At 33.0% G+C, this 57671-nt stretch carries 55 protein-coding genes, 1 pseudogene and 1 other annotated feature (1 of these 57 running past the window's edge); of the genes and pseudogenes, 6 read left to right on the top strand and 50 right to left on the bottom strand.

Annotated features, from left to right (window positions below):
- The 4 genes from BUA73_RS01800 to BUA73_RS01785 form a co-directional block, all read right to left on the bottom strand.
- Nucleotides 1-97, bottom strand: the start of a protein-coding gene (locus BUA73_RS01800) for a cell wall-binding repeat-containing protein (RefSeq protein ID WP_072901673.1). The gene continues 3896 nt to the left of window position 1, outside the view; only the first 97 of its 3993 coding nucleotides appear in the window; its start codon is at nt 95-97; its stop codon lies beyond the left edge, outside the window.
- A gap of 249 nt (nt 98-346) precedes the next feature.
- Nucleotides 347-814, bottom strand: a complete 468-nt coding sequence (locus tag BUA73_RS01795; RefSeq protein WP_072901671.1) for a GNAT family N-acetyltransferase — start codon at nt 812-814, stop codon at nt 347-349.
- Nucleotides 815-971: 157 nt separating this feature from the next.
- Nucleotides 972-1895, bottom strand: coding sequence for a radical SAM protein (locus tag BUA73_RS01790; RefSeq protein ID WP_072901669.1), 924 nt, complete (start codon nt 1893-1895; stop codon nt 972-974).
- Nucleotides 1896-2007: 112 nt separating this feature from the next.
- Nucleotides 2008-2982, bottom strand: coding sequence for a DUF5667 domain-containing protein (locus tag BUA73_RS01785; RefSeq protein ID WP_072901667.1), 975 nt, complete (start codon nt 2980-2982; stop codon nt 2008-2010).
- Between the two features lie 166 nt (nt 2983-3148).
- Between BUA73_RS01785 and BUA73_RS01780 the strand changes: the two genes are divergently transcribed.
- Together BUA73_RS01780 and BUA73_RS01775 are read left to right on the top strand one after the other, a co-directional pair.
- Nucleotides 3149-3811 carry a sigma-70 family RNA polymerase sigma factor gene (locus BUA73_RS01780; RefSeq protein ID WP_084671963.1) on the top strand — a complete coding sequence of 221 codons (663 nt, stop codon included), beginning with the start codon at nt 3149-3151 and terminating at the stop codon, nt 3809-3811.
- Nucleotides 3804-4556 carry an anti-sigma factor domain-containing protein gene (locus BUA73_RS01775; protein WP_072901665.1) on the top strand — a complete coding sequence of 251 codons (753 nt, stop codon included), beginning with the start codon at nt 3804-3806 and terminating at the stop codon, nt 4554-4556. The genes BUA73_RS01780 and BUA73_RS01775 overlap by 8 nt, the downstream gene beginning before the upstream one ends.
- A 61-nt stretch (nt 4557-4617) precedes the next feature.
- Here the strand turns inward: BUA73_RS01775 and trpA are convergent, their stop codons facing one another.
- From trpA to BUA73_RS01720, 10 genes are all read right to left on the bottom strand, one after another.
- A complete protein-coding gene (gene trpA / locus BUA73_RS01770) occupies nt 4618-5430 on the bottom strand; it encodes a tryptophan synthase subunit alpha (protein ID WP_072901663.1) in 813 nt (270 codons plus the stop codon).
- Complete coding sequence (gene trpB, locus BUA73_RS01765) at nt 5423-6628, bottom strand: tryptophan synthase subunit beta (RefSeq protein ID WP_072902039.1); 1206 nt, start codon at nt 6626-6628, stop codon at nt 5423-5425. Before trpB ends, trpA begins: the two co-directional genes overlap by 8 nt.
- The gene (locus tag BUA73_RS01760; RefSeq protein ID WP_072901661.1) at nt 6618-7229 is read right to left on the bottom strand and encodes a phosphoribosylanthranilate isomerase; all 612 of its coding nucleotides are present in this window, start codon (nt 7227-7229) and stop codon (nt 6618-6620) included. Before BUA73_RS01760 ends, trpB begins: the two co-directional genes overlap by 11 nt.
- 1 nt (nt 7230) lies before the next feature.
- Nucleotides 7231-8019 (bottom strand): indole-3-glycerol phosphate synthase TrpC, encoded by a 789-nt coding sequence (gene trpC, locus BUA73_RS01755; RefSeq protein ID WP_072901659.1) that lies wholly within the window; start codon nt 8017-8019, stop codon nt 7231-7233.
- Nucleotides 8020-8100: 81 nt separating this feature from the next.
- The gene (locus tag BUA73_RS01750; protein ID WP_072901657.1) at nt 8101-9702 is read right to left on the bottom strand and encodes a bifunctional anthranilate synthase component II/anthranilate phosphoribosyltransferase; all 1602 of its coding nucleotides are present in this window, start codon (nt 9700-9702) and stop codon (nt 8101-8103) included.
- A gap of 1 nt (nt 9703) precedes the next feature.
- Nucleotides 9704-11164: an anthranilate synthase component I gene (gene trpE, locus BUA73_RS01745; protein WP_072901655.1), complete on the bottom strand. Its 1461-nt coding sequence runs from the start codon at nt 11162-11164 to the stop codon at nt 9704-9706.
- 186 nt (nt 11165-11350) lie between these two features.
- Nucleotides 11351-11597 (bottom strand) — a binding site (T-box leader).
- A gap of 96 nt (nt 11598-11693) precedes the next feature.
- Nucleotides 11694-16112 carry a coiled-coil domain-containing protein gene (locus BUA73_RS01735; RefSeq protein ID WP_072901650.1) on the bottom strand — a complete coding sequence of 1473 codons (4419 nt, stop codon included), beginning with the start codon at nt 16110-16112 and terminating at the stop codon, nt 11694-11696.
- Nucleotides 16105-16851: a DUF6063 family protein gene (locus BUA73_RS01730; RefSeq protein ID WP_072901648.1), complete on the bottom strand. Its 747-nt coding sequence runs from the start codon at nt 16849-16851 to the stop codon at nt 16105-16107. Before BUA73_RS01730 ends, BUA73_RS01735 begins: the two co-directional genes overlap by 8 nt.
- Before the next feature lie 44 nt (nt 16852-16895).
- The gene (locus tag BUA73_RS01725) at nt 16896-18503 is read right to left on the bottom strand and encodes a hypothetical protein (RefSeq protein ID WP_072901645.1); all 1608 of its coding nucleotides are present in this window, start codon (nt 18501-18503) and stop codon (nt 16896-16898) included.
- 15 nt (nt 18504-18518) lie between these two features.
- Nucleotides 18519-19526 carry a Wadjet anti-phage system protein JetD domain-containing protein gene (locus BUA73_RS01720; RefSeq protein ID WP_072901642.1) on the bottom strand — a complete coding sequence of 336 codons (1008 nt, stop codon included), beginning with the start codon at nt 19524-19526 and terminating at the stop codon, nt 18519-18521.
- A gap of 242 nt (nt 19527-19768) precedes the next feature.
- On the opposite strand from BUA73_RS01720, the gene BUA73_RS01715 reads away from it, so the two are divergent.
- Nucleotides 19769-21178: a Na+/H+ antiporter NhaC family protein gene (locus BUA73_RS01715; RefSeq protein ID WP_072901640.1), complete on the top strand. Its 1410-nt coding sequence runs from the start codon at nt 19769-19771 to the stop codon at nt 21176-21178.
- A gap of 66 nt (nt 21179-21244) precedes the next feature.
- Here the strand turns inward: BUA73_RS01715 and BUA73_RS14260 are convergent, their stop codons facing one another.
- The 36 genes from BUA73_RS14260 to BUA73_RS01535 all read right to left on the bottom strand — a co-directional run bounded on the left by BUA73_RS14260 (nt 21245) and on the right by BUA73_RS01535 (nt 56108).
- Nucleotides 21245-21991, bottom strand: a complete 747-nt coding sequence (locus BUA73_RS14260) for an HI0074 family nucleotidyltransferase substrate-binding subunit (protein ID WP_072901638.1) — start codon at nt 21989-21991, stop codon at nt 21245-21247.
- Nucleotides 21992-22084: 93 nt separating this feature from the next.
- Nucleotides 22085-24016, bottom strand: coding sequence for a sensor histidine kinase (locus BUA73_RS01705; RefSeq protein ID WP_072901636.1), 1932 nt, complete (start codon nt 24014-24016; stop codon nt 22085-22087).
- Entirely contained in the window at nt 23994-24683 is a 690-nt protein-coding gene (locus BUA73_RS01700; RefSeq protein ID WP_072901635.1) for a response regulator transcription factor, read from the bottom strand. The genes BUA73_RS01705 and BUA73_RS01700 overlap by 23 nt, the downstream gene beginning before the upstream one ends.
- Before the next feature lie 57 nt (nt 24684-24740).
- The gene (locus BUA73_RS01695) at nt 24741-25343 is read right to left on the bottom strand and encodes a hypothetical protein (protein WP_072901633.1); all 603 of its coding nucleotides are present in this window, start codon (nt 25341-25343) and stop codon (nt 24741-24743) included.
- Nucleotides 25344-25658: 315 nt separating this feature from the next.
- Nucleotides 25659-27632, bottom strand: a complete 1974-nt coding sequence (locus BUA73_RS01690; RefSeq protein ID WP_072901631.1) for a PEP/pyruvate-binding domain-containing protein — start codon at nt 27630-27632, stop codon at nt 25659-25661.
- Nucleotides 27633-27739: 107 nt separating this feature from the next.
- On the bottom strand, nt 27740-28321 hold the full coding sequence (locus BUA73_RS01685; RefSeq protein ID WP_072901628.1) for a hypothetical protein: 582 nt from the start codon (nt 28319-28321) through the stop codon (nt 27740-27742).
- Nucleotides 28314-29399 carry a radical SAM protein gene (locus BUA73_RS01680; RefSeq protein ID WP_072901626.1) on the bottom strand — a complete coding sequence of 362 codons (1086 nt, stop codon included), beginning with the start codon at nt 29397-29399 and terminating at the stop codon, nt 28314-28316. The genes BUA73_RS01685 and BUA73_RS01680 overlap by 8 nt, the downstream gene beginning before the upstream one ends.
- 78 nt (nt 29400-29477) lie before the next feature.
- Nucleotides 29478-30305 carry an ABC transporter permease gene (locus BUA73_RS01675; protein WP_072901625.1) on the bottom strand — a complete coding sequence of 276 codons (828 nt, stop codon included), beginning with the start codon at nt 30303-30305 and terminating at the stop codon, nt 29478-29480.
- Nucleotides 30306-30307: 2 nt separating this feature from the next.
- A complete protein-coding gene (locus tag BUA73_RS01670) occupies nt 30308-31315 on the bottom strand; it encodes an ABC transporter ATP-binding protein (RefSeq protein ID WP_072901623.1) in 1008 nt (335 codons plus the stop codon).
- A gap of 15 nt (nt 31316-31330) precedes the next feature.
- Nucleotides 31331-32137: an ABC transporter permease gene (locus tag BUA73_RS01665; RefSeq protein WP_072901621.1), complete on the bottom strand. Its 807-nt coding sequence runs from the start codon at nt 32135-32137 to the stop codon at nt 31331-31333.
- 17 nt (nt 32138-32154) lie between these two features.
- Complete coding sequence (locus tag BUA73_RS01660) at nt 32155-33039, bottom strand: hypothetical protein (RefSeq protein ID WP_072901619.1); 885 nt, start codon at nt 33037-33039, stop codon at nt 32155-32157.
- A gap of 26 nt (nt 33040-33065) precedes the next feature.
- The gene (locus BUA73_RS01655; protein WP_072901616.1) at nt 33066-33638 is read right to left on the bottom strand and encodes a CYTH domain-containing protein; all 573 of its coding nucleotides are present in this window, start codon (nt 33636-33638) and stop codon (nt 33066-33068) included.
- 316 nt (nt 33639-33954) lie between these two features.
- Nucleotides 33955-34248, bottom strand: coding sequence for an ArsR/SmtB family transcription factor (locus tag BUA73_RS01650; protein ID WP_072901614.1), 294 nt, complete (start codon nt 34246-34248; stop codon nt 33955-33957).
- Nucleotides 34238-34831, bottom strand: a complete 594-nt coding sequence (locus tag BUA73_RS01645) for a 4Fe-4S binding protein (RefSeq protein ID WP_072901611.1) — start codon at nt 34829-34831, stop codon at nt 34238-34240. The genes BUA73_RS01650 and BUA73_RS01645 overlap by 11 nt, the downstream gene beginning before the upstream one ends.
- A 5-nt stretch (nt 34832-34836) precedes the next feature.
- Complete coding sequence (locus BUA73_RS01640; protein WP_072901608.1) at nt 34837-35040, bottom strand: 4Fe-4S binding protein; 204 nt, start codon at nt 35038-35040, stop codon at nt 34837-34839.
- A 78-nt stretch (nt 35041-35118) separates the two neighbouring features.
- Nucleotides 35119-36159: a delta-lactam-biosynthetic de-N-acetylase gene (gene pdaA / locus BUA73_RS01635; protein WP_242942308.1), complete on the bottom strand. Its 1041-nt coding sequence runs from the start codon at nt 36157-36159 to the stop codon at nt 35119-35121.
- A 140-nt stretch (nt 36160-36299) separates the two neighbouring features.
- Nucleotides 36300-37502 carry an FprA family A-type flavoprotein gene (locus BUA73_RS01630; protein WP_072901606.1) on the bottom strand — a complete coding sequence of 401 codons (1203 nt, stop codon included), beginning with the start codon at nt 37500-37502 and terminating at the stop codon, nt 36300-36302.
- A 124-nt stretch (nt 37503-37626) separates the two neighbouring features.
- Nucleotides 37627-38202, bottom strand: a complete 576-nt coding sequence (locus BUA73_RS01625) for a chromate transporter (RefSeq protein ID WP_072901604.1) — start codon at nt 38200-38202, stop codon at nt 37627-37629.
- Nucleotides 38199-38762, bottom strand: coding sequence for a chromate transporter (locus BUA73_RS01620; RefSeq protein ID WP_072901602.1), 564 nt, complete (start codon nt 38760-38762; stop codon nt 38199-38201). The genes BUA73_RS01625 and BUA73_RS01620 overlap by 4 nt, the downstream gene beginning before the upstream one ends.
- 86 nt (nt 38763-38848) lie before the next feature.
- Nucleotides 38849-39628: a thiazole synthase gene (locus BUA73_RS01615; protein ID WP_341465299.1), complete on the bottom strand. Its 780-nt coding sequence runs from the start codon at nt 39626-39628 to the stop codon at nt 38849-38851.
- 13 nt (nt 39629-39641) lie between these two features.
- A complete protein-coding gene (gene thiF / locus BUA73_RS01610; RefSeq protein WP_072901598.1) occupies nt 39642-40298 on the bottom strand; it encodes a sulfur carrier protein ThiS adenylyltransferase ThiF in 657 nt (218 codons plus the stop codon).
- Between the two features lie 2 nt (nt 40299-40300).
- On the bottom strand, nt 40301-40495 hold the full coding sequence (gene thiS, locus BUA73_RS01605; RefSeq protein WP_072901596.1) for a sulfur carrier protein ThiS: 195 nt from the start codon (nt 40493-40495) through the stop codon (nt 40301-40303).
- A 189-nt stretch (nt 40496-40684) separates the two neighbouring features.
- Nucleotides 40685-41881, bottom strand: a complete 1197-nt coding sequence (gene hydF / locus BUA73_RS01600) for a [FeFe] hydrogenase H-cluster maturation GTPase HydF (protein ID WP_072901594.1) — start codon at nt 41879-41881, stop codon at nt 40685-40687.
- A gap of 22 nt (nt 41882-41903) precedes the next feature.
- Entirely contained in the window at nt 41904-43322 is a 1419-nt protein-coding gene (hydG, locus tag BUA73_RS01595; protein ID WP_072901591.1) for a [FeFe] hydrogenase H-cluster radical SAM maturase HydG, read from the bottom strand.
- Nucleotides 43323-43362: 40 nt separating this feature from the next.
- Nucleotides 43363-44403: a [FeFe] hydrogenase H-cluster radical SAM maturase HydE gene (hydE, locus tag BUA73_RS01590; protein ID WP_072902034.1), complete on the bottom strand. Its 1041-nt coding sequence runs from the start codon at nt 44401-44403 to the stop codon at nt 43363-43365.
- Nucleotides 44404-44415: 12 nt separating this feature from the next.
- A complete protein-coding gene (locus tag BUA73_RS01585; RefSeq protein WP_072901589.1) occupies nt 44416-44673 on the bottom strand; it encodes a TM1266 family iron-only hydrogenase system putative regulator in 258 nt (85 codons plus the stop codon).
- Nucleotides 44674-45035: 362 nt separating this feature from the next.
- The gene (locus BUA73_RS01580) at nt 45036-46373 is read right to left on the bottom strand and encodes an MATE family efflux transporter (RefSeq protein WP_072901587.1); all 1338 of its coding nucleotides are present in this window, start codon (nt 46371-46373) and stop codon (nt 45036-45038) included.
- Nucleotides 46374-46497: 124 nt separating this feature from the next.
- Nucleotides 46498-47070 (bottom strand): TetR-like C-terminal domain-containing protein, encoded by a 573-nt coding sequence (locus BUA73_RS01575; protein ID WP_072901585.1) that lies wholly within the window; start codon nt 47068-47070, stop codon nt 46498-46500.
- 53 nt (nt 47071-47123) lie between these two features.
- Nucleotides 47124-47990 (bottom strand): DegV family protein, encoded by an 867-nt coding sequence (locus BUA73_RS01570; RefSeq protein WP_072901583.1) that lies wholly within the window; start codon nt 47988-47990, stop codon nt 47124-47126.
- Between the two features lie 249 nt (nt 47991-48239).
- The gene (locus BUA73_RS01565; RefSeq protein WP_084671923.1) at nt 48240-48695 is read right to left on the bottom strand and encodes a hypothetical protein; all 456 of its coding nucleotides are present in this window, start codon (nt 48693-48695) and stop codon (nt 48240-48242) included.
- 142 nt (nt 48696-48837) lie between these two features.
- Nucleotides 48838-49617, bottom strand: a complete 780-nt coding sequence (locus BUA73_RS13980; protein ID WP_072901580.1) for a TPM domain-containing protein — start codon at nt 49615-49617, stop codon at nt 48838-48840.
- 15 nt (nt 49618-49632) lie between these two features.
- A complete protein-coding gene (locus tag BUA73_RS01555) occupies nt 49633-50181 on the bottom strand; it encodes a LemA family protein (RefSeq protein ID WP_072901578.1) in 549 nt (182 codons plus the stop codon).
- Between the two features lie 144 nt (nt 50182-50325).
- The gene (locus BUA73_RS01550; RefSeq protein ID WP_072901575.1) at nt 50326-51363 is read right to left on the bottom strand and encodes a CAP domain-containing protein; all 1038 of its coding nucleotides are present in this window, start codon (nt 51361-51363) and stop codon (nt 50326-50328) included.
- 126 nt (nt 51364-51489) lie between these two features.
- Nucleotides 51490-52350: a metallophosphoesterase gene (locus tag BUA73_RS01545; protein ID WP_072901573.1), complete on the bottom strand. Its 861-nt coding sequence runs from the start codon at nt 52348-52350 to the stop codon at nt 51490-51492.
- 49 nt (nt 52351-52399) lie between these two features.
- The gene (locus tag BUA73_RS01540) at nt 52400-54001 is read right to left on the bottom strand and encodes a spermidine synthase (RefSeq protein WP_072901571.1); all 1602 of its coding nucleotides are present in this window, start codon (nt 53999-54001) and stop codon (nt 52400-52402) included.
- A gap of 100 nt (nt 54002-54101) precedes the next feature.
- Complete coding sequence (locus BUA73_RS01535; protein ID WP_072901568.1) at nt 54102-56108, bottom strand: methyl-accepting chemotaxis protein; 2007 nt, start codon at nt 56106-56108, stop codon at nt 54102-54104.
- Between the two features lie 147 nt (nt 56109-56255).
- On the opposite strand from BUA73_RS01535, the gene BUA73_RS01530 reads away from it, so the two are divergent.
- The 3 genes and pseudogenes from BUA73_RS01530 to BUA73_RS13835 form a co-directional block, all read left to right on the top strand.
- Complete coding sequence (locus tag BUA73_RS01530; RefSeq protein WP_072901566.1) at nt 56256-56606, top strand: CidA/LrgA family protein; 351 nt, start codon at nt 56256-56258, stop codon at nt 56604-56606.
- A gap of 10 nt (nt 56607-56616) precedes the next feature.
- Nucleotides 56617-57312 (top strand): LrgB family protein, encoded by a 696-nt coding sequence (locus tag BUA73_RS01525; RefSeq protein ID WP_072901564.1) that lies wholly within the window; start codon nt 56617-56619, stop codon nt 57310-57312.
- 206 nt (nt 57313-57518) lie between these two features.
- Nucleotides 57519-57671 (top strand): annotated as a pseudogene (locus BUA73_RS13835) (IS1380 family transposase); the annotation flags it as partial.

Genomic DNA, 57671 nt, shown 5'->3' with positions numbered 1-57671 from the left:
CAGCTAAAGCAGTAATTGGCACAATTGAAAACATAAACAAAAAACATACTATAGCTGATAAAAGCTTATTTATTTTTCTTCTCTCTCTTTGTAACATTCCTTTTTCCCCCTAACTGTATTGTAACTTTATTCTTTTAAGAAAACTATTTGTATCTCCTTTCTTTTTATAAAAAGCTAAAAAATAGATTAATCTATTCAGTGCATCTTACACATATTATTTTAAATCTTTTATATATCCTTGTAAATCATATTGTTTCGACATATTTTTACCATCTTCGCTTTTATACATTGTGTTTGTAATCTATTGCTATTTTTCTTGAAAAAACAAGCCTTCAAATTAAAGTTTTTACAATTTTCTTCTAAGCATAGTAAATTCCTTGTTGCTCCACATTTCTTCAAAGTCACTTTCTAAGAATAACTTTATTGATGTATTATCTATAGCAATATTATCGTAGAGGTACTTCAGTCCATTCTCTTTTGCTGCTTTACATAGGAGACTAAGCCCCTGTCGCCCAAATCCCTCTCCCCTATATTTATTGTGCACTATAATGCTTACTATGTTTACACCATAATCTTCATCAAAATGATATGCCACTTCCCCTACATATTTTTCAAGCTCATTGCAGTACAAATACCTATAGAAATAATTATTGTCATCACACATGAGCCATTTTTCATACCAGATGTTCCACCTATCCTCCGGAAAATCAATAGTACCTCCCCAAGCAGCGTTAAATTCCATAGTATGGTTGTCAGCTAACAACTCCTTTCTAAATGACAGTTCATCAAACCTCGGTTTTACTAATTTAAGCATATATACCTCCACTTTATAATTGTTTTTTCAATGATTTCACCTATTAGAATATATCCAAGATATAAGGCAATAATTACAAAAAACTTGCTACATAACCTATTTTAAGATTATACAGCAAGTTTCCATATTCTCAACACTTTTTATTAATTAATTCATATTATTCAATGGACCACCTATGCCACTTTCTCGTTTCACGGCCCGTGTCCTCAACATTATTATGTTCTGAAATAGCTTTATCTATTTTTTCTATGATTAATTCCTTATGTTCCGGCAATTTTCCTTTAAGTATTATGGCATTGGTTTTGTGCGTGGCATTAAATATACTGTTTTTCACATTGATGTTCTCTAGCATTAATTTTTCTTCCAGTAAAGACTCGTAAGGACGTATTCTCTCAAATTCTTTACTTCTAACTTTTGAAACCAATTTAGCATGTTTAAAAAGCACTAAAGTCACCACCACAATGACATTAGGATTAAATTGAGAGATGAATTTTCCTGTATCCACCGCATTTTCACGGCTAAGCCTTCGACCTCCCAGTCCTAACATTACATAAAATGAATACCCTATATGAGCTTGCTCCAATTTTTTCAGTGCATCATAATTGTTTTCTACAGTGACTCCTTTATTATGAAATTCAAGTATTTTATCGTTACCAGATTCTAAGCCTAGAGTAAGTTCCGTCATTCCTACATTTCTTAATCGCACCAGCTCTTCATGACTTTTCCTTAATATATCGTCAGCTCTTGAAAAACTTCCTATGCTTTCCGTATGGGGGAAGTATTCTTTTATCAATTCAATTACTTTTAAAAGCAAGTTTGTGGGTAGACAGAAAGGATTTCCACCAGCCAACACAATTTTTTTCACCACACCTCTTTTTCGAGAGTAATACTTATTTAGCATCTTTAATTTTTCTTCAATTTTCTCTAGGCCCAAAAATTCAAATTCCATATTATGATTAAGATCACAGTAAAGACATTTATTCCACGTGCAACCTACAGTTACTGGCACCGCTACACTATAAGCCTGATTCATAGGTAAATAAAAGTATGGGCCGTATTCCTTATATATCTCATCAAACATGTCATTATCTCCATACGAATTTTTTTCATTTATCTTATGCCTTAATTTTATCAGTGTATATGAAAAAATTCCATATTTCTAGTATTGATAATTTATATAGGATAACCATTTTTTATTTATTTTTCTTATCTTTTATATGCACTTTTTCTTTATGATTTGTTTCTTCAATACTTGATTTATTATTTCTAGGTTTTTCATTTGCTTTTTCATTAACTTTTAGTTCATTACTTATTTTCACATTAGAGTTATGCTCTTGTGAAACATGCGTATTTTTCTCTTCCTCGGCATCATCGTTATCTTTGTTGTCTTCCTCACCTTTGTTGTCTTCATGAGCTTCGTCATAACTATCTTCCTTATCTTCTTTACTTTGCTCACGCTCTTTATTTTCTTTAGTCTTATCTTTTTCATCTTTTGGTGATTTTTTATGTTCTTCCTTTAGAGATTTGTACTGAACCTCTAAAGTTAACATACTTTCTTTGTACTGCTGTAGTTTATTTTTTACATCTACAGTATCCTGGCCTTGTTTCTCCATAGTTCTAATTTCTTTTTCAATGCTTTTTATTTCTTTTTTGGCAACATGTATTTTCTCTTTAATTTCCCTTTTACTCAATATTAAGGCTTGTTTTTCTTTTTGTTTCTCAATAACTTTTGCTATGTTTTCTTGTGCCTTTATTGGCAATAATTCTTTTATATTTTCAAGGTTTTGCATAAATTGTTTTTGTTTTTCAGTATAGTCTAGGCTTTCTATTTCTTCTTCACTAGATATGATTTCTATAAGTTTTTCGTCATTTACCCTTATTTCCTCGATTAACTCATTAGCCTCATCAATTTTATAATCTGCAATCAATACCTCACCCTCTGCTAATCTCTCTTCATTGAAAGCTTCTATTAATGCAGCTTTTTTTTCTGCATTTTTTGTAAGGTTCAAGCTTATGTCTTCTATAAACCTATCTAATTTATAGAAGATACTTCCTGGCACTACACCAGCTTTATCCTCGGCATTTTTCTGTTCCGTAGCATATGCAACTTTACTAAATCCAATGGTTAATAGCATAACTGTTGTTACTAAAATACTTGTTTTTTTCATATTTATCACTCCTTTCATATATTATTACGAAACATGCCATAATATTTTAGAGGGTAAAAAGTAATTTGTATTAAAATATTTTTTTTATTTTTAACCCTTCAAATTTTTAATTTATTTACGTATAATTATTTAGGATGATTATACGAAAACAACAAGAGGTGATTCCGTGGTTTTTAAAAGCAGAGATTATCTTATTCAAGAGAACATGGATTTTATAATACATACCACAGAACAAATATGCAAACGCAGGATATCCATAGAAAATGACGATGAATTTTCTATTGCAATTATAGCCTTTAATAAAGCTTGCGATACATATGATAGTGATAAGGGAAATTTTAAAGCTTATTGCCAAAAAGTCATTAGAAATGCGTTAATAGATTTTTTTAGAAAAAATAGCCTTCTTCCTTCAATGTATGATGAGGATTCATTTAATGTAATAGACTATAAATTGTCCATAGATGACTATAAAAGACAAGAAGAAAAACAAAACAATGAAGAGGTTATTAGCGATTTTACCAAAGAACTGTACAAATATAAAATTCAGCTAAGTGACTTAGTAAAGGCTTCTCCCAAACATCAGGATACACGGAGTATGCTTTTGCATCTATGTTCTAAATTATATTTAGAACATGAATTTATGGAATGTCTATACACAAAAAAATACCTTAATGTAAACCTCATATGCAATAAATATGAGGTAAAGAGAAAACTTGTGGATAAATGGAGAAAGTACATAATTGCCATACTTATTGTACTTTCAATGCCAAAGTTTTCATGTTTGAAAAATTACTTAAACCTTGAAACGGTAGGTGATAACATTGATTAAAAAAGGAATTATTTTAGAAATTAAAAAGAAAAGTGTAGTAGTATTAACACCAGATGGAGAATTTATACAACTTAAAAAACAGAAATTCATGCCTAAACTGGGTGAGGAATATGAGAATTCATTATATTATGCAAGAAGTTTCATAAAACCCATACCAATAGCAGCTTGCTTTCTTCTATTTATTAATATAGGCATAATATATAGAACTTATTTTCAAGTTTACAATACAGTATATGTCTCTATAAATCCCTCTATAAAACTACATGTTAATCGGAAAAATCATATTTTAAAAGCTGAAGCTATGAACAAAGATGGGGAAACATTGTTATCCAATATACATTCTATAAAAGGTGAAAACTGTGAAAAAGGAATTATTGATATCATTGAATACGCCATAAGCATGAAATATCTAAATCCAAATAACCCCAAAGTAGTAGTACGCTCTGAAAAAGAAAATGCTATAAACTACAATAATATTAACAGGATTTTAAAACAAACAGATCCGTCTCCTTCTCAAAATATCAATAAAAACTCACAAAAGAATTTTCAAAAAGACAATGTCATTGTTGAGAATACCAGGAAGAATCCAACAGTACAGAAGGACAAAATACCCGGAGTAAATAAACCCTCTGTAAATATAGCTCCTAAAACAAACAACGAACCTCCAAAATTAAAACCATCTAAACCATTAAAAAACAATGATAAGAACATTAAACCAAGCAAAGCTACAAAAAATAAAGATTAAAAAAGACTTTTATAAATCATGTTAAAAAGCATAGGAATCAATAGATTCCCATGCTTTTTTATTACCTCTTTAACTCGTTCTTTATTTCTTCAATAAATATTTTTATATGATTTTCTACTTCCTTATAATTACTCATATCTTCTTTGATATTAGCTATTCTGTTTACAATGGCACTGCCAATGATTACACCTTCACTGTGTTCCTTCATCTTCCTTGCAGTCTCCACAGAAGATATTCCAAAGCCAATCATTCTAGGTATAGATGTGTATTTTCCTACGGTACTCATGTACTCTTCCATGTCTGTATTTATGCTATCTCTAGTACCTGTAACACCGTTTACTGAAACACAGTACACAAATCCATGTCCATCCTTTGTGATCTTTTCAATCCTTTCCTCAGAGGTAGGTGCCACGAGAGGAATAAGATATACATTGTTTTTTAAACACATCTCTCCTAACTCACCGCGCTCTTCCACTGGTACATCTGGAATAATAAGACCTTGTACCCCCACCTCAGAGCATTGTTTGAGAAACCTTTCCATACCATATTTAAAAATACTATTGTAGTACATAAGGTATACTATAGGCGCTTTTACTTCTGAATTTCTTATAGTTTTTACAAGGTTCATGATCTTAGGGATATTAATGCCATGCTTCAATGCTCTTTTAGAGGAATTCTGAATAGTAGGACCGTCTGCCAATGGATCAGCGTAAGGTATTCCTATTTCTATTATATCCGCACCAGCCTGTTCCATTACCTTAACTAATTGTAAGGTACATTGCTCTGTAGGATCGCCTGCTGTAAGAAAACAAGCCAAAGCTTTCTCGCCCTTTTCCTTAAGTTCCTTAAATGCTGTATCAAGACTATTATTCATGTGTAACACCTCCAAAATAACTTCTTATAGTGTCCATATCCTTATCCCCTCTTCCAGATATGTTTATCACCACTGTTTTCTCTTTTGCCTTTTCTTTGCCCAAGTTCTCTATTAATTGTTTTGCTAGCTTGCATCCATAAGCTATAGCATGGGAACTTTCAATAGCTGGGATTATGCCCTCTACGCGGCTGGCAAGTTTCAAAGCTTCCATGGCTTCATTGTCATTTATCACTTTGTACTCTGCCCGGCAAGTATCATGAAGATAAGCATGTTCTGGGCCTATTCCCGGATAATCAAGACCTGCCGAAATTGAGTAAGCATCCTGAATTTGTCCTTCATCATTTTGCATAACATAAGTCATGGTACCATGAATCACTCCTTGAGAACCACCTTGTATACTTGCTGCGTGTTTACCAGTATCAATACCTTTTCCCCCAGCTTCTACGCCTATGAGTTTTACCGATTCATCACTTATAAAAGGGTAAAATATGCCCATAGCATTGCTACCACCACCAACACAAGCCAGTATATAGTCTGGGAGTCTTCCTTCTTTTTTCATTATCTGTTTCTTTGTTTCTTCTCCAATTACCTTTTGAAAATCCCTCACCATGGTTGGATAGGGATGAGGTCCAACTACAGAACCGATGACATAAAATGTATCCGTAACATTAGTAACCCAATACCTAATAGCCTCACTTACAGCATCCTTAAGAGTGCCATTTCCGCTAGTAACCGGTACTACCTTAGCACCCAAAAGTTCCATCTTAAACACATTTAGAGCTTGTCTTCGTATATCCTCTTCTCCCATAAAGACTTCGCATTCCATATTGAACATAGCAGCCACAGTGGCCGTAGCAACACCATGCTGTCCTGCACCAGTTTCTGCAATAATCTTGTTTTTCCCCATGCGCTTTGCTAGTAAAACTTGACCTAATGCATTGTTAATTTTATGGGCTCCTGTATGATTTAAATCTTCTCTTTTAAAATAAAATTTAGGTCCACCAAAATGTTTTGTGAAATTCTCTGCAAAATAAAGAGGCGACTCTCTTCCCACATATTCACTAAGATAATATCTATATTCATCCATAAGCTTTTCATCATTTATAGCATAGTTGAACTCTTTTTCTAACTCTATAAGAGCGTTCATAAGAGTTTCAGCTACATATTGTCCTCCAAATTTACCAAATCTACCTTTTATCATATTGTCTCACCTTTCCTATAAACTCTTTCATCTTTATATAATCTTTTATTCCCTCAGTTTCCACTGCCGAAGATACATCAACTGCAAATGGTTTAAACATATAAATTCCATGCTGTACATTATTACAATTAATCCCACCTGCCAGTATAATATTTCCACACACTTTATTCTCCACAAGACTCCAGTCAAAACACTTCCCCTGTCCAGCGCTGGCACCATCAAGCAAAAGCTTGTACCCTTCATATTCCCGTATTTTTTCGAGGTCCTTTTGGCATTTTATGCAAACAGCTTTCCAGATTTCAGCTTCACTTTTCATCTTCAAGTATTCCATATACTCCAAGTCCTCTTCACCGTGAAGTTGTATTACATCTAGCCTCAATTTTTTTGCTGTGTCCAACACTTTTTCTCTATCTTCGTCTAAAAACACACCCACAACCTTTATATTATTTTTAATTGATATTCTCATGGTGATGGCTTGTTCCAAGGAAACCTTTCTTTTGCTGTCTGCAAAAACTAACCCCACATAATCAGGCATAAGTTCATTTATATAATCTATATCCCTCATGGTTTTTAAACCACATATTTTTATTTTTGTCATTTTAGAAGAACCCCTCTAACTTTTTTCCCTCTTTCATAGCCAGCATAAAAGTTTCACCTATTAGAGCCCCATTAACATTTAAAGACTTCAGATATGATATATCTTGTTCATTCCTTATACCACTTTCAGAAATAATTATAGTTTCTCCTTGCACCAGCTTCACGAGCCTTTCCGTGGTTCCAAGATCTACTTCGAAGGTTTGAAGATTTCTGTTGTTAATGCCGATAATTCGAGATCCACATTTCAATGCATTATACATTTCCTTCTCATCATGAACTTCTACCAAAGGCTCTATGCCAAGCTCCAAGGATGTTTTGTAATACTCCCCTAACTTATCTCCAAGCACAGCTGCAATTAAGAGAATACCTTGACATCCCATAAGGAAGGTCTCATAAATTTGATATCTATCCACAATGAAATCTTTTCTTAATATAGGTTTTGATGTCATACTTCTAACACAGGCCACATAGTCAGGGTGGCCTTGAAAATACTTCTCTTCTGTTAGTACTGATATGGCTTTTACAGGAAGCTTGTCATAAAATCTAGCTATTTCTCCCACATTAAAGTCTTCCACAATAATTCCTTTAGAAGGAGAAGCTTTTTTTACCTCTCCTATGATATTAAATCCCTTTTCACCAAGAGCCTCTCTGAATCCTGTATTCCCCTTCATATCTTTTAATTTATAGACACTTTTTTCTTCAACTTTTTTATACAATCCTTCTTCACTTATTATTTTTTTTCTTTCCTCTACATCTTTTTTTCTATGAGCTATAATATTGTCAAGAATCATTTAATCACCACCTATTATTTCTTATCTATATTGTGTTATCTGCATTTATTACCTATATTGCTATGCCTTTACCATGATAGTTTAAATTACAACCTTTACAGACTGATGGTAACGCACCATTTTATTTAAACATTCATAAGCCTTTCCAGAATCTATAAGCTCTTCAGCCATTTGTACGCCTTCCTTAAGATCCCCTACTTTTTTTCCCACATAAAGAGCTGCTGCTGCATTTAGCACCACAATATCGCGTTTTGCCCCCTTTTCTCCCTTTAGTATATCTAAAATTATTTTACTATTGTCCTCTGCACTTCCACCAGCCACTTCTTCTATGGCAACTTTTTGAAATCCAAAATCCTCAGGCTCTATATGGTAGGTTCTTATTTTTCCGTCCCTTAGCTCTGTAATTTTTGTTCCTGCACTTAAGGATATTTCATCTAAGCCATCATCTCCATGTACCACCATGGTTCTTTCCCTTCCAAGTCCAGATAAAACCTTTGCAATTATTTCTGTGGCTCTTCCGTCGTATATTCCCATTATCTGCCCCTTTATAGGTGCAGGATTTATTATTGGCCCTAACATATTGAAAATAGTTCTAAAACCTAGGTTTTTTCTAACTTGTGCCACATTTTTCATAGCTTTATGATACTGTGGTGCAAATAAAAATGTCATATTAGTTTCATGGAAGCATCCCATTGATTGTTCCTCTGGCATTTGGATGTCAATGCCCAAAGCAGCTAATACATCAGCACTGCCGCTCTTACCTGATACAGCCCTATTTCCATGCTTTGCAACCTTTATGCCGGCACTGGCTGCTATAATAGCTACAACTGTGGATATATTAAAAGTCTTTCCCCCATCACCGCCAGTGCCACAAGTATCAATGGCATATTCACCCTGAATATCAAATTCCTCATCATATCCCTTAATGGCCTCTACAAAACCAAGAATCTCTTCCTCTGTCTCACCTTTCATTCTCATGCAAGCAAGAAAGCTTCCCATTTCACTTTCTGTGAGTTTTCCACTCATTATCTGTTTCATAGCTCCCCTAGATTCCTCTCTACTTAAGTCCTCTCTATTCAAAAGCTTTTCCGTATACTCTTTAAAATTCTTACACATTTGCAACCCCTCCAGAAAATTTTTTATTATTTTTTTCCCATCCTCCGTTAGAATGGATTCAGGATGAAATTGTACACCGTAAATGTTGTACTCTCTGTGTTTTAACCCCATAACCGTACCATCTTCAGCTTCTGCTATTATTTGCAGTTCCTGAGGGATGGAACTTCTATCTACAATAAGTGAGTGATATCTCATGGCTTTCATAGGACTTTTAACGTCACTGAAAATGCCATTGCCATTGTGATTTACCATGGATATTTTCCCATGAACAATTTTATCTGACTGAATAACTTTGGCTCCAAAATACTGGCCAATAAGCTGATGACCTATACATATGCCAAGCATAGGTATTTTACCTTTAAACGCAGCAATGACTTCTCTGCAAATTCCAGTATCCTCTGGTCTCCCAGGTCCTGGTGAAAATACAATAGCACTGGGACACATTTTTTCTATTTCATCTATGGTGATCTTGTCATTTTTTACTACCTGAACTTCCTTATAAATCTCCCCAAAATACTGGTATAAGTTATAAGTGAAAGAATCGTAATTATCTATAATCAATATCATACTAAACAACCTCCATTATCCCTTTTGCTTTATTTATAGTTTCCTTGTACTCAGATTCAGGATCTGAATCGTACACAATGCCAGCCCCTGCGCCAATATAAACTTTCTTATCTTTGTACAACATGGTTCTTATGGCAATGGCCACATCCATATTTCCATTGAAAGAGAAATATCCCACAGCCCCTGCGTAAAAGCCTCTTTTGCTTTCTTCCAGTTCATCTATAATCTCCATGGCTCTAACCTTAGGAGCCCCTGATACCGTGCCAGCTGGGAAACAAGCTTTAAAGGCATCTATGGCATCCATGCCATCTTTTAGCTCACCCTTTACTTCTGAAACTATATGCATTACTTTAGAAAAGTTCTCTATTTTCATAAAACTGCTCAAATTTACAGTGCCAAACTCACTTATCTTTCCCACATCATTCCTGCCCAAATCCACTAACATAACATGTTCAGCTACTTCCTTTGGATCCTGTAAAAGTTCCCTGGCTATCTCCTCATCTTCCCTAGAATCTCTACCTCTTTTTCTTGTACCTGCTATGGGATTTGTCTCAACTTCCCTTCCCCTGACCTTCACAAGGCTCTCTGGTGAAGCCCCAATTAGTTTAAAATCTTTAAAATCTATATAAAACATATAGGGTGAAGGATTTTTCAACCTTAATCTTCTGTATATATCATAAGGATTGGACCCTGTATCTTTCAAAAACCGCTGAGATATAACCACTTGGAACACGTCACCCTTTACCACATGTTCTTTGGCTTTTTTCACAAGACCACAAAATTGCTCCTTAGTAAAATTGCTTGTAAATTCATTTCCACCTTCTGATTTCATAGAAACTTCCCTAAATTTTTCCATATTCCTATTGCACTTAATAACTTCATATATGCTGTTCAAGTACTTTTCTATATCTTTCAACGCCATCTTTTCATCGGGTTTTACATTGTATATCAAATTCAAAACTTTATTTTCATGATCGAACACTAGAATATTTTTGTAAATCATAAGCATAGCTTCTGGAATATCCATTTCTTTCTTGCTCTTTGAATTCACAAGTATATTTTCTAAGCTACTTATGCAATCATAGCCAATATAGCCAAGTCCTCCTCCTATAAATGGAAACTCTGTATTTGCTCCATGGAAAGGTACGTATACATGCTTCTTTACTGCTTCCAAGAGGCCCTCAGCGTAATTTTCAATGCTCACATTGTCTTTTTGCAATTCTCTTACAATGTACGTATTCCCATCCTCATATTTAATAGCCATTTCCGGATTAAAACCTATATAAGAATATCGCAGGTTTTGCTTCCTATCCCTGTCTTCTAAAATAAACTTGTAATCACTCTTTATACCGTGAAATATCTCTACTGCTTCCATTTCATCTTCTTTTACACTCACTAACACCGGAAAAGTAAGACCTTTTCCCTTAAGTTCATCAAATTGTTCCTTGCTTACATTGCTCATTACAATTACCTCCTAAATTTTTAAAATTAACTAGGTAAATGTATCAGTGAAAACATTTAGACATACAAATGACAATAAAAAAAGCCACTTCGCCCTATCATGGGACGAAGTGACTTCATGTTGCCACCCATATTTTTCATACATTTAGGTAAAACTCTTTGTCACATAAAAAAAACACTTCCTCCTTAATAGGACGAAATGTTATTCGCTATGCCACCTAAATATACTTACTCTTCCAGGTACGGAGTCAATTTGCTACATCGAAAACTCGATACCCTGTCCCTATAACGGTGGACACTCCGGAAAGTGCTACTATGATTTCACACCTCATCTTACAGACCCATTCACTACAGACTACAGTACCTGGCTTACACTACCCCAGACTCGCTGAAACTAAACTTCTCTAGTTACTCCTTCTGCTCACTGATTTTATATTATTACCTATACAACATTATATGTTGTTGAAACTATTGTATTACATTTTTTTCTTAATGTAAAGTAATTTTTTAAAATATTTATTTAAACCTTTTTAAAACAATCTCATTTGCTCTGTTATCTGAGTTCTGGCAGATTCCAAATACTCATATTCATCTCCCATGTCCCCATTGAATTCCTCATCTCCTTGGCCTTTTTTATGTTCTCCTCTAAGGTATTGAGTGCCATTTTGTAGCTTTGACTGCTTGGTGTTTAGAACATATATATTGTCAAACCTGTCATAGATAGATTCTCCACCAAGTCCAGTGAAACATATAAGCTGAGTGTTGCTCTTCTTTGCCATCTCCATAAGGGGTTTTAAAAGATGTGATGAACTTGTCTGGGCAAAAGGATTATCCATAATAAGTACTTTGCCACTTTCGCTTCGGCTAAACACATCACTAAAATTTCTTCTAGTATAAGATAGAAGACTGGAAAGAATGATGAAAGAAGACAAGAAGCCTTCCCCGCCAGAATTGGTAGCTACTTCGTCCCAGCTTATTTGACGTTGCTTTTCTTCTTCTATTTTGAATAGCTTTACCTTTACAGTGCTAACCCCTACCACTTCATTATATAAATTGTAACTTGTAATCTTTGAACTTATTATGTCTTCTATATTCTCATTTTCATCTAAAACTTTTAATCCTCGTTCTCTTATTTCCTGGAAATAATCTCGAAGCCTAATTCTATATAATTCCTTATTGTCATCCCATTCACTTACATCAATATTTAGCATTTTTCTACTCTTACCACATACATTTATAGTGGAATTGTTGTCAATTTCCTTAAGGTTGCTATTTATATCACTTATATACTGCATCAAGTCATCTAATATACTTTCCTCTTCCTTTGTAACTAAAGATATATCGTGTTTGAGCTTTTCCATAGTGCTTATATAAGAATTTACAATGGTATCAATCTGCAATAATAGTTCTTCTGGTTTATCCACTAGCCTTGCATATATTTCTATAGGTTGACTAAAACTATCATCTCCTATAAAACTTCTATTTTGTCTTAGCTTGTTGTCGATTTCTCGTTGAATTATATTTATGCTTTCATCGTATTGCCTACATAGCTTATTAAGATCTCTTCTTTTTCGTCCAATAGTATCGCTTAACTGGCCTATTGCTATGGATATTTCCATGACATCCTTTACTTTGAAGTCTTCATATTCTTTTAAATTATCCATATTTTTGTCTATATCACATCTTATCTTTTGAAGCTCTGCTACGATGTTTTCAGCCCTTCTAATTTCCATGCGGACCTTATTTTTTTCTTCATTGTAGTTTTTTTCAAAAATCTTTTCACGCTGCATTAAAATATTTGTACCAAATTTCTCTTTAAAGTTATTCCTTAAATTTTCGATTTTACTCTCTAATTTTGCTACACTTTTTTCCATAGATAATATGCTATTATCAGTTTCTTTTAAAGAGTTTTCCGTGATTTCAAGGACTTTCTTTAATTCATGTTCTTCATCAATATCATACGTAAAATGAATATAATCCTTCTCTTCAATACCATATGAATCACTACGTGCTTCTAATATACGCTGTGCTTCCTTATAAGATTTGTCTGCTTCTGCAATTTCATCTTTTAGTTGTTTTTCTGTACTAGTTATTTTCTGAGTAAGTGCTTCATATTCTGCTATAATGTCTTCCCTATCTTTTGCTATGAAGTCACCATTTTTATACGTAGCATACTTTTTCATTTTCTCATCTATAGTGTGTTTTTTCCCTTGGTATTCATTTACCATATCTTTAAATTCATTTTGTTGAACTTCCATAGTATTTATAAGTTTTTTCAATGACCTTATATTAGCTTCTATTATGTCTATATTCTTTTCTACCTCTTCTAATTCCTTAAGGTTTGCCTTATACTCATGGTAACTCTCCATAAGTCCAGAGAATTCCTTAATTTTTTTCTCTACACTGTTCCTTTGTCTTTGGGTATTTTCCCTTCTCAAGGAAATAGAAGATATTTCGCTTTCTATTTTGCCTATGTCCTTACTAATATTTATAGCTTTTAAATCCAAATCCTTTAATAAAGTCTTCAACTCTTCTATTTCTTTCTTTAAACCTTCATAAGATTCTTTTGTAATTTCCGATGACTGAACAAAGGATTTTTTATCATTGTACAAATCTATATCCTCATTGACTTTTTCTAGTCCTTCACTGTAATCTTTTATAGATTGTCTCTTTTCTATAATTAATTTTTTCAGTTCTTCCTCATTTAAAAGCTTTTTGTTAAAAGATACAAGAAAGTCTACATCAGCTAAAGTTACTATATTGGACATTTTTTCTTCTAATTTTTCATTAATAGACTCCCTTTTTACAATGACAATAGGAGAAGATGTGAAAACCTCTAAAGTATTGCCTCTTAATTTCTCTATATCACCACTGCTCATAATCAATGCATAAGGTAATAATGGGTTGTTCTTTATAATTTCTATATTTTCTTCTTCAGAACGCTCATTTTTTTTCAGCCATTCCATACCATATACCACATCAATATCATGACGTTTAAATTCCTTTTGTAGCTCTTGAGATAGTTCCATTACTTTACCCGTCTCAAGCTTTTCTATGTCAGATTGTTCTTTTTCAATTGCATTCTTTATTTCCCGTTGCTTGCTGACCAATAAAGCTATTTTATCATTAAATTTTCCTACAATCTTATCCTTATGGAATAAATAGTCTTCACTTAGATCTACATATTTAAGCATCTCACGTCTTTTTCCTAATTCCACATTTACCTTTGATAATTCACACTCTTTCCACTTTAACTCATTGGTATTCTTTATTTCTTCTGCCCTTACACTTTCCCTTTGGCTTTCCATAATCCTTCTTTTTTCTTCATTTGCCATCAATTGTACACTACAGTTCTTCTCTTCTTTAATAAGTTCTTCATATGAACTCTCTAAATTCTCATTGTAATTCATGAGTTTTGTTTCATCGTATAATTTTTCTATATTTCTTTGAAAGGTTTCATTGTTGTTTTTATTAAATTTTTTCTCAACTTTATCAAACTCATTTATAATAGCTTGTAATCCACCCTCTCTATTTTTCAAATCATCCTTTTTATCTATATTTCTTTCTAATTCCGTATTCTTTAATAATTTCCCCTCATAAAGTTCATTTATTTTTTGCTTTTTATCTTGTATCTTCTCTATAAGCTCTTTTCTGTCATCTTCCAGTAAAGTGCGCATAGTGTATCCCAAATTTTCAATTCTAGGCGTCATATCACCATTTTCTTTTTTTATCCGTTCTAATTTCTGCTCTAACAATAAAAGATCCTTGGAACACTTTTCATAATTAGAATGTAGCTGAGCACAATCGTATATATTTATTTTTCTATTTGTACTCTCCAATTCACTTTCTATCTCTGCCCTTTGTGATTTATATTCATCACATTTTTTCTTCAATTCATCGTATTTATTTATGTGATTATATATCATAAGGGAACTTTCTTCATATTCAATTTCATTGAAAGTATGACGTAAACTCTGAATCTGTTCTTCTGAAGAATTTAGTTGCTTTTTGTTTTCATCAAATTCTTTTTGGAGATATACCATGATATTGGCAATTTCATTTTCCATTTTATCTCTGGAATTGCTTATATCAATACTACTTTGAACTGTTTCCTTTATTTCTTCTGATAGCTTATTAAATAACTCCATTTTTGATGTTTTATCAATTTTACTTTTATTATCTTTGTAATTCTTTATGTACTTGTTAATTATCTCTCTAAAGCCTTTAATTCTATCGTCATCCTTTGATATTTTTTCTTCTACAGCTGGTATAAACCATTCCTTCACCAGTCCCGTTACATTTTTGGCATTAGTAAATAATTCGGATAGTCCTGATTCCTTCTGATTTATTTTTCTAATTATATTTTCCCATTCTCTGTGATTTATATGGTATTCCATAAGCTTTGAAAAATAAGCACTGCTAGTAGAAGAACTGGTCATATCGTAGTAATTGAATTTATAATTTTTATTTTTCTTCAATTCCTCAAAAAGCTTTTTACTATTAGCATAGCTTTCAAACCTTCTCCCCTTTTCTCCATTGCATACCACAGGCATATTTTTTATATCATAAGAATTATTTTCATTGTATTCATATATAAAATTAACAATATCCAGCTTACTTGCAAAGTCCTCATCACCTACAATTTCCCGCTTTCTAACCATCATGCCATTCATCACATATCCAGCACCATAATCAAGTTTCCATTCTACCATAATATAAGTGGGAACAGATGAGGAAAAATAACTTTCAAACTTTCGTTTGCCAAGATCCCTATACTTTTTATTTATAAAGGGAGCCATAATCATCTGAACAAGAACAGATTTTCCACCACCATTTCTAAGACTCATCATGGTGTCTTGACAATCCATATTAAATAATTCATCGTCCACCCTTATAGATTTGTTATTGTAGTTCAAGTTTACAATTCTTATCCTATTAATCTTACTCATCCATGGCCTCCCCTAGAGCACGCAATGCCCTATTATAATTATTCTTATTTAGAAGATCCCAATCCATAAAGCTATCTAACTTTGTAGTGCTTTTTATTATATCATCATTTTTTATATAGTATATAAGACCCTCATCTTCTAGGAATTTAAGTATGGTATCAATAAATCCTTCCTTGGTAGTCTTTGCAGTAGTTTTTATATCCGAGCTTTTTAATGCCTCAAATCTATCTAGCAAATCTTGAAAAACTATAAAATTTTTTTCACTGCTTCCCCCATGGTTTTCCACTAGAAGTTTATCATCTTCTTGCTTTTCTCTGTTAGCACCCTCTGTAAGCTTATCTGTAATTATATTTAGAAACTCCCCAATTTTTATATAGTCCCTAGACTTACTGCTTATACCTTGCGCTCCATATAAATTTACCATAAGGGTTAATATAATGAATTGCGACAAATAATAATCTTTATCATTAGCAGTGGATTTACATAATATTTTCTTCAACTCTCCCTTAGAATAGCCAAGAAAATCGTTTTCTTCCTTAGGTATTATGTAGACGATGCCACCATATTTGCTTATTATAGTTTCCGATGCCTCACCCATTTCTTTTACAAGCAGAGTTATATTTTCATTATCAGAATACGCCCTATAAAGCTCTTCCTCATTTTCATCTAGTTGACCATTCTTTAAAAGGTAATAATATATTTTATTGCTGATTTTTATTTCATCTATAGAATAGCTCATGGCACTTACCCCCGCAATTAATCTTAATCTTACATATACATGTTTTATCTAACTGTAAAAATAACATCCGAGCATATAAATTTCTTTTCTCTTCCATCTTCATCTCTTAAACCTTCTAAGCTTATATCTTGTCCATATTGATTTTTAGCTACAGATATATATTTTATTCTGGAAAACTCCTTATTTTCATAAATTATGTCTAATATGCATCTTGTAAGTTGAAAATCATATTCATTATCTTCGATGTAGTCTACCCTTCTCTCTCTTATAAGTTCATCAATGTGAAACTCCTTACTCTTCAGCATTTCTATTATAACTTCTCTAAACATCCTTACATTGGGTATAAGTCTCTTCATAATTTCGCCATTTTCCTTTGCCACAGTACTGATTTCTTTGAGAGAAATATTTGGTTCTGTTTCTGCAAACTCCAATATCACTTTAATTATATCTTTATACCTCTTCAGTTTTTCAGCCTTACGCCTATGTTCTTCTTCCATGAACTCCTCTTCATCAAAGCCAAGAATTTCTTCTTCTGTATCACCTTTACTTTTTCTCGCCATATCGTAAGTCAATGCTTTATTTAAGTTATATCGTTTTTTTACATCCTTGATAAAAAGTGGTCTGAAAAAGATATGTATATTTTCTAGCTTGCTTATATCTTTAATAACCTTATCATAAACATCAGTTTTCAAATTAAATCTGTCGATTAAAGTCATTTTTGAAATATCCTCTAGCTCCTTGCCGTAAATTTCCTTTAAATCATAATGTCTTAAAAGAATTCTCTGATCTTCATCTATAGTTCGTCCAAGATATTCCTTTATAGTTTTTAAATTATCTAGATTCTGCTTTTCTTCTTCATTAAGCTCCTGAATATTTATATCCTTTTCATGAAATTCTTTAATCTTCTCATTTACATTTTCTCTATGCAATACAAATTTCTCTTTACTCTTCCATAAAAGTTCTAGGTTCCCTTCTGTGATGTTCCTGTACTCTGCCACAGAGTATGCCAGTGGATTTTCCTTTATTCTGCGTATATCATCTTCGATTTTTTGAACTCTTATTCTAAATTGATTGAAAATATTTTTTATATCATTTACTGCTTTATCGTAATCAGCCTTTTCCAAATGCATTTTAAAAATTATTTCATCTATTGTTATCTTAAGGTTTTCCTCCACTTCTAAAGTAGATAATATAAGGGAATATCCTTCATCCGTAAGTGCATATACTACTCTTCTTACACCATCCACATATTCAATTTTATTCCTTATGAAGCTGATGTTGATATCTTCGTATTGGCGATCTTTGAAGTTGAATGCTCTAAAATACATAGCTCTCCCTTCGTCACACAACACAGTATTTATTATAAATTCACTAAGTCCCTTACAATCCTCATATGTCATTTCCTTTTTAAAAAATATATTATTTAATTCATCTATAAACACACTTATGTTATCTATAGTACAAATTTCTTCTTTTAATGACTGTTCCATAACATATAAAAGCACTGCAAATATAAGATTATCCTGTTCATACCCTTCTTCAAAGCCATATTTTTTCCATGTTTTTTTCTCTATACTATTTCTGAAGAGTAGGGCATATGCTCCTATTTTTTTCATTCTAATATGATGTGATTCGAGAAATCCTATATCCATACGTAACCATGCCCCCTATAGATCATTTATATTAATTATTTCCTGCGGAATATATAAATTTTTTTCTAATATGTTTTTTATAGCATTTTGTGATTTACAGCTAAATTTACTCATGAACTCTATTCCAATATTTCTATTCTGCCCAGTTTTTGTTTCTGGCAAACATACGCTGCTTTCTTCAACCTTATCCATCATTTTTTCATATGCTGCCACAAAAGGAGATATAGGATAAATTCCTCCATTAACGTTAAAGAGGCTTTCATATATAATTATTCCCTCATAATCTAAATCCCCAAAATACAATATTTGATTTTCCTTATTACACACATATTCCTCCACAGAAATTTTAAAATCCTTGAAGGTTTTACATATGTTTTTTCCTCCCCCATAAATAATAGTTCCTATATCCTCACCAAGAATTTTTCCACCACGTTCTATCAAAAAACGCCTCATGGTGTAATAAGTATCCTTATTCTCTATGATCAATAATTTTTGAGGTACCTCCTTGCTCACCGAATAATATGCTAGTGGCTCTGAGGTGTCATAGTAATTTAAAAATTCACAACTTATTCCCAGGTTTTTTAAGATAGTCTTACCCTCTTCCTTCTGTAAAAACTTCTCCCTTCCCCATATTTGAAAGGATCGCTCATTCATAGAAATTGAGGTATTAAGCTTATCTCTGTTTTTCAAAATAAATTCATTTAACATGGAGATGTACTTTCTATGCTCTTTATACTTATCCATATGAGTTTTATAATATGAAATATCAAAACCTTCCCACATATGATATGTGAGTTCATCTATAAATTCACTATTATCTTCTAGCTTTCTTATTATCCTATATTTTTCATGAAGTGAAGGATTTTTCCCATTTAATCTACTATTTTTTACAGGCTGAATATGACCACGCTTTATATCCTCACATACAATCCTATACAATTCCTTATACTGGTCACATCTATACATTTTCTCTATAGCATCTAATGAAATGTAAGTTTTATCTATACCACTGTACTTATTCATTTTCCTCACTCCACTTTTGATTTCCTTATTTACCTATAATTCTATACTAGTTGCAACAAAAAATCCATTTATATAACCTAGTTTGTTGTGCAAAGCCTTTATGATTCATTTGTTTATTTTATAACAAACTTTTCATCTATACATTTTTATAATACGAAGATATCTTCCATTTACAATAACTACAATTTGTACTATACTTCAAGCGTCGGCCGACAAAAATTTCTACATAAGGAGCAATAATTATGGTTAATGAATCTTTGAATAATAAAGGACATGCCAAAGCATTAATACCATTCTTGACATTTATTTTAATATACCTTGGTGCAGGTCTTATAATGCAATACCAGGGAGCGGAAATGGCATTTTATCAATTTCCATCAGTAGTAGCTATATTTATAGCCACTTTAGTAGCATTTATAATAAATAAGGGAACTATTAATGAAAAGTTCACCATTTTTGCAAAGGGTGCTGGTAGTGAAGACATCATGACTATGCTCATGATATACTTACTTGCAGGTGCATTTTCTACTGTATCTAAAGCCATGGGGGGCGTAGATGCCACAGTAAATATGGGATTATCACTTATTCCTGCCCAATACATAACCGTAGGAATTTTTATCATGTCAGCTTTCTTAAGTTTAGCTACAGGTACATCCATGGGAACAATCAGTGCCATAGTGCCTATAGCTTTAGGTGTTATTGATAAAGCTGGCCTTAGTCTTCCATTGGTCATGGGTGCATGTGTAAGTGGTGCTATGTTTGGCGATAACTTATCAATGATCTCAGATACAACAATTTCAGCAACTCGTACACAAGGTTGCCAGCTAAAGGACAAATTTAGGTTAAACTTTTTAATTGCCCTACCTGCAGCAATTATTACCATAGTTCTTCTGTTTATATTTGGTAAACCAGAAACCGCAGTGGCAATTCAAAATCTTGACTTCAATTTCATAAAAGTTCTTCCATATATGCTAGTTCTCGTTCTCGCTCTTGCAGGTATAAACGTATTTCTTGTGCTTATAATGGGAATCTTATCTTCAGGAATAATAGGAATCTGTTACGGTGATTTATCATTCCTAACTTTTGCACAACAAATTTGGACAGGATTTGGTTCAATGATTGAAGTATTCCTTTTATCATTATTTTGTGGCGGTATTGCTCAACTTACCCAGCATTACGGTGGTATTACATGGTTACTAAACAAATTGCGCAAACTAATGAAGGGCAAGAGCTCTGCTCAACTAGGTATTGCTGCCCTTGTAAGCTTAGCTGATATGGCAGTAGCAAATAATACAGTGGCAATTATCATAAGTGGTCCTATAGCAAAAGATATGAGCAAACAGTATAAAATTGATCCAAGAAAAACAGCCTCCTTGCTAGACATTTTCTCTTGCGTATTTCAGGGACTTATTCCTTATGGTGCACAGTTCTTAGTTATTGGAAGCTTGACAAAAGGTGCCATTAATCCACTAAAACTTATTTCAAGTATGTGGTATATTCACCTTTTAGCTATATTTGCTATAATAGCTATATTTGTTCCATACTCAGAAAAAGCTTGCCAAAAGGACCCTTGGAATTGGGAATACGATTGTGCTGAATCTGAGGTTCAAGCAAAAATAGCATCACAAAATAAGCCAGTTGATCAGGTTTAAGTACTAACCTGTTACATAAAAAAGAAAGTCACTGTTTTTTTTAAGAACAGTGACTTTCTTTTTATTCTATACTGTAATTTCTTCGTTCATGAACGGTTGAATATTTGTTTTTCTTATATAAATAATTTCTCCTTCTTTGTCTATATGCTCCTTTAACATATCGCTTGATATGTCATTGTAATTTATAGCATCAAAGAAATATGGTAATGGATAAACTTCATTTAGATAATTGGATAATCCACGCACCACATCTTCTGTTATTCGCTGACCTATAACAGCGATGTTGACATCTGAACCTTTTTTGTAATTTCCTATAGCCCTGCTACCAAAAATAACTGCCTTTTCAATTTCAGGAAAGTTGTCCAATGCCTTCTGTATGTAATAAGTATCTCTCTCCAATAGTCCGTAAGGTTCAGACTCTTTGTCTAATCTATCAAACATTCTATCAAACTCCGGAATATATATATTCACTATATCACCCGTCATTTTAATTGCTAACTCATCGTCATAAGCATGAGCTGTTAAATTTCTATTAGACAAGGCATCAATCCATACATGACCATTTTCAATTAATCCTGTCTGGAATGACAATTTTATGGTTTCCCTAGCGCTTTTCACAGTACAGCCTTCAAGTTCTAAGTAATCTTTTAAAACCATACAAGCAAGTTCAAAAGTCATCTCAAAAAAATGAACTATACCAGCTCTTTCAAGCTCATTCTTGATGTCCTGTTGAGAATATTTTTTTAAAAGTTTATATGTTTTTGTAAAATCTTCAAACCTGTTTTTCCATGCTATTTCATTTAAATCTTCCACAATATCACTTCCCCAATATAATAAAGTCTTTATGTTATTATTATATCATATTACCTCAGAAAATTCATTCATACTTCATTTACATAAACAGAATTATTTTACTAGTGGAAAACTGATTATCAATTTAAAAAGATCTCCATCTATTTCAATATCCATACTTCCATTCTGAAGTTCCACAAGACTCTTAGCAATGGACAATCCAAGGCCAGACCCCTCAGTACTCCTTGCCATATCTCCCCTCTTAAAACGGTGAAAGATTTCACTGGCTTCAAAATTCATCTCATAGTTTGAAACATTCTTTACAGTAACAATAGCATTATTTTCATCTGTTTTTAAATCTACATATACCCTTGAACTATCCTGAGAATATTTAATAGAATTTCCAATTATATTTTCAAAAACTCTCCATGTTCTTCGGCCATCTAGATTTGAATACACTGGATTCTCAGGAATACTTGTTCTAAAAGTTAAGCTTGTATTGGCTATTTTGTCTTCAAACTCTCCCAATGCTTGTCTTAAAAGCATAGCTATGTCTACTTTCTCCACATTAAGTTCCACAGAACCGCTGGATGCTTTTGCTGCTTCAAAAAGATCGTCTATTAATATCTTTAGCCTCTGAGATTTTTTGTCAAGCACCTCTATATATTTTTCTTTTTCTTCTTCCGATATACTTTGATTTTTTAGTAGCTTTATATAATTTATAATGGATGTTAAAGGTGTTTTTAAGTCATGAGATACATTAGTAATAAGTTCTGCCTTTAATCTTTCGCTTTTTACTTGAGATTCCATACTATCTTTATAAATTTGTTTCATATTATTTATATTTTTTGATATATGTATAAACTCACTATTACTTAAATTCTCTATAGGAATTTCCATTTTTCCTGATATTATATCATCTGTACTATTTATTATGCTATTAATATCATGTACCCTGTTCAAAATGCGTTGTGGTACAAACATTAGATAAATCACATTATAAATAGATGTAATAAACACTATAAATGAATAGGAGACTAATAATCCATATATACACATTATAAAAGAAGCTCCAAATAGCATGGTAAACACCAGTAAACGCGCTTCACTTTTCATCATATCCTTGCATATAGCACTTTCACGTCTTAGTTTTCTTATTTTAAACGCTATGCTGTGCTCCCATTGATTCACACGAATATCTTTTCTGAATATAATTTTTGTAAAAGACTTTAAATTAGTCACAATAAACATAGTACAAACAGATATATATGTAAGTATTTGAAAATGCCTAATGTTAATGGGTTTATAGAAAAATTGAACTCTTTTGGTATATGCTTTTATAAGGAAGATACATATTACAAATATGAGTACCCTCAAATCTAAAGGTATTTTCTCATACTTTTCCGTAAGGTTTACATTATGACCTTTTATTTTTAAAAATTTTTTCATGCTTAATATTAGCAACACCATAGCAAATATACATATAGTTCCCAATTTTATCTCTTTAATCAGTCTATTACGTATGGAGTTGTAATAAACATAGTCTTTTTTGATTTGACTATACATATCATTGCTTTCTATAAGAGCAAATACACCATCTATATTATTTTTACGGAACCAGTAATTCATTTCTTCGTATTCCCAATTAGGACCTATGTTTTGTGGGAATCGCTCCACATGAATTGCCTTATCCTTTATATATTTTTCTACATCATAATCTACACTTATGTTAGTAAATACCTCTCCATTACTTTTATTCTTAAGGTAATACCTTATGGATTGCTCCATCTGCACGTGATCCTTAGCATCTTTCAATGTCATCTCGTCTACAGATTTGCTTAAATCCAAATTATTTGAAACTCTAGCCATTTCATTGTATACTACTAATTGATTTTTAAATTTTCCGCTTTTAAAATAAGCATCTTTTGAGAGGAGCGCGTAATTTTGCCCTATATCTAACGCAACTAGCACTGATATTGCAGCTAAATACATACAAAGTGTACACATAAGTAAATAAGTGTACTTATTTTTCAAACTTATACCCAATTCCCCACACCACCTTAAGATATTCAGGCTCTTTCGGATTTATTTCAATTTTTTCTCTAATTCTTCTTATATGAACTGCCACTGTATTTTCACCATTATAGAAAGGTTCTTTCCAAACCTTTGTATAAATTTCCTGTATAGAATATACCTTACCGCTATGTTCCATAAGCAATTCTAGTATTTTGTATTCTGTAGGGGTAAGGGTTACATCTTCTCCATTAACCCTTACAATTTTAGTATTCTTATCGAGACAAACACCGCGTATGTTAATTTCATTTTCATCATATACATGACCAAAATCCATATACCTTCTAAGCTGCGATTTAACCCTGGCAACAAGCTCTAGAGGATTAAAGGGTTTTGTCATATAATCGTCAGCACCAATATTTAATCCAAGAATCTTATCTGTGTCTTCAGACTTTGCTGAAAGAATTATAATTGGAATATTTCTTGTTTCTCTTATTTTAAATGTAGCTTTCATTCCATCCATTTTAGGCATCATAAGATCCATTATAATAAGATGTATATGATTTTCCTCTAGTCTCTTTAGCGCTTCCATTCCATGGCACGCCTCAACAACATTAATACCCTCATTTTTTAAATATATTTCAATGGATTCCCTTATTTCCCTATCATCATCCACTACTAAAACATTATATTGTTCCATTTTCTCACCACCTGATGCCATTATAACATCTTAGAAAAAGCTAGTCCATTTTCCTCATTATCTAGGCTTCATAAAAAAAGCGAAAGCATCCTTTGACATTCCATTGGCCGTACCAACATTTTTAATGTTTCTTATATGGTATATTTTATTATCGTAATCCTTGGCTTGATTATCACATATATACGCATATTCATAACTTCCTTCGCCAACCCACTCCATAAAAACATAGGTATGAGTTGGTTCCCCATGAGAACCACCATTTTCATCAGTGGTGAAAGCAATATCACCAGGCTTTAAATTTTTATAATCAGTATCCTTCCTCCACCCCTTGTGTTCAAGTACCTCAAGAAGCTGTCTAGTATTTGCTACATGAATTGGCACATCTATATCATTTCTCCTCAAAACCTCTGCTACAAAATACACACAAGTATTGGCAGAACTATTATTGTTAAGTTCTATACCTCTATTGTATGTATTTATTCTATTCTCTTTACTGGTAAGATAAGTGTATATTTTATTGGGAATTTCAAGGCTCCTAATCTGGTTCGATGCCAAATTCCACAGCAGATAAATTCCTCCAATAGTTATGCACACTGTTAATAATTTTGTGAATTTTCGTTTCCGTCTCTTTACTTTTCTTCTTTCCCTTTTACATTCCATTGTCCATGCACACCCCCGTTTATATAGTTGCTTTCCTTATAAAATATCATATCAAAAAAACTTTACAAAATAGGTACATAATTTCTTAAAATTTTCTTAAGATATTAACTTATAACTATGCATGAGAAAATTTTGTATGTGATGAAAAAAATACATTCTTACAGAGAATGTAACAGAAAAAGCTATACAGTTTTGACCCATCTGTATAGCTTTTTACATTTATTTTAATTTTTAAACCTATGTCAATGCCTTGGACAAAAAGTTGAAAGTTCCGGCTTTCCCAGCGTAGAATAAAATATATTATCACACTATTCCTCACTCTCTAATTCCAATAATTGTTCCTTCCGGAGCATTTTCCCCTTTGTCCCCTTTTAATATCTTCACCATGCCATCTTTTATCTCTACATATACTCCATTTTTTAACTCTCCAAGGTCTTTTTTTATTATAGCAGGCTTTCTTTTTTCTCTTAAAATTATAGCCATATGAGATAACAATCCACCTCGTTCAAATATAAAGCCTTCATAACAATCAACTAGTGCTGACAAACACGGATCTGGATACGGAGCTACCATTACTTTTTTTTGCCCATTATTAATATGAATATGTTCTAAGTATTTTCTACTTTTATTTATAAATTCACTTTCTGCAATAACGCTTCTAGATCCGACCTCTTCTTTTAATAATTTTATTGTATCTTCAGATATAATATCTACCTTTCCGTAAAAGTCTCCTGTGGAAAGTATGCCATAAGATATATTATCTGAGCTTACTGATTTTTTTTCAAATGTTGCATCATTAAAAAATACATTTTCTCCCTCAGTTTCAAATTCAATCTTTATGTTTTTGTATACCTTGTTTAGTACTTGAACCATATAAACTACCTTTTTTATTAAAAAATCATTTATTGATCCCGTCATTCCATTATTAAGTTTTGATTTTACAAACCTTCCAGTTCTTTGATCAATCTTCCATATGTAGTTATATATTAAAATATTTTCGCTTAATATATTTCCTTCACTATCAATAAGATATTTTGAAAAATCAAGTTCACCACTAAGAAAGCCTCCAAATCCTCCAGGCATACATTCAATATATATATATCCTTCATTCGTCATACATGCATTACCACAATATTCAGTTGAAGTTATTTCTTGTATACGCACTATATTTATATTATGACAAGGTGTTGAACATATTTCTCTGAGATATGTTCCCAATTCTTCTTTTTTTCTAGTTCTCACTTTGTCATTATTTTCAATTTTTAATATTTTAGCCCTTTTAAATACACTATAAAGTTGGTTAAGATCAAGGTTATCATTATTGTAAAAAACATATTTTACAATAGGTATATCTATATTATTGTTTATACATATTTTTCTTAGTCTATCCCTCTTATCAAACCATTTCATATATTTTGAATAAAATTTAGACATATCTACAGTGCATAATGTCTCTCTATCGTCTACGTCAATAATACAAAATTTATTAATATTTTTTTTATGAATATATGTAGTAATGGGACGTGCTTGAAGAACTACAATTTGAGTTTTATATATAAGCCACTCTATATCTACCTCACATTGAAAATATTCTTTTATTTTTTTCACAATATTTCCAAGTTCGTTCGAATAATTTTTTAGATAAGAATCACTATTCACTAGATTATTCCCTTCTGTTATTTCAAAACTATAATTACATTTACCATCTACTACATCTTCCGCACCTTTCATCGAATATTCACCATAATAGCAATCTTTTCCAATAGGATGCTTTGAAAAAATAACGCCACCTAATTCTGACTTAAAATATCGCTGTATGATTATAGCTATGGGTGTATTTATACTAAAATAATTGTAATACGCACTTGCCCATACATCTAAAATAGAATTTTTTAAATGTTCTAGAGTATTGATTTCACCAATAGACAAGTACATTCCAGCCATGGTACTATTAGCACAATCCTCATTAGTTGAAGAGGATCGGGCTATAACAGGATACCCTATTTGGGTTGTATTTTCTTCTATTATACTCCATATTTTTTTAGGAATTATAAATGTTTTTATAATTTCTCTAAACTGTGAAACATTATTTTTATCTTTTATATTTTTCAAATATTTTTCTGCATTATTATATTTGACACATTCATAAAAGAAGTCAACTGGTATTACAAAGCCATCTGCAATTTTTATGTTTTTATTGGATAATATCCCCAAACCGTACGCTTTATTTCCTATAATTTGAGGTTCCACTTTTTCACTAATAATATCTCTTATGTTATATATTCTCAAAACATCTTACCTCCATTTGGCATACAATAATTTAAAAATTATATTAAACCTTAGAGTTTATTTTTTAATATTATACATTTATTATCATTGGTACTTATAAACTAACTCTAATGTATCTTTTTTGATGAATATTTAAATGCAACAAAATATTCTTTGCGCATATTTTCTTTATCTGGCACATGTATTGGAGTAATTGATGTTTCATATACTGGTTTTTCTCCGTCTATTACATCATAAATATCTATGCCACATTTTCTTCGTATAAATATTTTCTCTTTTTCAAGCTGTTCTACAGAAACATTTTTATCAAAAATCAATATATAAGCTTTTATGTTTCCATAAGGATCCTTATAAAACTCATCATTTATCTGCTTCCAATATGCTACTTCCAAAGGATTAACATTAGGAAACATATCAATCATAAGTTGATTATAATCCTTAATTTCTAATATTTCATTTATAATGTAATGCTTCTTTGTTAATATACCTATTATTTTATTTAGTTTATTTGCTCCAGAAGGTTTAACTAACATAAAATTTTCCCATTTATCTTCCATAAATACTTGACTACGTTTTTCTACAGTAGTTACATTCCCTTTAAAATACACTTTTTTATTTTTTTTTAATGATGCTTTAAGATACCCCCAACAACCGAGATTTCTGATTTTCCACTTATTCCTTTTATTCATTTTCACTCACCTTAATTCTCGCTAACTCATATTCGTGTACTTTTTCATCTATATATTTATTACATAATACAGTGATATCAGCACAATATTTCTGACATACATCGCTTTTAGTAAAATTAAGCATATTATCACGTAATTTCTCCGATTGCTGAATAAATGAATCATATTGTAGTTTACCTACAGGATCTGCACCCTCTCGATAGTTTATATAGCATCCATAATAATTTCCTTCAGGATCCACAGTTCTTTCATCTGCTGAAAGATAACATGGTGGTACCTGTCGTTTATTGTTATAACCTCTAAATGATAGTTTAACTAGATTATTTAACCTACTTCTTAGCATATTAAACTTATTACCATGAGGTACCATTTTAATAAGTTCAGGATATATATCCTTTTCATATTCTTCTTCATATTCTACCCATTTTTCTTTAAACTGGGCAATAGGAATCAGTTTTATATCATCAGGCTTTAAATCAAGCATATACCTTAAAATTTCCTTCAGTTTAGAAAAGCTAAGTGGTGTTATGCATGTATTAATAACAAGATGTGTTTTGTAATTATATTCATCCCTCATTTTTGTCACAAACTTAATAGTTTTTATTGCTCTGTCAAAAGCACCTTTAACTCCAACTTGAATATCAAATTCATCACGGTCTAATGTATCCATTGATATATGAAATCCATTTACACCAGCTTTTATAAGATTGTCATAAACTTCTATATCAGAATTACCATTGGTACTTAACGTAACCTCTGCTCCATATTTATTGCACAATTTTACATAATCAAATAATTCTTCACATAAAGTAGCCTCTACTCCTGTGAAATGAACAAATCGGCAACCATTTTCAAGCCATTCTGTAAGACATTTTATTAATGTTGTTTTATCTACCCTATTCTCATAATCATTTTCTGATAAATGTTTTTTACAGTATGAACATTTTAGCTGACATTTATTTGTTAACACTACCTCCGCTCTTGTGACCCTATAATCATATTTAGGAAATCTCCTCGCTATATCGTTAGCTCTTTCCAAATTAATTGATTCAAATTTTACAAACTCCTTTTCCCCCATTTTACTCTACTGTAATTTACAAAACCTTGTATATTACAGTTTCACCTTCTTTCTTTAATTAACTTAAATAACTATATACTAGTAGAACTCAAAATTACCGTATTTCCTGTTCTTCTCTTCAGCTTTCTTCATGCAATATTTCGTAATGATGAACATGAGCAAAAGGCATAATAACAGTTTTCCTAAATTAATCATGATATAGTTGCATGAAAATCCATTATCTACAAAATTGGTTAGTAATGACCTTGAGATATTCAAGCAATATGTCAGTGGAAATATAGAGCCAATAACTTGTCCCCAATGCGGCAGGCTGGTAACTGGCATTTTCACGCCTGAAAATAATACCATCGGATCATCTAACACATTCATGAGAATTGATGAATCCCTTGAAAATAAAAATAGGGAATTGAGCATACCACCCCATACCGTTGAGCTTATTATCAATATAACAAATAACAGTGGCAGTGATACTATGCTTCTAATGCTGAAGCCCCCAACATATATAAGTAAAACTATGCAAAAGCTTACAAACATCCAGGTCTGCTGCAACAATGAGCCTAATGCTTTTCCATATATAAGTGCCATCCTGTTTGCTGGAGAAATAAAAGCCATCTCCAAAGTACCGCTTGTCCTCTCTCTTGAAGAAAATCTCCAAGCACTTTGAACCATTGCCCAGAAACAGTTATATGCTACATAACCTGTACACAAAAAAATCATCAGCTGCTTGCCATTATTAATTCCAAAAGCAGCTGCCTTTTCCATGGAAAATGGCTTATAAGTAAAATAAACAGTAAACAGTCCAAGTATTGGCCATAGCAATAAGGAACAATACGTAAAATATGAATTAAAGCTATCATTATACTGTTTTATTATTTCAGCTTTTATTATCATAAATATAGTTCTCATACTTACACCTCACTTGGAGTTTTTTGTCTGAAATCTTTTATTATGGCCAATAACACATTTTCCAAGTCAGGCTCTTTGGTTTCGAAATCCAGTATTGATACGTTTTTCTTATTCATAAAATTAAGTATTCCAGACCATTGCTCTTTATTACCGACAAACTTTAGCTTAAAGTTACTGTTATCCTCTTCATAAGTAAGCTTAACCTTTTCTCCTTGGAATTCATCTTCAAGTTCACGTAAAAATTCTTCCGTAAGCTTTCCTGTAATAATATCAAGCTGCTGGTTGTAACACAGTATGTTTCTTAGCTCCTGCTTTGTTCCTTCTGCTATAATAACTCCTCTGTCAATTATATAAATATAGTCACATAGCTCCTCAGCCTCAGAAATATAATGAGTTGTAAGAAGAATCCCTTTATTCTGATCCTCTGCAAGCTTTTTTATATATCCTCTCATCTCATTAGCAATTATTATGTCAAGCCCCAACGTTGGCTCATCCATAAAAAGATAGTCAGGATTGTTAATTAACCCCCTTGCAATCTGAACCCTCTGTTTCATACCCTTTGAATAACGTTCTATGGGCACATCCTTAAATTCTGTCAATCCTACGATATTCAGTAGATAATCAATCCTCTCATGCAATTCATCCTTTTTTATCCCATATAAGCTACCGTAATATTCTAGGTTTTCCTTTGCCGTAAGCCTCCAGTACAAATTTCGTTCTCCGCCAATAATAAGATTTAATTTATTTTTTACACTCATATAATTTTTTACAGCATCTACGCCATCTATAGTCAAAGCGCCAGAGGTAGGCTTTACAATAGCTGAAAGCATTCTTATGGTTGTAGTTTTTCCTGCACCATTAACGCCCAAAAGCCCTACAATTTTGCCATGAGGTATTGTAATGCTTATGCCTTTTACAGCTTCAACAACCTTATATTCTCTTTTAAATAAACCATCTTTTATTTTTATCTCATACTTTTTCACCAATTTTTCTGCTACTAATTCATTCATAATCCACAACCTCCATCAACTAAATATTTGCTCAACAAGTGTTTTTTCTATATGTCTGTACCAAAAATATCCCACTGTAAAATATATTATACTAAGAATAATAATACGAATAGCAAGTTCAGAATTATTTAGAACGGTCTCACCGCCAATTACAACCCTTCGAAATAGTTCTACTGCATGCCTTAGTGGAAATAGCTGTGATATATATTGAATAATTTTAGGAAGATACTCTACGGGATAAAATACAGCACAACACAATGTCATAAGATTAAATAAGGTATTTTGTGTTATAAATGTATCTCGTGTGTGGAGCATTATAGATGATAAGGTAAGCCCTAAACAAAAAAATGCAAAAACAGCTAATAAAATCGTTATAACAGAATCCAAGCAAAACAACCTTCCAAGGTGCGCCCCAAATATATACCCCACTATGAGAATAACTCCAAATTCCATTATAGCTCTGGAGAACTGTTCTAAAAAGCATCCAAGAAAATATTGTATTCTGGACGCCGATGTAATTATGAAAGGTTCAAGTGTGCCCTGTCTTTGTTCTGTAATCAATGCTCTTCCTATGTTCATAAGTGTAGCTACAGCTAGTACATTAAGGGCTGAACCTAATACAATATAGGTCATATAATCAGCATTATTGGTATACTCCTGAAATTCACTTGTAAGGCTACCTTTCATAAAGAAATTATAAATACAATATGGGAGCACAATGGCAAAAAAGCCTGTTACTATTCTTGAGAATATAAATGATATTGGTGTGGCTCTTAATATTTCCCTTCTGTTTTTTTTAAAGGTGGCTATTGTTACGTTCATACTTTCATCTCCCCAAATTACAAATTTGTTTTTGAACTTTTCACTTCATATCTATAATCATTTTCTTCATCTAACATATTATACATTTCATGATGAAGCCAATGTTTCTTTCCAAGGAAATTCAAATCATTATTTAAAATATCTTGGACAAAAATTATTAACTCTTCAGTTTTCTCTTTTATATTTTCAATATTGAGATTATAGAAAAAACAATTATTAAGATACCTTTCCATATAATCATTTTTCCCAAAAGCTTTATTTTCTAAGAAAATTCTGCTGTACCATTTAGTTACATTTAAATTTAATTTATTATTAACAGAATTGTATCCACATATAGCCAATCCAACTGCATCCCTTGCACTTATCATAGCTCCATAATAATCGCCATTCCCATACAATGTTGTTGCATCATGTAACTTCTCATCTGCATCGGATGCTAGTAAATCTGCACAATACCTTTCTAACTGAAGCGCTTTAAGTTTTTCTTTTAATCCTAAAACATCATTTCCAATCAACACATCTCCATTTCGCATTTTCAGCAATACCTTAAGATCCGCAATTGATATCTTTTTCTTTTCATGAACACGTCTAATCTTTGATTCTATTGATTCTGCTTTCCAATATTCCACATCAAGAAATAAATACGTTATATATGGTATATTTAATTTTTTTGAGTCTATTTCATAAATTTTTACATATTTTTCTCCATTGGCAAAAAAATCTTCACAATTTTCTTGGTTCCGTATAATATAAACATCAAAATCGGAATCCCATGTTCCTAAACCATCAATATGTGAAGTATATATTATACCGTAGTCACCCACATTGTACTCAATAATGCTTAAAATATCATTTACATTTAAGTTTACTTCTTTCAATCGCTTTATTAATTTTTCATTCATACACTCTGAATAATATAATTATTATATTATTTTCCCCCCTTCTTATATTTTGATATATATTCTTTTATAAATCTTTTATATTTTCCATCAGGTGACACTTTTAATTTAAAACTCAAACCTAGCTTTTGAATTTCATTAAGACATTCTTCATCATTATTATCAAATTCAAATTCAAGTTCATAATCATGCCTTTCCAAATAAAAACTTTTATCAAGAAATATAGCACTGCACTCGGATAATTGCTTCATTCTGCGTTTAGTAACTAATTTTTCTATAAGATATAACTTGCCATGAACATATTCATTTATTTCATTATATTGTTCTGAATTTACACATAATGGTATATAATTTATATCATGTTCATACTCTTCCTTAGTTTTATATATACATTCGTTAGTTTTATTGTTTAGTTTTATCTGAACCGTATATTTTAAATTTTTTTTTCGTATTCTAAATGTTATACCCAGTTTATATAAATCAAGATTTTTGGTATCATAATAATAATTTTCCTGTATATATTTCTCATCCCATATGTACGTTTTTTTAATTTTTTCATATTCTTTGCTATTAAGTATTATTTTATATTCTTTTTCTACCATTCTACTGCATTTACCCCCATTTATCCCTTTTGATAATTTAGAATGCAAAAATTTTGTTTTACTAATATACATTTCTTCTATTACTCATTTATATTTTAAATGTTATTTCATTATTTTGTTTCCTTTTTTTATATATGATAATGTCATTATAATACATTCAATATGTTTATTCAATATATTTGAAATTTTAAATATATTATTTATACATCCTACTTAATTATAAAGAACTCTCACGGTATCCTTATATATCATACTTTCACCAACAAGTACTTGCCCACGCTAGACAATCTAAAAAAGACAGAACCCATGTTCTGCCTTAACAATATTCTTCACGTATCTTTTTAATTACTTCCGAAATTCGTTTATCGCTTATGCGGTATATGACATTCTGTCCAACTTTGCTAGACTCTATGAGATCATGGCTTTTCAGCATAGAAAGATGCTGTGATACTGCAGACATACCTATTCCTTGAAGTTCACTACAAATTTCTCCCACGGTTTTTTCGCCCTCTTCTAGCATACATAAAATCATCAATCTGTATTCATTGGTCAAGGTCTTCATGAGATTTGACACGAATTTAGCTTTTTCATAAGCTGATTTATCTTTCATCTTTCTTCCCCACATTCTTCAGTTTGCATATTCCCTGAGTCATGGTTCCCATGGGACAATAAACACACCATGAACGAGGTTTAAATAGCAACATAGTTACAAGACCTAAAATTGTAGATGTAAGCATCATACTATAAAATCCAAAGGCAAATTGTGCCACACCTAAGGATAAAAAGGTTCCATGATACGCAAATTTCCAAGGCACTTTAAAGGTCCACAATAGTGTAACCACTTGTTTTAGATTTTGTGTGCCAGAGAATACATGCACTGTATTTATAATCATTAGTATAAACATAGTCATAAAAAAGGTCAAGAACCCATATCTAAACCACCAAGAGTACAAAAACTTAGGAGGATTCTTCTTTCTTGACAGATTGAAGTGCCCACCTATCATTTCAAATAGTTGTCCCCTGGCACAATAACGATTGCAATAAGCTTTATTACCACCAAAAATGGCAATTATCATAGGCAAAATAAAAGCTATCATGCCGAGCCACCCAAACAAAATGTTAAATGCTCCCAAAGTTAAATATACAGGAGTCAAGATCCATAAATACTCATACCATGCTTTCTTCTTTTTCACCCTAATTACCTCCTGTTTTGAAAATTTTCTTCAACATTTATTATTCCTGCTGGACATGCTTTTTGACAAAGTCCGCAGCCAACACATTTATCATAATCTACAACAGCCTTTGTTCCTTTGTATACAAATATAGCTTGTTTAGGACATATAATAACACAAGAACCACAGGCTACACATTGTTTCCCCACTACTGCTTTTCTTTTTGCCATGATATCTCTCCTTATTTCATTTTAGTAATTTATAATATACTAAAATATTATATGCTTGTCAAGGGCTCAAAAGAACCCTTATGGCAATAATTCAAATTCATATCCTTGATTTTTTGCTTCAGTTATTATCTCTTCTAATATCTCTGCATTGGTTTTTGATACTGCATGCAAAAGAAATATAGCGCCATTATGCATACCCTCAAGTATTAACTTTTTTGCTTCCGTTGGCTCAGGCTGTTCCGTAGGTTCCCAATCTTTATATGCAAAGCTCCAAAAAATTGTCTTATATCCCATTTCTTTTGTCATAGCAAGGGATTTTTGAGAATATTCTCCCATAGGCGGCCTAAAATATTTTGACATATCTTTTCCAGTAACTTCTTTATATCTTTCATCTACGGATTTCAGTTCATTTTCAAACTTTTGCTTATTTGATGTCACATCTGGCATAGATAAGTGGCTTTTAGTGTGATTTCCAATTACATGACCTTCAGCTTCCATCCTCTTTACTAAATCCGGTCGTTCTTCCACATAAGGCAAAGTCACAAAAAATGTAGCTTTGACTTGGTTTTTCTTAAGTACATCTAGAATTTTTGATGTATATCCATTCTCATACCCCTCATCAAAGGTAAGATACAAAACCTTTTTCTCCACATCTCCCACATAATAAGCATCATACTCATTTAAATTGTATTTTAAATTTCCATTTATTCTAGGTGTTTTATAATCCTTATTGCGTATAAACCACCATTCAGTTTTTGTATTGTCGATGGAGGTTTCTTGCGTTTTGTCTACTTTTATATCCTCCTGCTTTTTTTCTTTCTCTATTTTCTCTTCTTCTTTTTTTTCTTCCCCTAATTTAGGAATATCTTCTTTTTCCCTATTTCTATTATTCTGATTATTTTCTCCATCCATATAATTATCATTATTTTCTTTTTCTTCTTTGCCATCACTTTCTGTATCTTTGTTCTTACTAATTTCAGATCCAAGTTGTTCCTTTTTATTCTCTAAAATTATATTATTGTCATCTACCGGTTCCAATTTATTATTTCCTTTACAACCCTGAATTGATAAAGCAGTGATAGCAATTGTCATTAATACCCATAATATTCTTTTATTCATTCTCTATCCCTTCCTATGCCATAAATTAATATGCTCACTCTAGGTAGAACAAAAACGGTAAATATCTAATTTTTATAATATATTTACCGCTCTTTATTATGTCTATTTATCTTACTCTATGTTTTATACCTAATAATATTCTATTGAAGGCTTTTAACTATAGTGTCTGCAAGATTGTCAATGTCATCTTTTTGTAAAGACTTAACTGTAGATTTTATGGTTATAGTATTATCTATAATATTTATGTTCTTCATGGATTCTATAATTTCCTTCATATGTTTTCCAGATACAGGCCCCCAAGAACCATTTTCAATTATCGCCACAGTTCTATTGGAATAATTATGTGCTTTAAGGTCTAGTAACAAAGTTTCCATATTGGGGAATATACCATTGTTGTAAGTTGGGGCTGCAAAAACTGCATGGCTATATTTAAAAGCTTCAGATACTATGTAGGATGAGTGAGTATTGGAAACATCGTACACTGCAATATTTTTTACGCCAAGCTCACCTAATCTATATGCCAAAACATTGGCAGCATTTTCTGTACCTCCATAGATAGATGCATAAGCTATCAAAACAGATGATTCCTCTGGTCTATAGCTACTCCACAAATCATATTTACCTATAATATATTTTATATTTTCTCTTATAATTGGACCGTGTAGTGGTGCTATCATCTCTACCTCAAAAGCAACAACTTTTTTTAACAGAGATTGTACCTGGACTCCATATTTTCCAACAATATTGGCATAATATCTTCTTGCCTCGTCAATCCATTTACACTTAAAATTCACTTCATCGTCAAAGATATTGCCATCAAGAGTTCCAAAAGTTCCAAAAGCATCTGCCGAAAACAAAATTTTATCCGTAGCATCATAGGTTACCATAGCTTCTGGCCAATGAACCATAGGTGCCATAAAAAATTTCAGCACATGTTTCCCCAAAGATAAAGTGTCTCCTTCTTTTATGACTATTGCTCTAGAATCTATATCAAAATCAAAAAACTGTTTAACCATACACATGGTTTTAGAGTTACCAACCACTTTTACCTCAGGATACTTTTCTATAACATTTTGTAATGTTCCACAGTGATCAGGCTCCATATGGTTAACTACAACGTAATCCAACTTTTTGCCCTGTAGTACATGTTCTAAATTCTGCATAAACTGTTTTTCCACTGAAGAATCCACAGTATCCATTAATACATTTTTTTCATCTAATATAATATAGGAATTATATGACACACCATCCGGTATTGGAAAAGTATTTTCAAACAAAGAAAGCCGTCTGTCACTAGCTCCCACATAAAATATATCTTCTTTAATGTTTCTGATGCAATGCACGATATACTCACTCTCCTCATATTTATAACATTAATTTATTATATCATTCTAAGCCATTTTCTTCAATGTAACTTAGGTAATAAAAGCACTTCAGAGTACATAATCTGAAATGCTTTATTCTAAATTAAATTGAAAACATCAATCCTCCATACCCCGATACTATGCCTAATATGGCAGACAAAACTATAATTAAAATAGGATGAAGTTTTTTCTTAATAAGTAGCAACATTAGTATAAATATGAGAACTGAGCACCAAAATCCATAGGTTCCCATGATACTAACGACAAATCCTTTTGGGAAAAACACAGTTTGCCCTATAGATACTACTGCAGCGCCAATCATACCTATCACCGCTGGCTTAAGCCCTGCCATTATTCCTCGAACTTCTATATTATTTTGGAAATTCATAAAAAACTTGGCTATAATAAGAATAATAATAAAAGATGGCAACACCAAACCTAGTGTAGCAAAAAAAGCTCCTAGTATTCCTCCCATCTTAGTTCCAATAAAGGTGGCCATATTTACAGCAAAAGGTCCAGGAGTACTTTCACTGACAGCAATAAAGTTTACTATTTCTGATAGTGTCATCCATCCCTTCGCTTGCACTTCTCCTTGAATGAGTGGGATCATAGCATAACCGCCACCAAAAGTAAAAGCACCTATTTTGAAAAAAGTAAGGAATAAATTAAGTAAAATCATCTTTTAGCCCTCTTTTCTGAGTATAGTGTAACTACAAGCCCTGATATAGCACACAGTAAAATAACCAATAGCACATTTACCTTTAAAAATGCCACAGATATAAAAGCCGCCGCAATTACCACATAAGAAAAAATATGCTTTGGGCACTGCTTATACATAGATATCAACGCCTTTATAATCAAAGCCAACACACCTGCCCTTATACCATTAAAGGCAAAACTCACCGCTTGAACCTGCTGAAATTCAGTGATGACATAGGATAGTGCGTATATTATTATGAAGGATGGCATTACAACACCAAGGGTAGAGCATACAGCTCCTAAAACACCACATACTCTATATCCGACAAAGGTGGCAGAGTTAATGGCAATAGGTCCTGGAGTAGATTCCGCAATAGCTATAATATCCAGAACATCACTATTTGAAATCCAACCTTTTATATCCACAACCTCTTTCTGAATCAAAGGAATCATGGCATATCCACCGCCAAAGGTAAAACCTCCTATCTTCAAAAATGTTACGAATAAACTCCATAAACTTTTCCATCTGTTATTTACCAAATTAGTGTCCTCCTACAATGGATTTATTTAACCCATTAGTATTATATCATATTGTGTTTAACTATTCACTACACCCAGTATTACAATTATTCCATATCTACTCCAATATATCCTGTCACTGGTGACGAAGCGTTGGCACCACTTTCAATTACTCGTCCAAGCCCCGAAAGATAAGCTTCTCGTCCTGCCTTTATAGCATTTTTAAAAGCCCTTGCCATGAGTACAATATCTCCAGCCGTAGCTATGGCTGTATTAGCCATAACAGCGGTGGCTCCCATTTCCATGGCCTCACAAGCTTGTGATGGCTTTCCAATACCTGCATCTACAATTATGGGTAGTTTTATTTCATCTACAAGGATTTTAATAAAATCTTTTGTACAAAGTCCCTTGTTAGAGCCAATAGGTGAACCAAGTGGCATTATAGAAGCTGCTCCCGCATTTACTAGGTCTTTTGCCGCATTAAGATCCGGAAACATGTATGGCATAACAATAAATCCTTCTTTTGCAAGAATATCTGTGGCCTTTATTGTTTCATAGTTATCTGGTAACAAATATTTTGAATCGTGTATTACTTCTAGCTTTACAAAATCTCCACAGCCCAATTCTCTTGCCAATCTTGCCACTCTTACGGCTTCTTCTGCTGTCTTGCACCCTGATGTATTTGGCAAAAGTGTAATATTCTTTGGAATATAATCTAAAATATCTCCACTTCCTGCTGTTCCTACCCTTCTAAGAGCCATAGTTATCATCTGCGCACCAGCATCGTCTATAGCTGCTTTTATAAGTTCCATATTGTACTTTCCTGAACCAAGTATAAACCTAGATGTAAATTCATGCCCACCTACAGTCCACGTATCCTTATTTATCTTTTCACCTGTATTATTCATTTTCCATTCCTCCAATATTTTTATCTTTCAATATAAGTTCAATGACCTTATTGGCTTCATGACCTGCACATATAGCAACCCTAGGAGCCATAAGCCCAATACCATCTTCTATGTCGCTCTTATTGTCACCACAAATATACAATCGTCGTCCCAATTTTCTTGTGCATATATTATTAGCATCATGGTACCCAGCCATACCTGACCCCGATATAACCGTAGTATTTTTACATTTTTCCAGCAGACTATTTACAAACATAGCCTTAGTTTCAGCTTTGTCAAAGGCCTCACAAACATATTTGTACTGGTAGAAAATATCATAAACCTGCTCTTCGCTTATTTTTATATCCAAAGTTTCAAGTTCTATATATGGATTTATTTCCTTTAACCTACTGGCTAATGCTTCTGTTTTTTTCATGCCGATATGACGCACATCATAAACCTGACGATTTAGATTGCTTAGCTCCACCGTATCAAAATCTACTAAAAGCAATTTTCCTATACCACTTCTAGCAAGCATTACAGCTATATTAGAGCCAAGGCCCCCAAGTCCTGCTATGGCAACACTAGACCCCTTCAAAAGCTTATACATATCTTTTGAAAATCGCTGATCACATACCTTCTGAAACTCTTCTTCATTGGGAATATACATACTTAGCCACCTCCAACAAAATGCACAATTTCTATGGTGTCTTGCCTTTTAAGTGTAGTTGTAGCATATAAATTTCTTGGAATGATTTCTCCGTTGATTTCCACAGCTACTCTTTCTTTTCTGTATCCATTATTTATAAGATACTGCTCTAAGGTTTGAGCTTCCTCTAATGTAACTTCCTCACCATTTACTCTCATTTAAAACTCCACCCCCTTTATTATGCACAAAAAAAGAGCGCATGAAGGAAATCCACACCCGTGGTGGTGTGCCCCTTCATGCGCCTTCGCACAATCTATATTCATTATATTCTTATTTTTTAATTAAGTCAACTTTAAGCAGAATTACATAGCTTATTGTTTTTTAATATACGGTGACAGTTCATTTTTTTACATGCTCACTTTATCCAATATTCCACTGATGTATGCCATGACCACGCCATAATTAGTCATGGGTACCCCTTGGTTTTTCGCCTCATTTACCCTATTCATAATATATTTTCTATTAAACATGCATCCTCCACAATGGATAATTAAATCGTACTGTGAAAGATTTCTTGGGAAATCTGTTCCTCTTACAAAGTCTATATTAATTTCCGGAGAAATGCGCTTTCTAAGCATATTAGGAATCTTTACCCTTCCAATATCCTCTTCCTTAGGTGCATGGGTGCAGGCTTCGGCAATTAAAATTCTCGATTGCGCATTTAAGAATTCTATTTTCTTTACACTTTCTATATAGTAACTTAAATCACCCTTATGAGCGGCAAAAAGTATGGAAAAAGAAGTGAGTTTGCTTTTCTCTGGTTTCTTTTCATATACAGCTTTGAATGCCTGGGAATCTGTGATAATAACATCTGGTGGACAAAGAAAAGTTTCCAATGCCTTATCCAGTGTATCCACCGTAGTACTTGTAACCACACACTTTTTATCTAGTAAATCTCGTATAGTTTGTACTTGTGGCAGTATAAGTCTACCCTTGGGTGCTTGAATATCCTGGGGCATAACTAGAAGTACTCTATCTCCCTGTGATACAACCCCTTCCGTAATACTTCTTGTTTCAAAATCCTCTGGAAGATTCTCGCCAATGATTTTGTACAATGATGATACATTGGCTGAAGTACTGGCATTTACCACAATACACTGAGATTTGAAATATTCCTCAATTTCTAGTTTTCTTTTCTCTATTGCCTCTGCATTACCTTGTCTTTCATTAAACACAAGTATTACAGGCACATTATCTTGCTTTAATTTTTCTATCCATTGTTCTTCCAATTGTAGCCCCTGATTACCAAAAACCATAAAAACCATATGACATTTCTTCACAGCTTCTTCTGTTTTAGCAACTCTCATATTTCCAAGGCTTCCCTCATCGTCAAAGCCTGCTGTATCCACAAATACACAGGGTCCTATGCCATTTAACTCCATGGCCTTATATACGGGATCTGTGGTGGTTCCTGGCACATCAGAAACCAGTGCTGTATTCTGATTAGTTAAGGCATTGATCAATGATGATTTCCCACTGTTTCGACGCCCTAAAATACATATATGAATTCTATTCCCTGATGGGGTTTTATTTAGCTCTGACATATTATATCCTTTCTAACCATGATTAAAATCTAAAATCGCGATTTCCATTTTCAATATCTTTTATATATTTTGTAGCGGTTTCTCTTACTTTTTCATTGGTTATTTTCGAAAGTTCCTTTTCTATAAGCTTTTCTCCTTTTGCCCTTGTATCAGTATTAGCATAATCCATAAGATACTCTTTTAAGGTCATAAGTGCATTAGGATGACAGCAATTCACAATTTGTCCTGATTTTAAAAGGCTCATAAACCTATCACCAGTACGTCCCTCTCTATAGCAAGCCGTACAAAAACTTGGAATGTGTCCCATATCCAAAAGCCAGTCTACTACTTGGTCTAGGGTTCTCCTATCTGTTACATCAAACTGAGCTGAATCCTCATGTTCCTCTTCCTCATCAGCGTATCCACCAACACTAGTCTTTGAACCCCCACTAATCTGTGATACACCTAGTTTTAATACACGTTCTCGCATATTCTTAGATTCTCTTGTGGATATTATCATACCTGTATATGGCACCGTTATTCTAATAAGAGCCACGATTTTTTCAAAAATATCATTTGGTACCGCATTGGAGAAAGCATCTACATCAATATCATCTGCTGGACATATACGAGGTACACTGATGGTATGTGGACCAACGCCAAAGGTAGCTTCCAAATGTTCTGCATGCATCATAAGACCTACAAAGTCGTACTTATACATATTAAGACCAAATAATACCCCGATTCCTACATCATCGATGCCACCTTCCATGGCCCTATCCATAGCTTCCGTGTGGTATGCATAGTTGCTCTTAGGCCCTGTAGGATGAAGCATCTCATAACTTTCCTTGTTATAAGTTTCCTGAAATAAAATATATGTGCCAATACCAGCATCTTTTAATTTTCTGTAATTCTCCACTGTGGTGGCGGCAATATTAATATTCACACGCCTTATGGCACCATTTTTGTGTTTTATGCTGTAAATAGTTTTTATACTCTCCAAAATATACTCCATAGTGTTGATTTCTGGATGCTCCCCTAATTCCAAAGCAAGACGCTTATGACCCATATCCTGCAAAGCAATTACTTCACGGCTTATTTCTTCTTGAGACAACTTTTTACGGGCAATATGTTTATTTTTCATATGATATGGGCAATATGTGCATCCATTGACACAGTAGTTTGAAAGGTATAAAGGGGCAAACATAACTATGCGGTTACCGTAAAACCTTTCTTTTATATCCCTGGCAAGCTGATACATTTTCTGAATTTCATCCTCCATATCACATTCTAAAAGCACAGCTGCCTCTCTGTGGGATATGCCCTTCATTTTCGCTGCTTTTTCTAAAATACTCTCTATTAATTCCCTATTGTTTTTATTATTCTTAGCATACTCTAAGGTCTCTTTTATCTCCTCATGATTTATGAATTCCTCTGCTACTTTTGAATCAATTTTATACATCTGCTTGTACCCCCGTTATTGTATTTTATTTATTATTATTTTATATTGGCTTATAATCTCCTCTATGCACTACTATTTTATATCCTATGCTTTTTATAGCTTCTGCCAGATCCTTATAGCCTTCTGCCCCCTCTTCTTCTGTGCATTTTTTATTATCATAAAGCATATATTTTTTTCTTACCTGCCATGGAGATAAATTTGGCATCACCACATTGGCCCCGGCTAAAATACCCTTTAGTCGCCCCTGTGGACTTACCGTTGCCAAAGAAGTGGTGGATGGAATCAAAGCGTTGGGAAACATGAGCCTGATTATAGCAATCAGCACTGTGGTCTGTTCCATAGTTCCAGCTTTAAAATCCGAAAAAGGGGTTTCATGATGGGGAATGAAAGGTCCAATACCAACCATTTCAGGCTTCAACTGATATAAAAACTCCAAATCAGAGATGATATGGTGAACATTCTGATAAGGTGAACCCACCATAAATCCGGTACCAACTTGATAGCCAATACTTTTTAAATTCCACAAACATTCTTTACGATGCTCTAAGGACATACTATTGGGATGAAGCTTTCTATAATGTTCTTCATTGGCTGTTTCATGCCTTAATAAATATCTTGAGGCACCCGCCTGAAAAAATGCCTTATAATCTTCACAAGTTCTTTCACCCAAGGACAAGGTAACGGCACACTGTGGATACACATTCCTAATTTCACTTATAATATCTACAAGTAGCTGTTTTGTATAATAAGCGTCTTCTCCTCCTTGTAAGACAAAAGTCCTAAATCCTAGTTCATACCCACTATGACAACAATTTAAAATATCTTCTTTTTCTAATCTGTATCGACTTAAGTTTTTATTATCCCGTCTTATGCCACAATAATAGCAGTTATTTTTGCAATAATTCGTAAGTTCAATGAGACCTCGTATATATATGCTATTGCCATAATAAACCTTGGCTTTTTCCCTAGCTCTTTCATACAAGAATTCCCTGTCATCCGTTGAACTCTCATTTATTAAAGTTTCAAATTCCCCTGGAGATAAAATCCCCTTTTGCTCCAATTTTGATACAAGTTCCTTAATAATGGTCATCTCTTATTTATCTCCTCCAGTCTTAGAGTAGATAGTCTTTGTACTCACATCTTTTAACATACCAATTTTCCCTGAGAGTGCACTGATTACGTCCGATGGCGCATCTATGAAAATGCTGATAATGGACATGTTTTTTTCCCTATAAGGTACACCCATACGGCCTAAAATGTAATTACCATACTGGTGAAGAATGGCATTTAATTTCTCCACTGATTCTGGGTTTTCAACAATTATACCAATGACTGCAATACGCGTCTCCATGTTATTTCCACCTCTCTTCTTAAGATAAAGACTTCTAGCCTTCAGATTTAAATTCTCTTTATAATAAAAAAAATCCCCACAGAAGTATAACTGCGGGGACAAGAAAATAGACCTATAGTAGGACCTATATTTTCATATTCGTCATGCAATAGCCTTCTCTCTCGGGACGAACCCTCAAGTACAGTACAATTGATTTTTAAATTTTTAATTTGGGTTTGATGCAAGAAACATTATATCTCACACCTCACCACAAGTTCATTGTAAACTCTACTATTTATACAGTCAATATTTTCATACGTGAATTTTTCATTTTATCCATTGTTTTTTATAATTCATGCTAACTCTATTATTAAATTATCAAATTAAACTAAGGATGTATCCTTCCACCTTCCACTTTTGTATCTTATGGCAAAACAAGTTATTCTAAAAATCCAGTCTATAATCATAGAAATCCACACACCAATGGCACCGTATCCTAGCCCTTTTCCTATGATGTAACTAAATAATATTCTAAAGGCACACATGGAAAACACGGAAACCACCATGGTAAATTTCACATCATTGGCAGCTCTCAGTGCATTTGGAAATGTAAAAGCTAAAGGCCACAAAAGCATGGCAAATCCATTGTGAATTACTATAAGTGTGGTAGCCAATTTAATAGTTTCCTGTGATAAGTTGTACACACTTAATATCCAAGGTAAACATATGAACATAATCACATTCAAGCCAAAAATCAATTTATAAGTTATTTTCAAAAGCTTTTTAATGTAAAATTTTACTGCTTCATAGTCTCTAGCCCCAACACATCTTCCTATAACTGCTATCATGGCTAAGTTCATAGCCTGACCTGGAATTATGCCCAAATTATCTATATTATTTGCCACAGCATTGGCAGCTATCTGCACAGTACCAAAGGTGGCTATAAGGCTCACCACAATTACTCTACCCAATTGGAAGAGGCCATTTTCTATGCCGTTGGGAATTCCAATATAAAGTATTTTCTTTATCATGGAAATATTTAAATGGAAACAGTCCTTAATTTTAATATGTATCATATATTTTTTGTTGCATATAAGTACAAGCATCACAGCAGCTGCCACCATTCTTGAAATCAAAGAAGGTAAAGCCACACCAACAACTCCCATTTTTAAACCTAAAACTAATATAGCATTGCCAGCTATATTTATTATGTTCATAATTACAGATATTATCATGGACACTTTGGAGTTTCCCATGGATCTGAACAAAGCTGCACAGGAATTGTACAAGGCCAAAAATGGAAAAGATAGGGCTGAAATAGTAAAGTAAGTTATTGCATTGTCCATAACATCATTATCTATGACGCCAAATAAAAGATTAAGCAAATTTCTTTTAAATAAAAGGCAAAGAGTTGTTATAGCCATGGAAATTATCACTGTAATAGTGGCCAACTGACTTGCAGATTCACAGGCACCTTTCTCATCCTTTTTCCCAATGAGCTGTGAAGATATAACTGCACCCCCTGTGGCCAAAGCTGCAAACACGTTGATTATAACTACCACCACCATATCCACCAAGGATACACCCGATACAGCCGCCTCTCCCGCTGAAGACACCATCATGGTATCCGCTATACCAACCGATATAGCTAAAACCTGCTCTATGAGCAAAGGTATGATTAATTTTTTCAATTCCTTATTAGTAAATATCTCTGATTTCATACTCGCTCCTTTTTTAATTTTTATTCTTTCTTAATCTTATCACATCGGTAGTCATATTAAAATTGTTTTTAGTTGTCAAAAAAGGCAGTGAGGTTTTATATTTCCCACTGCTTTTAAAAAGTATTTACCACTTATCTTTTAAAGATTCACTTCGCTTAAGGGACAACTCTATATTTCCGTCAAATAGCTTTCCTACCCTTCGTATAAGCTTTTCTGGGTCTTCCTTCATCCCCGTTGAAATCCAATGAAGAACCATTTGGGTTAATGCACTCTGGTACAAAAAAGCTATGAGTTTTATATCATCATCCACAGCTCCTATATGGCGTCCTATCTTATCCACATAACGAACCATTACATTTCCTGCCACATCAAAAATATATTTTTCTAATACCTCTCTATGCAATGAATTATAAATATGGTATATGGCCTTTCTATTTTTCAATGCAAAGTTGGTAGCCTTTAGAAATGCATCTTCCCAGCACAGGGTATCATTATACTCATCTATGACCTTTTGGATTTCATTTTGAAATAATTCTGTCACTATGGCATAGGTATCAGGATAATAATAATAAAAGGTATTTCTATTTATATCACACTCATTGGCAATATTGGTCACTGTTATTTTATTCAATGGGATCTCATTAAGCATCTTTACAAAAGTATCTCTAATTAAATTTCTTGTATACTGGTGTGCCATGATTAATACTCACCTCATTTTATATAAAATTAATTATTACTTATGTATTATTCCTACTCTATAATCCTGCATATGCCTATACCCGCCGAATTAGGTCCTACATGGCACCCAACGCTAAAGGTAAGTGGATCGTAGAATACATATGCTCCTGGAAAGTACTCTCTTACGGCATTAAACCATTCATCCGCCATTTTTTGATTGTCAAAAGTGCCAGCAGCTCCAATACTTATAGATGAAGCCTCAACACCTGCAAAGCGCGTCTCATAGTCATTCTTTATAGCTTCTAACATCTTCTTTTCGCACTTTTTCATCCCTCTTATTTTAGCAAAGGCATCTAATTTATCACCTTGAATAGTAAGAACAGGCTTTATATTGAGCACTGTTCCAATTGCCGCTCCTGCGGCTGTTACTCGTCCACCCTTTTTAAGAAATTCTAAAGTGTCCACAGCAACGTAAATACTTGATTCATAGGCTGATTCTTCAAGTTTAACCTTAATATCAGTGGAGCTACATCCTTTATCCGCAAGTTTTTTTGCATCTAACACTGATTGCCGCTGAGTAACAGAAATTCTATGGTTGTCCACTACTTGTACCCGACCATCATAATCTTCTGCAAGTCCAATGGCACTATGACATGAACTGCTAAGACCACTAGACATAGGTATGTATACTATTTCATCGTATCCCTTTTTAAAAACATCTTCCCATGCACATATTACATCGCCTGGAGATGGCTGTGAGGTGGAAACATTTTTGCCACTTGTAAGACTATCATAGAATGCACTTTGAGAGATGTTTACTCCCTCATAGTAAATTTTACCATCTATAATAACAGGCATAGGTATAACAAATATCCCAAGCTCTCTACCCGTCACTTCATTTATACCACTATTGCTGTCTGTTATAATTGCTGTTTTCATAAGTTCTTAATCTCCCTTCTGTACTACAAAATTAGACAGATATAATTTTTAAATCATGTAATTAGAAAGGAGCTTAGCTCAAAATTGCCGGCTCCCCTTTCAATTTCATAATTCAGCGATTTATCTGATGGCTAGACGGTATAACACACCCGCCTCTTATAGGAAGTCGATGACATGAGACACGCCCCTAGATAACGACTTCTTAGCTTTAGGTGAATTTAAAACTCAACCTGGAGCTAAGAAGTCTGTTTATTTTATTAATTTTAAATGCGCAATATCCTTCATATTTTTTCCACTAACAGCTTCAACAAGGATTACGTCTTGAGAAAGATCATCAATTTTATCGCTAATATTTTTTACCAAATTATGCGAATTAGTAATAGCTAATTCTATTATATCCAATCTTTCATCTAAGGATTTACCATCCCTAGTTTTAGCTCTCTCCATCTGTTCTGAAAAAGCTCCCTGAACTTCTGCTATGGTTTTAACATCCGTATGGACTTTCTCTAGCATCAGTGTATTTCTTTCAAGATTATTCTTTATAGAAGCCATTTCTGATTTCATAGAAGTTATGTCTGTTTTAATGGAAGTTATTTCTGTTTTCATGGAGGTTATTTCTGTTTTAATAAAATCCATTTCCGACTTCATAGAAGATTGGTTTTCCAAAATTTTATTCAATAAAGATTGTATATCCTTATCATTCATCCTCGTTTCTCATCTCCTTACTTAATATTTTAAGTATATCAATATCATATCTTATAATGCCCTTGAAGTAAATAATTCACAATTAATTTTTCACAAATGTAATCACCTAAATATTTCTAAGAAACAATTATACCACAAATTCTTAAAAATTTCTAGAGGCTCCACCACCACCAGAAGAACCTCCCCCTCCTGCTGAACCTCCACCGCCAAAGCCACCGCTACCAAATCCTCCACCATTATTTCGACCAGAAAATATTATGATGTAAAGCAAACTTCTAATTATTCTGCCTCTATTAAGAAATAAATCCATGATTATTAGTAATAAAATAATTGCTATAGGTATGGCAGTTCTAATCGTGCTTTTCTCATCTACCACGTAATCCTGTGATGGAATTGATTTATCTATTTCCACATTGTACTCCTGTTGAACTACTGACAATATAGCTTTGTACGTATCGATTATTCCTTCTTCATATTGTTTTGTCTTAAATCTTGGAATGAGATATTCATCTAAAATTCTACCTGCTTTGCTGTCAGGTAGTGCCCCTTCTAGCCCATATCCCACTTCTAACCTTACCTTGCTGTCGTTGATAGCACAAAGCAAAAGTATGCCATTATTTTTCTCACTAGAGCCAATTTTAAATGAGCGAAACATATCCACCGTATAAGATTCTATGTCCCGCCCCTGAAGGGAATTTACAAGTGCCACCACAATTTGTGCTCCCGTTTTATCAAATAAACTAGTGTTTGTACTTATTATGTAGCTCTTAACATCTTCACTTAAAATGCCGTAATCATCATACACATAAAAATCCCTGCTAGGCTTTGGCACTGCAGCATTAGTCTTTAGGCAAAAGCATAGTATTATAGCAAAAATAGACACCCAAACGCAACATAACTTTCTAAAACAGTTTTTGATCATATAAAATCACCATTCCTAAAATTTCACTTCTGGTGTATCTGCATCGCTTTCTGTAATCTGAAAATATTCTTTCTCATGAAATCCCATGATTCCAGCAAAAATATTTTTTGGAAATCTTCTTATGGATTTATTGTAATTTTCAACGGCATTATTGTAATCCATTCTTGCTACAGTTAATCTATTTTCGCTTCCAGATAATTCATCCTGTAATGACAAGAAACTAGCATTTGCCTTTAAATCCGGATAAGCTTCCATCACCATATTAATAGAACTTTTTAAGTTTGCCTCTGCCTTTGCAAACTCCTCTGGTGTTTTTGCCTTTTCATACCCAGTTCTGGCATCAGTAACTTCCTTTAAGACATTGCTTTCATGACTAGCATACCCCTTAACAGTACTTACAAGGTTTGGTATCAAATCCGCTCTTCTCTTTAAATTATTCTCCACTTGAGACCACTTTGAATTCACTGTTTCTTCATGATTTACTAAACCGTTATACTGAGCTACTACAAAGATCCCCAATACGGCTAAAATTACTACAACAATCATCCAAGGTTTAAATTTCATAATATTACCTCCAAAATATACTTTACTATTTATATACATATTCACATTATAATTTATTATTCCCATCTTCATTCGAAAGTATAACAGGGCCCAAAAATAATGCGCAGAAATTTTATATTTTCTGCGCATCTTACATACTAATATTTAATTTGCAAAGGTTTGTGTTCCCATATAAACACCTTTGTCCTTATTGTACACAACACCAATTCCAATTTTTGTATAGCTAGGATTCATCATATTATCCCTATGCCCCTGGGAATTCCACCACTGATTAAATAGCTGCTCTCCACCTGAGTAGTTGTACGCAATATTTTCTCCTGTGCCACTGTACTTATATCCTATCTTTCTAAGCCAATCATACCACAATTCGCCTTTTGGAGTGCTGTGATTAAAATAGTCATATTGAATCATGTGATTGCTTTTGTATCTAGCAACTTTCAACAAAGTATTGTCCATCACTAACTCTTTTAGACCCGCTTGTCTTCTTTTACTGTTAAGCAAATTAAGTATTATTTGTTCCTGTGAACCGCTTACTGAAATATTATACTTAGTTGGCAATGGTTCTAATCCGCTGATATCCACGTTATCACTAGATTTTTCCTTAACCGTCTCCACTGACTGCGCTGGATTCTTCTGTTTTGGAGTGGGAGTCCAGGTTGAAGTTGGAGTTGGAGTTGGAGTTTTAGTTGACGTAGAATTTGTCGGTGACTTTTGTTCAATTGTTTTAATATCTGTTACTTTATCCCCTGTTGGCTGAAGTTCGCAACTTTCTAGCTCCAGGGTCTCAGACTTCAAAGGCTGTACAATTTTACTTTGATACTGTTTCTCTGTAGCTTTGTAAACATTAGTTCTATTTAAATCTTTATTGTTCAAATTCTTCTTCACTTTATTTGTAGCTTGTACATTTTTTTGTTCATTAATCTTGGAAACTTGTTTTTCTTCTTTTTCCTGTTGTTTTAAAACCTTCACATCTTTCGCCGTCTTCTTATCTTCATAAGGTATTATGGGCTTTGATGTGCTTAACTCTTTTGATACCTCGTTGTTCTTTTTCAACGATACTTCTCTATTGTTTCTAATTGTCTTAAAACCAGCGAACGCTACAACTGTAGAAAGCGATATGGCAACTGCTATTGCTAAAATACTTTTGCTCTTTACCGTTTCCAATATCTTTTTTATATGCATAATAACCCTCCTTTTACTGTAGGTTTTTATTATAACACATTTTTTTATCTTTTGTCGAAATTAGTAAAATTTATATTTTCTAACATTTATATAGAACTAAATTATCACTTAATTTTTAATAAGTTATCATTGGACTTTTAAGGTTACTTCTACAATCTCCGGTCTATTGAAAATTCTAAAGGGGAAAATACTGTTTCCAAGCCCCCTGCTAACCACCATGCTTGTATGATTTTCTTTATAAATTCCACTAGTATATTTAGGGAATAATCCTTGATCCGGAGCAACAATTCCGCCTACTCCCGGAATCCTTATCTGCCCACCATGAGCATGTCCTGAAAAAATAAGGTCAATTTTATAATCTTTATACAACTTTAAAAGTTCAGGCCTGTGTGAAAGCAAAACTTTAAAGCCCTCACACTCTTTCCATTTGCAGAGATTTTCTTCAACTTCAGTAACATCAGTGCCCTCAAGATAGTCAGAGGTCAGAAAATCTGGATCTCTAAGGCCCATTAAATTTATATAGCTATTTCCCTTATAAATCTTAAGAACTTCATTATCCACAACTTTAACACCTGATGACAACAATTTGCCCTTTATATCTTCATATTTTTTTGACCATGCTTCATGATTTCCAGAAACATAGTAAACAGGAGAGATTTTCACCGCATTGTCCACTAGTTCCATAGCTATATTAAGGTTATACTTTCTTCTATCTATTAGATCCCCTGTTATTACAATTATATCTGGTTTCATATTTTTTAGCTTGTCTATAATATTTTTTCCACCCTTACCAAAGCTTTTATTATGTAAGTCGGAAAGGTGGGCAATCTTGAAATTGTTGAACTCCTTGGAGATCTTTGAATTACTATAATTAATTCTTGATATAACAATACTGTTGTTTTGCCATATTAAAAAACAAACACCTGCAATAAATATAATCAATAATTTTCCATAATATTTGTATGTTCTACCTAAAATTTTCTTCATTATTATCTCCATAACAATATTCATATATTTACCATAAACCATATATCAGCTAATTTATGTTGAGTATACCCTTTAATCCTTCTTTTTTAAAAACATCCTTGTAGTATTTTATTTCTTTTTGTACGATTTTGTCGATTACTTTCATACCAAGCAATTCTACTGGAGCCTTATCGTCAGTAAAAATGTAGTTGCCTGCTTTATATTCAGAAATTTCATCCCTCACCTTTATCATGAGTTTTTGCAAGTCCTCGTCCTCAACAGAATTTATATTGTTTTTTAAAGCCTCTTTCATATTTCCATTAGCTTTAGCAAATAATTCTCTGTTTGTACAATTTGGCACATCTATAGTTTGAACGTCCCCAAAAACACTGGAGATGGTATCTGCTAAATAAGAGTTAATGCTGCCATCCTCATTTGTATGCATATTCATATTTACTACCATAATTCCATCAGCTTTTAAATGATCCTTTACCATCTGAAAAAATTCCACTGTGGACATCTGAAAGGGAATTGTTATATCCTGATAGGCATCCACCATAATTACATCATATTTTTTCTCTGTGGCATGAAGATATGCCCGCCCATCATAAGTTATTGTATCAATATCTTTATCCATATCAAAGTACTCTGTGGACAGCGTTGTAATTTTGCTATCTATCTCCACCCCTTGTATATCCACATTATTAAAGTATTTATGACACTGTTTTGCATATGTTCCCGTGCCCATGCCAAGTATTAGTATATCCCCACCCCTTTCATCTACAATTCCAGACATTAATGGAGCCGCCAATGCATAATCATAATACATTCCCGTTAAAGATCCATCCTTAACCATGATAGATTGTACTCCGAATAAAACATTGGTTGACAACACCACATTGTCTTTGTTTTCTTTAACCTGAAGGTAATTATATATTGATTCCCCCTCATAAATCAAAGACTTTTCCCAAAAGGCAAAACTACTACTTGATCCAATGATACTACAGCACAGAAATACAAAGAAAGCTATAACAACCTTTTTTTTCTTCCTTCCATTATTTAAAAAATAAATAATTCCAATAATAAGAAGTATTCCAGAAAATATTAGAAAGGTTATGGCTGTCCCCACAGCAGGTATTGTAACAAAAGTAGGAAGGAAAGTTCCGATTATGCTTCCAATAGTATTATATGCACCAAGGGTTCCCACTACCTTGCCACTGTCATCCAAGCTATTAACCGTATATTTTACAAGAGATGGTGTCACAGTGCCCAGTAAAAAAAGTGGAAACACAAAAATAATCATACAAGCTAGAAAAGCGGCAATAATTAAAAGATTGTTGCTTATAGTCACTACCAACAAGGCAGATACACCTATAATGATATATTTGCCCACCACTGGTATAGCCGCAATCCAAACTGCCGCAATAATAAGACGCATATATAATTTATCGGGATTGGGATCCTTGTCTGCACTTCTGCCACCCCATATATTTCCCAAAGCCATGGCAATCATGATAGTACCAATAATAATTGTCCAAACAATTTGAGAAGAACTGAAATATGGAGCCAATAGCCTACTAGCACCTAGCTCCACCGCCATAACCGACATGCCGGCAAAAAATTCAGTTAAAAACAGATAATATTTATTTTTTATAATATTGCTCTTACCCATAAACATTCCCCTTTCTATGTAAAAAATTATTTCTAACTTATATTATACATTAAAAAATCATCAACTTATATTAATTCAGTTGATGATTTTTATACTTTAACTATATTTTAAACTTTTGTACCATTTCATTTAAATGTTGAGCTAATTCTGCCTGATTTTGAACTGCCACGGAAACCTGTCCTATTGCTTTTGTTGTCTCTTTCATACTTTCTCTTATATACTCTGCCTTACCACTTGTTTCTTTTGAATTTAACGCCATACGTTGCACAAATTCGCTAGCTTGACCTACTGCCAATGTAATCTGTTTAGACATATCTGCAAGTTCTTCTGACATCTCAGCAACGAAATTTGCGTCATTATAATATTGATTACCTGTCTCACCATAAGAATCAAATTGTTCATTAACTTCATTATTAATAAAATCTAAAATATCGCTACCTGTGTCAATACTAATTTTAAATGCTCCCTGCACCTTAACAATGGTTTCCTGAATATTAGTTACAGCCTCCGAAGATTGTTCTGCAAGTTTTCTAACTTCCTCGGCTACTACAGCAAATCCTCTTCCTTGATCCCCTGCCCTAGCTGCTTCTATGGCTGCGTTTAAAGCAAGTAAATTTGTTTGCGATGCAATACTTGCTATGGTATCAGCCATAACCTTTATGCTATCTACAACCTTGCCTTCTTCTATGGCTCTTTCCATATGTTTTCGCTTTTCTTCATATATTTTCTTACTTCCTCTTATAGCTTCTTCACTACTATTCTTTACATTTATAGCTCGTTTTTTAAACTGGTTAGAATTATCATGACCTATCATAGCCTTTGAAGACAATTCGTTTACACTAGCATCAACTTCTTCAATTGAAGAGCTTATTTCATCTGCTGCAACGCTAGCTTCCTCCATACCTCCCGTAATTGTAACTACTGAATTATTAATGCTTTCTGCTCTAGAGGATAGCTCATCCACCGTGGCTGCAAGTTCTTCTGATAATGCACTGATGCTTTGTGAATTATCTAATATCTCTGCAATAACTTTAGTTAATTGAGCTTGTACCTTATGCAAAGAGTTATTTATCTTTCCTATTTCGTCATTTCTCTTACTAGGTTTCTTCAATCTCTCATTAGTGAAGTCACCCTCTGCAAATTTCTCTAAATCCCTTACAATCTGCTTAAATGGCTTAAATATAATGGTTATTATAATGAATAGTAAGGTCACTGTTACTAAACTACAAATTACAATAGCTATGACAAACTTGTTTAAAAGCTCTTGGATTGGCTTCATCACATAGTCCTCTGGAACAGCAAAACCAAAGGTCCAATTTGTAGCCTTTATTTTTGAGGTAACAAAGTATTTATTAATACCATCATAGTCCTTCTCAATATTAATACTATTATCCTTTCTTATGTCTTGGCCAATTTTTTTAAATCTGCCATCTAAAACTTTGTTAAAATTAAAAGCTCCTTTTTCTGTTGGTTGAAATGCCTTATTGGGATGGGTAACAAAATTTCCATCCTTGTCCAAAAGAAAAGCATAGGAACTGTCGCCTGATTTTACGTTTCTAGTTGCATCTAACAAGTAATCTACAGATAAATCAATTCCAACAACGCCAATTACTTTACCCTTATCCTTTACTTGTTTAGAAATGGTAAGAACCATCTGTTCTGTAATGGCATCTATATATGGAGACGTGTACATCAGTTTATCCTCTTTTAAAGCCTCCATATACCAATCCCTTGTAGTGCAATCATAATCAGATGGTATATCTGTAGATGATTCATCAATAAAAGTTTTGTTTTCTAACCCTATGTAAGCTGAAACTACCCCCTCATTATGCTCAATCTTCTTGTCAAACAAAAATTCCAATGTACTTTTGTCAAACTTTTTTATGCCTTCGAAATCACTGCTGAGTTCATCTACTATTTCACCCTTTGTATTTAGCCACCCTTCAAATCTTGCTGAATAAGTGTTGGCCTCATTTTCAATTTTAGACAGAGTTTGTTCAGTGATATTTGTTTTAGAAGTATTGTATCCTATAAAAGATATTACAAAAATGCATATGGCAAACAGCAATAAACAAACACCAATAATTTTTCCCTTAATGGTTCTCATAAATATACCTCCCTTCATTTATCTTAATATTCGTTTCATTTTGCGTATACTTTACATAATTATGTATTTTTCATCCCCATTTGACACGAAAATCTAGCTGTGATATTTTAAATTAGTATTAAAACTTTGAAACCTGGAGGTAAAAGCATGAAGTTTATAAAACAATTCAGCATCATAATTATTATTTCATTTTTAGGAGAAATCCTTAATCACATTATACCCTTGCCTGTACCTGCTAGCATATACGGCCTTGTTATAATGTTTCTCTGTTTAAAAACTAATACAATAAAACTATCCAGCGTAAGAGAAACTTCAAAATTCTTAATTGAAATTATGCCTCTTATGTTCATTCCAGCAGCTGTTGGACTATTGGAGTCTTGGAATATAATTAAACCTGTTTGGGCTCCTTTTGCCATAATAACAATTTTTTCTACAATTTTGGTTATGGCAATATCTGGAACTGTAACTCAAGTCATAATAAAACGCAATGAAAGGTAGGAATACGTAAATGAACAATTTTCTAACACACTCTGTCTTCTTTGGTGTAATGGTCAGCATTTTATCCTACAGTTTTGGTATGTTTTTGAAAGATAAATTTAAGTTGGCCATTTTTAATCCATTGCTCATCTCCATCATATCCACTATTGCAATCTTATTATTGGGAAAAATAGATTATAAATCTTATTACGAAGGAGCAAAGTATCTAAGCTATCTCTTAACTCCTTCAACTGTTTGTCTTGCTATTCCTTTATATGAGCAACTAGAATTGCTGAAAAACAACTGGAAAGCTATAATTTTAGGAATTCTATCTGGTGTACTAACTAGCCTTTGCTCAATTTTAGCTATGGCTCTTATGTTTGGACTAAATCATCAACAATATGTGACATTGCTGCCGAAATCCATTACCACTGCCATAGGTATGGGAGTCTCAGAGGAACTAGGTGGTTACGTCACTTTAACTGTAGCGGTAATAATTATAACAGGAATATTAGGGAATATTTTCGCAGAATTCCTTTGCAAGCTATTTAAAATAAATAACCCCTTGGCCAAAGGAATCGCCATAGGTACTTCGTCTCACGCCATCGGCACAGCAAAGGCCATGGAGATGGGTGAAACTGAAGGTGCCATGAGCAGCCTTTCCATAGCAGTATCGGGATTGCTTACTGTATTAGGTGCTTCTGTATTTTCCCAATTCATACATTAAGCAATTGCCACCTCCAATATACTGAGATTCTACGTCAGTACTTTATAAACCACCCTCAAAGCATTGATAAATATACGTTCCTTCAAAATTCAGCTTTCACCCATTGGGTGAAAGAAAAATGCTCAAAAATGTGTTGAATTATCAGCTTTTATGAGTCGATATATGGTACAATAATAGTAACAAAAGAAGAAAAAGGGGTTTAAATTATGATTAATAAAATTGATTTCACAGCTAAGAATCTAACATCAAATGCAGGTCTTTTTCTTCTCCTTGAGAACGCAAAAAGTAATGAGATTTTTGATCTAGTTGAAAATGACCTCGTATTTGATAATGACTCCACAAATAAAATCAAGATGAAT

This window comes from Hathewaya proteolytica DSM 3090, from assembly GCF_900142225.1.
GTDB classification, from domain to species: Bacteria; Bacillota; Clostridia; order Clostridiales; family Clostridiaceae; genus Hathewaya; species Hathewaya proteolytica.
This window is presented reverse-complemented; position numbering and strand designations above follow the sequence as displayed.

Coding starts and splice junctions, on each gene's coding strand:
- BUA73_RS01750 (WP_072901657.1), bottom strand. CDS start 9,702: ATGATATTGATTATAGATAATTACGATTCTTTCACTTATAACTTATAC.
- BUA73_RS01720 (WP_072901642.1), bottom strand. CDS start 19,526: ATGAATAAGTACAGTGGTATAGATAAAACTTACATTTCATTAGATGCT.
- trpC (WP_072901659.1), bottom strand. CDS start 8,019: ATGATTCTTGACAATATTATAGCTCATAGAAAAAAAGATGTAGAGGAA.
- BUA73_RS01540 (WP_072901571.1), bottom strand. CDS start 54,001: ATGGGTAAGAGCAATATTATAAAAAATAAATATTATCTGTTTTTAACT.
- trpA (WP_072901663.1), bottom strand. CDS start 5,430: ATGAATAATAGTCTTGATACAGCATTTAAGGAACTTAAGGAAAAGGGC.
- BUA73_RS01685 (WP_072901628.1), bottom strand. CDS start 28,321: ATGAATAAAAGGAATAAGTGGAAAATCAGAAATCTCGGTTGTTGGGGG.
- BUA73_RS01565 (WP_084671923.1), bottom strand. CDS start 48,695: ATGAATGATAAGGATATACAATCTTTATTGAATAAAATTTTGGAAAAC.
- pdaA (WP_242942308.1), bottom strand. CDS start 36,159: ATGAATAAAAGAATATTATGGGTATTAATGACAATTGCTATCACTGCT.
- trpE (WP_072901655.1), bottom strand. CDS start 11,164: ATGAGCAATGTAAGCAAGGAACAATTTGATGAACTTAAGGGAAAAGGT.
- BUA73_RS01530 (WP_072901566.1), top strand. CDS start 56,256: ATGAAGTTTATAAAACAATTCAGCATCATAATTATTATTTCATTTTTA.
- BUA73_RS01725 (WP_072901645.1), bottom strand. CDS start 18,503: ATGGATATAGGATTTCTCGAATCACATCATATTAGAATGAAAAAAATA.
- hydF (WP_072901594.1), bottom strand. CDS start 41,881: ATGTCAGAGCTAAATAAAACCCCATCAGGGAATAGAATTCATATATGT.
- BUA73_RS01550 (WP_072901575.1), bottom strand. CDS start 51,363: ATGCATATAAAAAAGATATTGGAAACGGTAAAGAGCAAAAGTATTTTA.
- BUA73_RS01575 (WP_072901585.1), bottom strand. CDS start 47,070: ATGGCACACCAGTATACAAGAAATTTAATTAGAGATACTTTTGTAAAG.
- BUA73_RS01570 (WP_072901583.1), bottom strand. CDS start 47,990: ATGAAAACAGCAATTATAACAGACAGCAATAGTGGTATAAATGAAGTG.
- BUA73_RS01580 (WP_072901587.1), bottom strand. CDS start 46,373: ATGAAATCAGAGATATTTACTAATAAGGAATTGAAAAAATTAATCATA.
- BUA73_RS01735 (WP_072901650.1), bottom strand. CDS start 16,112: ATGAGTAAGATTAATAGGATAAGAATTGTAAACTTGAACTACAATAAC.
- thiS (WP_072901596.1), bottom strand. CDS start 40,495: ATGAGAGTAAATGGTGAGGAAGTTACATTAGAGGAAGCTCAAACCTTA.
- BUA73_RS01680 (WP_072901626.1), bottom strand. CDS start 29,399: ATGGGGGAAAAGGAGTTTGTAAAATTTGAATCAATTAATTTGGAAAGA.
- BUA73_RS01730 (WP_072901648.1), bottom strand. CDS start 16,851: ATGAGCTATTCTATAGATGAAATAAAAATCAGCAATAAAATATATTAT.
- BUA73_RS01665 (WP_072901621.1), bottom strand. CDS start 32,137: ATGAACGTAACAATAGCCACCTTTAAAAAAAACAGAAGGGAAATATTA.
- BUA73_RS13980 (WP_072901580.1), bottom strand. CDS start 49,617: ATGATCAAAAACTGTTTTAGAAAGTTATGTTGCGTTTGGGTGTCTATT.
- BUA73_RS01650 (WP_072901614.1), bottom strand. CDS start 34,248: ATGAAAGATAAATCAGCTTATGAAAAAGCTAAATTCGTGTCAAATCTC.
- BUA73_RS01655 (WP_072901616.1), bottom strand. CDS start 33,638: ATGGTAGAAAAAGAATATAAAATAATACTTAATAGCAAAGAATATGAA.
- BUA73_RS01660 (WP_072901619.1), bottom strand. CDS start 33,039: ATGAATGAAAAATTAATAAAGCGATTGAAAGAAGTAAACTTAAATGTA.
- BUA73_RS01555 (WP_072901578.1), bottom strand. CDS start 50,181: ATGAAATTTAAACCTTGGATGATTGTTGTAGTAATTTTAGCCGTATTG.
- thiF (WP_072901598.1), bottom strand. CDS start 40,298: ATGTATATTCCCAATGAAGAAGAGTTTCAGAAGGTATGTGATCAGCGA.
- hydG (WP_072901591.1), bottom strand. CDS start 43,322: ATGTATAAAATTGATTCAAAAGTAGCAGAGGAATTCATAAATCATGAG.
- BUA73_RS01625 (WP_072901604.1), bottom strand. CDS start 38,202: ATGATTTTACTTAATTTATTCCTTACTTTTTTCAAAATAGGTGCTTTT.
- BUA73_RS01535 (WP_072901568.1), bottom strand. CDS start 56,108: ATGAGAACCATTAAGGGAAAAATTATTGGTGTTTGTTTATTGCTGTTT.
- BUA73_RS01795 (WP_072901671.1), bottom strand. CDS start 814: ATGCTTAAATTAGTAAAACCGAGGTTTGATGAACTGTCATTTAGAAAG.
- BUA73_RS01640 (WP_072901608.1), bottom strand. CDS start 35,040: ATGGCAAAAAGAAAAGCAGTAGTGGGGAAACAATGTGTAGCCTGTGGT.
- BUA73_RS01785 (WP_072901667.1), bottom strand. CDS start 2,982: ATGAAAAAAACAAGTATTTTAGTAACAACAGTTATGCTATTAACCATT.
- BUA73_RS01545 (WP_072901573.1), bottom strand. CDS start 52,350: ATGAAGAAAATTTTAGGTAGAACATACAAATATTATGGAAAATTATTG.
- BUA73_RS01525 (WP_072901564.1), top strand. CDS start 56,617: ATGAACAATTTTCTAACACACTCTGTCTTCTTTGGTGTAATGGTCAGC.
- BUA73_RS01760 (WP_072901661.1), bottom strand. CDS start 7,229: ATGACAAAAATAAAAATATGTGGTTTAAAAACCATGAGGGATATAGAT.
- BUA73_RS01585 (WP_072901589.1), bottom strand. CDS start 44,673: ATGGAGACGCGTATTGCAGTCATTGGTATAATTGTTGAAAACCCAGAA.
- BUA73_RS01675 (WP_072901625.1), bottom strand. CDS start 30,305: ATGAGAACTATATTTATGATAATAAAAGCTGAAATAATAAAACAGTAT.
- BUA73_RS01700 (WP_072901635.1), bottom strand. CDS start 24,683: ATGGAACAATATAATGTTTTAGTAGTGGATGATGATAGGGAAATAAGG.
- BUA73_RS01670 (WP_072901623.1), bottom strand. CDS start 31,315: ATGAATGAATTAGTAGCAGAAAAATTGGTGAAAAAGTATGAGATAAAA.
- BUA73_RS01790 (WP_072901669.1), bottom strand. CDS start 1,895: ATGTTTGATGAGATATATAAGGAATACGGCCCATACTTTTATTTACCT.
- BUA73_RS01715 (WP_072901640.1), top strand. CDS start 19,769: ATGGTTAATGAATCTTTGAATAATAAAGGACATGCCAAAGCATTAATA.
- BUA73_RS01695 (WP_072901633.1), bottom strand. CDS start 25,343: ATGGAATGTAAAAGGGAAAGAAGAAAAGTAAAGAGACGGAAACGAAAA.